Here is a 56,057-nt window from a genome sequence, read left to right on the forward strand (position 1 = left end):
TTTGCGCCGAACGACTGGCAGGTCGGTCAGACGGGCAAGGTCGTGGCGCCGGATCTGTATATTGCGTGCGGGATTTCCGGGGCGATTCAGCACCTTGCGGGGATGAAGGACAGCAAGGTCATCGTCGCGATCAACAAGGACGAAGAGGCGCCGATCTTCCAGGTCGCCGATTACGGCCTCGTTGCCGACCTGTTCCAGGCGGTGCCGGAACTGACCGAAAAGCTCTGAGCGCGAGGGGTGGGCAGCATTGCCCACCCTACGACGCGGCGCGCTGAAAGATGTCTCTCTGGCACGATTATTGCGTCGTTTTACCCTGTGACAGAATTAGGTGACAGAAAATGCGAACACATGAGCAAGATTCAGAAACGCATGATGCGGTGCCCGGTTACGCTCTGCCCCGGGTCAAGACCGGGTCGGCGTTCGGCTTTTTGTCCGGTGTTCGCGTCGTCGATCTGACGACCTCGGTTGCGGGCCCCTACGGCACCATGCTGCTGTCGGATTTCGGCGCCGATGTGATCAAGGTCGAACGCGCGAGCGGCGACGACGCACGGCAATGGGGGCCGCCGTTTCTCGACGGGCAGGCGCTGTGGTTCACCGCCGTCAACCGCAACAAGAAAAGCGTCGTCATGGACCTGCGCAGCGACGAGGGCCGCGCGGCGCTGATGAAGCTGGTCTCGGAGGCGGATGTCTTTGTGACCAACCAGCCGCCCGATGTGCAGCGCAAGCTGAAGCTCGATTACGCGCACATGAAAGAGGCGCGCGAGGATCTGATCTTTGTCTCGATCACCGGCTTCGGGCTGAGCGGGCCGCGCGCCGAGCTGACCTGCTACGACCTCATTGCCGAGGGTTATTCCGGGATCATGGATATCACCGGCGCGGGCGAGGGTGCGCCGCAGAAGATCGGTGCGCCGGCGGCGGATATGCTGGCAGGTCAGGATGCGGCGATGGCGACGATGGCGGCGCTGATGGACCGTCAGCGCACGGGCCAGGGCCACAAGATCGACATCAGCCTTGTCGAGAGCATGACGCGCTTTCTGACCTGCCGGATTTCGTCCTATCTGGGCTCCGGCGAGGTGCCGGTGCGCTCGGGCGGAACGGATAGCGTGATCGCGATCTATCAGCCCTTCGATACGGCGGATCTGCCGATCAATCTCGGGCTCGGTTCGGATGCGATCTGGGCGCGGTTCTGGAGCGCGATGGGCGATGTGGAGTACGGGCAGCGCCCGGAATTCGCCAGCAATGCGCTGCGGCGCGAGAACCGGGCCGAGATCGTCGGGCGGATTCAGGAGATCCTCAAGACCCGCCCGCGCGCGGACTGGCTGGAGGTGTTCGCCTCTTCGCGCATCCCCGCCGGGCCGATCAACCGCGTGGACGAGGTGGCCGGCGATGCCGAATTGCAGGCGCGCGGGCTGTTCTTTGCGCTGGAGGATGGCGAGGGGCGGGTGGTTCCGCAGATCGGTCTGGGCATCCAGATCGACGATGCGCCCTGCATCCCGCGCGGTCTGCCGCCGCTGCTGGGCGAGCATAACGACGAGATCCTCGGAGAATAGCGGATCTATGCGGTCGGGCTTGTGGGCGGTGGGCAGATTGCCCACCCTACATACTCGGCCGCGTTCGTAGGGTGGGAAATCTGCCCACCGTTCCGCACGCAAAAAGGGCGGGCCCGAAGGCCCGCCCTGCTGAATCGTCTCACTGTTCAGGCGTTCAGTTCATGCCGTAGCTCGTCGGGTCGATCCTGGAAAAGATCTCGTCCTCATAGAGCTTTGCGAGCGTGTCCACATCCTTGACATCCCTGGTCAGGCCCTTCCACTTCTCGACCAGCGCGCTGACCTTGGCGACCTTTTCGGCAGCGTTCTCCACCCCGTAATTCTCGGTGAAAAGCTCGGCGATCACCGCGGTATCGTCGGCGACGAAGGCCTCGGTCGCCTCGGTCAGTTCCGGCCCGGACTCGATGATCTCGATGCCCTCTTCGCGCGCCGTCTCCAGCGCCTCCATCGGGCGGACATAATAGTTATAGCTCAGCTCGGCGCTGTTATAGGCCGCCGCTTTCAGCATCGCGACGCGCTCCTCCTCAGACAGCCCGCGCCAGGCGTCGATATTGATGTTCGCCGCGCCGACACCGACAAAGAGCCCGCCGGGCACGCCCAGGGTCACGTATTTCGTCACGTCCATGAGTTGCAGGTCGAGCAGGTCGGCGGGGTGCACCACGGTGCAGTCGACCACACCCTGGCTCAGCGCCTCATAGGTCTCGTTGGCCGAGATGCTGACGCGGGTGGCGCCCATGGCTTCGGCCCAACGGCCCCAGTTGGCCGAGGCCACACGCAGCTTTTTCCCCGCGAGGTCCGAGACCTGCCGGATCGGTGTGGTGCAGAGCAGCGCGTAATCGTGGGTCGAGATGCTGCCCAGGTAAATCTGCCGTTCGCGGGCGAACTCGGCCGCGCATTCGGGGCATTCCAGCATGATGTATTCGGTGAGCGCCCCGGTCATGGCAAAGCCCGGCGCGTCGATGCGGTCTCCGACGGTGGAGAGCATGTTGAGATCGGCGCCGAGGTTGCTGTTGGCATATTCCGCCGGGTGATAGGGCATGATGACATAGCCCATGTCCACGATATGGTCACGCAGGCCCGGACCTGTCTGTTTCAGATCCAGCAGCGACAGAGGATAGAGCTTGATGCCCGGGCCGCCGTTCTCGGCGACCTTGGCCACGAATTTCTCGAGGCTCTGCACCACCGTGCTGCCCGATGGGAAGCCGACCGCAAAGGTCAGATCCTTGGCCGAGGCCATGCCGCCCGCCGACAGGAGCGCCGCGAGGCAGCTTCCGGTGAGCAGTTTCCTGAGTGTCTTCTTCATCTTGTACTCCTCCCTGTGATGAAAAAATGCCCCTGTGGATCAGGGCACCAGAACCGCGCGGCCGACGATGCGGCCCTCCTCCAGCGCGTGCATGGCGTCATTCGCTTCGTCGAGCGGATAGGTGGTTGTCTGGAGTGGCGGCACCTTGCCCGCGCGCGCGAGGTCGATCAGCTCCTGAAACTCGGGCAGGCTGCCGACGACAGAGCCGATGATGCTCACCGCCTTGAGCGGGATGAGCGGCAGCGGCCAGTCGGAGGCGCCGCCGAAGAGCCGGACCAGGATCACCTTGCCGCCCTTGCCGACCAGATCGAAACTCATGCTGGCGGTGGCGGGTGCGGCGACGAAGTCGATCACCGAGGGGATGGTGGCGCCGCAGGCGGTCTGGATCTGCGCCATGGCGTCCTCGGCGGTGCCGTCGATCACACGGCCGGCGCCGGCGGTCAGCGCGGCCTCGCGCTTGGCCGGGTCGATATCGACCACCACGGGGGGCAGCCCACCCAGCGCCTTCACCAGCCCGATGCACATCAGCCCCAGCCCGCCGGCGCCGATGATCACCAGCGGCACTTCGGCGATGGTCTCCTGCACCTTTTTCAGCGCGGAAAACGAGGTCAGCCCGGAACAGGCGAGCGGCGCCGCAATCGCCGGGTCGAGATCGCCGATATCGAAGAGATAGCGCGGATGCGCCAGCCGGATCATGCTGGCAAAGCCGCCATCCGCGTGAAAGCCGAGATTGCGCGGGCTGGGGCAGAAATTCTCCCGCCCCTCCAGGCAGACCCGGCATTTGCCGCAGCCCTGCCAGGGATAGACCACATAGTTGCGCGCCGGATCGAGATGCTGCGCCTCGGGCCCTGCGGCCTCGATCCGGCCCGCGATCTCGTGGCCGAGCACCACCGGAAGCTCCAGCCCGCGGCTGGCGAAATTCAGTTTGCGGCCGTGACCGAGATCGTATTCGCCGCTATGGATATGGAGATCGCTGTGACACAGCCCCGCCGCGGTGATCCGCAGCAGAACCTCGCTGCCCGTGGGCGCCGGATCGTCGCGGGTTTCATGGACAAGGGGCTGTCCGAAATGCTGCATGCATTCGCAGTACATTTTCTCTCCCATAGTACAAATTGACTTTACATTTGTGGCTCGCAAACCCCGTGCCAAGGTGGAAATGTAAAGTTGCGTGCCGGGATCGGTGCGGATTTCAGCACTTCCGCTGCGTCGGATGCCGGGGCGCGGCCTCTGCGCTGGCACGGCTATTGCGTATCCGCTGTCAGAGCCCGGCGCTGTGCGGCAGCGCCATCTAAGGTGAAGAAACCGCAGGCAAACTGTCGCCATCTGGCCAATCCGGCCCGGCTGGCGTTTGTTGCGACTGCGGGCAAAACGAGATGACGGGCGCCGCCGGCGCGGCCCGAGACCAAGGAGCGAAGACCATGAGCTTTAGCCAGATCCTGTTTGAGGAAGACGGGCCGATCGCCAAGATCACGCTGAACCGACCGGAAAACGGCAATATGTTCACCGAGACCATGTGCCACGAGATCCGCGACTGCATCGAGGGCATCCGCCGCGAGACGCGCACCCGCGTGGTGGTGCTGACCGGCGCGGGCGACCGGTTCTTCTGCATCGGCGGCCAGAAGGACGGGATGGAAAAGACCAATCTCTACGCCGGCACGCTGCCGGTGCTGGAGATGTACGAGGCCATCGACAAGCTGCAAAAGCCGGTCGTGGCGAGCGTCAACGGCTTTGCCGTGGGCGGCGGCAACGTGCTTCAGGTGGTCTGCGACGTGACCATCGCCAAGGAAAGTGCGGTCTTCCGTCAGGTCGGCCCGATGATGGGCTCTTTCGATGCGGGCTACGGCACCTGGTATCTGGAGGACCTGGTGGGCAAGAAGCGCGCCAAGGAAATCTGGTACTGCAACAAGAAGATGAGTGCCGCCGAGGCGAAAGAGATCGGCATGATCAACCGCGTCGTGCCGGACGATCAGCTCGAAGAGAAGACCCGCGAATTCGCCCTGGAGATCGCCGAGCGCGGCTCTTTCGCGCTGGCCGCGATCAAGGGCGCCTTCAATGCGCGCCATGGCGGCGTGGGCGGGCTCAGCCGGGTCACTCACGATCTGCTGCTGACGCAGTATCTCGGCAGCGAGGAGCACAAGGAGCTGAACGAAAGCTTCAACTCCCGCAAATCGCCCGACCCCACCAAGTTCGGCCATTGAGGTGACGTCATGCGACCGTTTCTGACGCTTCACGATCCTTCGGCGGCCCGGCAATATTACGATGCGGGGCTTTGGCAGGACGAGACCTTCTACCAGCAGCTCGCGCAGCACGCCGAGACCAACCCCGACGGCGTGGCACTGCGCGACGGTCGCGATACGCTCGACTGGCAGAGCCTGAAGGCGCGCAGCGATGCCATGGCCGACGATCTGGTCGAAAAGGGCCTTGTGGCGGGCGACCGTATCTCGATCTGGATGTCGAACCGGGTTGAGGTGGTGATCGCCTTCCTCGCCTGTTCGCGCGAAGGCATCGCCTGCAACCCCTCGCTGCACCGCAGCTATACCTGCGCCGAGATCGTCGATCTGCTGACCGAGCTCGGCGCCAAGGCGCTGGTCACCGAAGACGGCTGGGGCGCCGACCGCAAGGCGCAGGATTTCGACGCGATGATCGCCGGGCTGCCCTTTCTGCGGAAGGTCTACACGCCGAAGAATTTCCCGCAGCATATCACCCAGCTCAACCGGCAGCCGCATGCCAACCCTGACAGCATCGCCTATCTGGCCTTTACCTCGGGCACCACGGGCAAGCCGAAATGCGTCATGCATTCCTGCAATACGCTGCTGGCCAATGCCCGCGATCTGGCGCGCGACTGGGCGCTGGATGAGCACAGCGTCATCCTGACGCTCAGCCCGTTCTCGCATCACATCGCCTGGGTTGCGCTGGGGCAGTGGCTGGTCTGCGGCGGGCAGCTCGTCATGGACGATCCGCCCGAGGGCATGAGCCGGCTCGACTGGATCGTCGAGACCGGCGCCACCTATGTGCTGGGCGTGCCGACCCATGCGATGGACATTCTCGCCGAGCAGAAAAAGCGCGGCATGTCGCGGATCGGACAGGTGCAGACCTTCTATATGGCGGGCTCGCCGATCCCCGAGGTGGTGGCGCAGAACTTTGTCGATCAGGGCATCGCGCCGCAGAACATCTACGGCATGACCGAATGTTCCTCGCATCAATACACCCATCCGAACGACAGCAAGGATGTGTGGATCTCGACCTGCGGACGCGGCGGGCCGGCCTATGAGGTCAAGATCTGGGATCCCGAAAACCCCGACAAGGAACTGCCACAGGGCCAGTCCGGCGAGATCGGCGGGCGCGGGGCGGCGATGATGCTGGGCTATTTCGCCAATCAGGCGGCGACGGAAAAGACCTTCAATGCGCATGGCTATCTGCTGTCGGGCGATCTCGGCTCCTTTGACGCGCATGGCAATCTGCGCATCGACGGGCGGGTGAAGGATCTGATCATTCGCGGCGGGCACAATATCTATCCCTCGCGCATCGAGTCGCTGACGCTGACCCATTCCCGCGTCGAGAAGGCCGCCGCTTTCGGCGTGCCCGACGAGCGGCTGGGCGAAAAGGTCTGCCTCGCGGTGATCGGCGAGGTCGAGGCGCGCGAGATGCTGCATCACCTCGCCCGGGAGGGGCTGTCGAAATTCGACATGCCCGAGTGGTTCCTCGCGCTGCCCGAGCTGCCGCTGACCGCCAGCGGCAAGATCCTCAAGCGCGAGCTGACCGAGATGGTGAAGCGCGGCGAGATCTCTCCCGAACCCGTGCGCTACGTCGAAGAAAAGGCCTGACACATGTCCGTTGTTGACCTCACCCGGAACGGCGACTGCGCCGTTCTGACCCTGAACCGCCCCGAGGCGCTCAATGCGCTGAGCTTCGCGATCATCCGCGACATCGGCGCCGCCTTTGACGAGGTGGCTGCGATGGAGGGAGTGCGCGCGCTGCTGATCACCGGCGCGGGCGAGAAATCCTTCTGCGCCGGTGCCGACATCAAGGAGCTGCGCAACCGCCCGCTGATGGACCAACTGCGCGGCGCCGAGCTGGGGCAGAGCGTATTCGCCAGGCTCGACACGCTGCCGGTGCCCTCGGTGGCGCTGGTCAATGGCTATGCGTTTGGCGGCGGCTCGGAACTGGCGCTGGCTTGCACCTTCCGGCTGGCCTCGGAGAACGCGGTGTTCGGCCTGCCCGAGATCAAGCTGGGGCTCATCCCCGGCTATGGCGGCACCCAACGCCTGCCGCGCCTCATCGGCGAGGGACGGGCGCTGGAAATCATCATGACCGGGCGCAACGTCAAGGCCGACGAGGCCGAGCGCATCGGCCTGGTCAATGCCGTGGTCGAAGGTGACCTGATGCAGGCGGGGCTGGAATTTGCCGGCAAGTTCACCCGCTACAGCCTGCCGGCGCTCGGCTTTGCCCGCAGCGCCGTTCAGCGCGCCGCCGACTTGCCGCTGGCCGAGGGGCTGCGCGTCGAGGCGGAGCTCTCGACGCTCGCCTACCGCACGCAGGACGCAGAGGAAGGCATGGCCGCCTTCGAAGAGAAACGCAAACCGGAGTTCAAGGATGGCTAAGGGACAGATCGTCGTAACCGGCGCCTCCAAGGGGATCGGCGCCTCCATCGCCGCCGAGCTGGAACGCCGCGGCTATCCCATCGTGTGCCTGTCGCGCTCGAGATCCGGCCCGGTAGGCCATCAGATCGCCTGTGACATGACCGACGAGGCGGGGGTGAAGGCCGCCTTCGAGGAGATCGCCGCGCGCGGCCCCATTGCGGGGCTGGTCAACAACGCGGGCGTGCATATCGGCGGGCCGATTGCCGGGCTGACGGTGGAGAGCTTCAACACCACCATCGCGCTCAACACCACCGCCGTCATGGTGGCGGCGCGCGAGGCCTATCCGCATCTGCGCGAAAGCGGCGGCACCATCGTCAATATCGGCTCGTTCTTCGACAAGATGGGCGTGCCCGACAACCTCGCCTATTGCGCTTCCAAGGCCGCTGTCGCGGCGATGACCCGCTGCATGGCGGTGGAATGGGCCAGCGACGGCATCCGCGTGATGACCGTGGCGCCGGGCTATATCGAGACCGACCTGAACCGCGAGTTCCTCGCGCGCGAGAAGGTCCAGAAATGGATGAAGAGCCGCATCCCCACCGGCGCCCCCGGCAAGCCCGAGGACGTGGCGAAACTGGTGGCCGCGCTCTTTGCCGAAGAGATCAACTTCCTGACCGGCGAGACCATCTACATCGACGGCGCACAAGGGATGAACCACTGATGAACATGTATGACCGCGTGCTCGGCACGCGCAAATGGGACGAGGACGAACAGGCGATCCTCGATCAGGTCCAGCGCATGACCGATGAGGTCATCGCGCCGAATGCCGAACATATCGACGCCACCGGCGAGTTCCCCTGGAAGAACGTCGAGGCGATCAACGCGCTGGGGCTGAACGCGGTGTTCGTGCCCGAGGAATACGGCGGCATGCCGATGCGCTTCCGGCTCTATCTGGAGATCGTGTCGATCATCTCGGAGGCCTGCGCCTCTACCGGGATCATCTATGCCACCAATTACCACGGCATGAAGCCGCTGATCGAATACGGCAGCGAAGAGCAGAAAGAGCGCCTCTTGCCCTGCATCGCCGAGGGCGGTCTGGGCGCGCTGGCGATCACCGAGCCCACCGCCGGCTCGGACGCCACCGGCATGAAGACCAGCTTTACCCCCGATGGCGACGACATCGTCATCAAGGGCGGCAAGTGCTTTATCTCGAACGGCGATGTGGCGGACCGGTATCTTGTGTTCGGCAAATGGTCGGAAATCGACGATCCGAAGAAATCCATCTCGGCGCTGATCCTTGAGAAGGGCACCGAGGGCTTCACCGTCGTCGGCAAGGAAAAGAAGATGGGCCATAACGGCTCTTCCACCTGCACGCTGGCCTTCGACGGCGCCCGCGTGCCGCGCGCCAACCTGCTCTGCGAGCCGGGCGACGGGCTGAAGATCCTGCTCGGCTCGCTGAACCGCTCGCGCCCCTCGGTGGCGGCGCATGCGCTGGGGGTCGCAAGGGCGGCCTTCAAGGACATGGTGGCCTATGGCAACGACCGTGTGCAGAGCCGCAAGAAGGTTCTGGAATTCCAGGGCAACCAGTTCACCCTGGCCGATCTCGCGGGCGAGCTGCTGATGGTCGAGAAATGGCTCGATTACGTGGCCGATCTGGTCGAGGCCGGAGAGAGCGATTTCGGCATGGAGGCCTCGCTGGCCAAGCTGCGCGCCTCGGATCTCGCCATGAAGATGACCACGGAATGCGTGCAGTTCCACGGTGGCTACGGCTATTGCCGCGACTACCGTGCGGAACGGCTGATGCGGGACGCCAAGATCACCCAGATCTGGGAAGGGACCAACCAGGTCCACCGCCAACTCATCGGACGGAGTTTCATCACAAAATGACCGGTATCAAGAAAGTCGCCATCTGCGGGGCAGGGGGCACCATGGGCGCGGGCATCGCCATCGTCGCGGCGCGCGGCGGGTACGAGACCGTCTGTTTCGACATGTCCGCCGATGCGCTGGCCCGCCAGCGCGCCGCCGCCGACAAGTTTTTCGGCAAATCCGTCGACAAGGGCCGGATGAGCGCCGAGGATAAAGAGGCCACCATGGCCCGCATGTCCGACAGCACCGACCTGAACGAGCTGGCCGATTGCGACCTGATCATCGAGGCGATCTTCGAGGATCTGGGCGTCAAGAAAGAGCTCTTCGGCAAGCTGAACGAGATCTGCAAGCCCGAGACCATCTTTGCGTCGAACACCTCCACCCTCTCGATCACCGAGATCGCCGGCGGGTCCGGCCGTGACGACAAGGTGGTGGGCATGCATTTCTGCCTGCCCGCGCAGGTGATGAAGCTCATTGAGATGTCGCGCGGCATCAACACCTCGGACGAGACCTTTAGTACCGCCTGGGCTTGGACCGAGAGTTGCAAACAGATCCCGGTGGAAACCCAGGACAAGCCGGGTTTCATCCTCAACGCGCTGCTGGTGCCGTTCAACAACGACGTGATCCGCGCCATCGAGGCGGGGCTTTGCACGCCCGAGGACCTCGACATCGCGATCAAGTCCGGGCTCGGCTACAAGATGGGGCCCTGCACGCTGCTCGACCTCATCGGGCTGGATACGCAGGTGCGTCTGGGCGAGGCGTTCTATCCGATCACGCTCGACAAGCGCGCCGCCGTGCCGCCGCTCTGCCGGCGGATGGTCGCGGCGGGGCGTCTCGGTAACAAGTCGGGCTCCGGCCTGCTGACCGGGCTGACCTCCGAGAAAGCCACCGAGGCGCCGGGCTATGCCATTGTCGGCACCGGCGAAAGCCGCTCCTTCCCGGCGGGCGACGCGTTCCTGTCGGGCGGTGCCGAGGGCGCGCCGGTGACGATCCACCTTGGCGGCGGCTTTGCGCCCGACGACAGCAAGACCGCCGTGCTGGTCGAGCTCGATACCGAATGTCTGGGCGTGCATACCGGCGAGGATCTGGGCCGCGAAGGCTCCAACGCCGTGGGCTTTGCCCGCTACCGCAACGGCAATGACGCGCCGTCGAACCTGATCGAGCTGGTGAAACAGCCCAATACCGACCCGCAGGCGCTCGCCGCCGCGCGCGCGGTGTTCGAGGTGGCGGGCTTTGACGTGGTGGTCTGCGCCGACCAGCCGGGCCGCATCATCGACCGGCTTGTCCGCCCCAAATACAACGACGCGCTGCGCTTTCTCGACGAGGGGCTGGCGACGGCGGAGGACATGGACAAGACCTGCTGCATGGGGCTCGGCTATCCCGACGGGCCGCTGGAGCGGGTCCAGCGTGGCGGGCTTGGGCGCCACTATGACGTGACCACCGCCTTGCAGGAAATGTCCGGCCAGCCCGGCTATGCGCCTGCGCGTGCCGCCGTGGTTGCCAAAGCGCGGGGCTGAGCCATGAAAGGCGCGTTGAGCGGTATCCGTGTGCTGGATTTCTCGACCCTGCTGCCGGGGCCGATGGCGACCCTCATTCTGGCGGAAGCCGGGGCCGAGGTGATCAAGGTCGAGCGCCCGGGGCGCGGCGAAGAGATGCGCAGCTATGTGCCGAAATGGGGCGGCAGCGACAGCTCCAACTTTCACCTGCTGAACCGGGGCAAGAAGAGCATCGCGCTGGATCTCAAGGATCCGGCGGAGCGCGCCCGGCTGGTGCCGCTCATCGAGAGCGCCGATATCGTGATGGAGCAGTTCCGGCCGGGCGTCATGGCGCGGCTGGGCCTGTCCTACGAGGATATGAAAGCGATCAACCCCGACATCATCTATTGCTCGATCACCGGCTATGGCCAGACCGGGCCGAAGGCTATGAGCGCGGGGCATGACCTCAACTATCAGGGCGACGCGGGCATGGCGGCGCTGAGCCTCGGCACGCCCGAGGTGCCGGTGATGCCGCCCGCGCTCACCGCCGACATCGCCGGCGGCACCTATCCGGCGCTGGTCAATATTCTCATGGCGCTCTGGCGCCGGGAAAAGACCGGCGAGGGCGCGCAGATCGATATCGCCATGGCGGAAAACCTCTTTCCCTTCCTCTACTGGGCGCAGGGCGAGGGGCAGGTCACCGGCGACTGGCCGGGCAATGGCGACGCGCTGGTGACCGGCGGCACGCCGCGTTACCGGCTCTTCCCCACCGCCGACGACCGTTTCGCCGCCATCGCCCCCATAGAACAGAAGTTCTGGGAGGCGTTCTGCGAGGCCATCGGGCTCGATCCCGCGCTGCGCGACGACAGCAAGGATCCCGAGGCCACCACTGCGGGCGTTGCCGCCATCCTGCGCAGCCAGAGTGCGGCACATTGGGCGCCGATCTTCGAGGCCGCCGATTGCTGCTGCTCCATCGTCCGGACGCTGGAGGAGGCCATGGCAGACCCGCATTTCCGCGAGCGTGGCGTCTTTGCCGCCAGGATTGCCAGTGCGGCGGGCGAGGAAATGCCCGCCCTGCCGGTGCCGGTGATCCCGGGCTTCCGCGAGGGCGGCGATGCGCCCCGCAGCGCCCCCGCTTTGGGCGCCGACACAGATAGCTGCCTCGGCCCCGCGCCCGGGGGAAAGGACTGACATGAAAGCCGTCATCGTTCGTGAATTCACCCCCTTCGATCAGGCGCAATATGGCGATCTGCCCGACCCGGAACCGGGCGCGGGCGAGGTTGTCGTCGATATCGAAGCGGCGGAGGCGAATTTCCCGGATATCCTCTATATCGAGGGCAAGTATCAGAAAAAGCCGCCCTTTCCCTTTTCGCCCGGCCTTGCCGGCGCGGGCATTGTCTCGAAACTCGGGGCCGGGGTGACGGGCCTCAGCGTCGGGCAGCGCGTCATGGTGCTGCCGAGCTATGGTACCTATGCGGAGAAGCTGGCGCTGCCGGCGGGCTACTGTTTTCCGATGCCGGACGATCTGCCCTTCGATGTGGCGGCGGCCTTCGGTCTCGTCTACCAGACCGCGTATTTTGCGCTGACCGACCGCGCGGCGATGACCCCCGGCGACACTGTGCTGGTGCTGGGCGCCACCGGCGGTGTCGGCATGGCAGCGGTGCAGCTTGCCAGGGCGCTTGGCGCGGGCACGGTGATCGCGGCGACGCGTGGCGAAAAGGGCGCCGCGCTGGCGCGGGAGTTCGGCGCCGACGCGGTGGTCGACACCGGCATGGAGAATCTGCGCGACGGTATGCGCGACGTGGTGAAAGAAGCCACCGGCGGGCACGGGGCAGATGTGGTCATCGACCCGGTGGGCGGCGACGCCTCGGCGGCGGCGCTGCGCGCCATGGCCTGGTGCGGGCGGCTGATCGTGGTGGGCTTTGCCTCCGGCCAGATCCCGCAATTCGGCGGCAATTACCTGCTGGTCAAGAATATCACCGTCGGCGGCGTGCAATGGACCGACTACCGCGCCCGCCAGCTTGACCGGGTGCAGGCCGCGCAGGCGCAGATCTTCCAGCTCTGGTCCGAGGGCAAGCTGGCGCCGCGCATCGCCGACACGCTGCCGCTGTCGCAATTCGCGGTAGCACTGGCCGGGCTTCAGGCGGCGAAGGTCTCGGGCAAGATCATTCTGACAACAAAAGACCGGGGGGAGTGACCCGAATGGCAGGGATCGACACATCTCGCAGTGTGGGCGTTATCGGCGCGGGCACCATGGGCGCGGGGATCGCGCAACTGGCGGCAGCGGCGGGGCATCCGGTGCTGCTCTACGACGCCTTCGAGGGCGCGGCGGAAAAGGGCCGGGCGCGCATCGCCAAGGGGCTGGAAAAGCTGGTCGCGCGCGGCAAGATGAGCGAGGCGGATGTGACCGCGCTGGTGGGCCGCATCGAGGTCGCGCCCTCGCTCGACGCCTTCGCCGATGCCGCGCTGGCGGTCGAGGCCATCGTGGAAAAGCTGGAGGTCAAGCGCGAGCTGTTTGCCCAGCTTGAGGGGATCATGGGCGAGGACGCGATCCTCGGCACCAATACCTCGTCGATCTCGGTCACCTCCATCGGGCGCGACCTGAAGCGGCCCGGCCGGCTTGTGGGGATGCATTTCTTCAACCCCGCCCCTGTCATGAAGCTGGTCGAGGTGATTTCCGGCGTCTCCACCGATCCCGCCGTGGCGCAGACCGTCTTTGACACCGCAGAGGCCTGGGGCAAGATCCCGGTGCATGCAAAATCCACCCCCGGTTTCATCGTCAACCGTGTCGCCCGGCCCTATTACGCCGAGGCGCTGCGGCTTTACGAGGAGCAGGTGGCCGATCCGGCGACGCTGGATGCGCTGCTGACCGAGGGCGGCGGGTTCCGCATGGGGCCGTTCACGCTGATGGATCTGATCGGGCATGACGTGAACTATGCGGTCAGCACCTCGGTCTTCGAGGCCTATTATCAGGAACCGCGCTTTCGCCCCTCCATCGCGCAGCTCGAGCTGGTGAATGCCGGGCGGCTGGGGCGCAAGACCGGGCGTGGCTTTTACGACTATTCCGAAGGCGCCGAGGTGCCGCAGCCCGCCGCGCCCGCGCCGGCGGGCCGGGCCGACGGGTTCGACGGGCTGGCGCTCAGCGGCAGTGAAGAGGCCGGCGGCACCGCGATCCGGCTGACCGACGGGCGCACCGCCAGGCAGCTCGCGAAAGAGCTGGGCCAGCCGGTGATCGTCTATGACCTCGGCGCCGACGGCAAACGGCTGGGCTTTGCCGCCTCTGCGAAGGTGGGCGAGGATGTTCTGAAACGCTTTGCCGCGACGCTGGCGATGCGCGACCTCACCGGCACGCGCCTGCCGGATTGGCCGGGGCTGGTGGTGATGCGCACCGTGGCGATGCTGGCCAATGAAGGCTTCGAGGCAAAGCTTCAGGGTGTCGCCGACGAGGAGGGGATCGACAAGGCCATGCGCTTTGGCGTGAACTATCCCAAGGGCCCCATCGGCTGGGCGCGCGAGATCGGCCTTGGCCGGGTGCTCTCGGTGCTCGACGCCATTCACGAGCTGACCGGCGATCCGCGCTATCGCGCCTCGATGGCGTTGCGCATGGAAGCCGACTGACAGGAGATCATGCCATGAAGATCAACCGCGCCGCCTCCGGCCCGTCCTCCTGGGCGCCCGCCGAGAGTTTCACCGGCACCGTCCGCCGCGACCCGCTGATCGGGTCCGAGGCGCCGGGTCGTGTCAGCACCGGGCTCGTCACCTTCGAGCCGGGCGCGCGCACCGCCTGGCATACGCATCCGGCGGGGCAGATCCTGATTGTCACAGCCGGGCGCGGCTGGGTGCAGAGCAAGGGCCAGCCGAGGCAGGAGGTCGCGCCGGGGGATTCGATCTGGTTCCCGGCGGGCGAAAAGCACTGGCACGGCGCCACCGAGACCACCGCCATGACCCATATCGCCGTCACCGAGTATATCGACGGCTCGGCGGTGGACTGGATGGAGCATGTCACCGACGAGGAGTATCTCGCGGGCTGAGCAGTGCCGTGCCATCACGACCATGAAAGGAGGCGCCATGCCCTTCCTGAAATCCCTGCCCGAGAATGCCGGGCCGCCGAATGTCTTCAAGCAGTACAAGGAGATCTACGGTCCGTTCTCCGAGATGAGCCAGGCGCTGATGAACGGCCCCTCGCCGCTGAGCCCCGCCGAGCGCGAGCTGATCCTCGCCTATGCGGCGGGGGTCTCGGGCAACGGTTTTGTCTTCACCGGCCATTCCGAGGTGGCCTATGCCTGGGGCTACGAGCGCGGGCTGCTTGACCGGCTGGTCGAGGATGTGGACAGCGCGCCGGTGGAGGAGAAGCTGAAACCGCTGCTGCGTTTCGTGCGCAAGCTGATGCTGTCTCCGACGGAGATGACGCAGGCCGATGCGGATGCGGTCTTCGCCGCCGGCTGGGACGAGGCGGCGCTGCACGGTGCCATCGCCGTGGCCGGGCGGGCGGCCTTCATGCACCGGCTGGTGGCCGGCTGCGGGTTCGAGCCGCTCGACCCGGAAGTGGCGGCGCGCCACGCGAAGAAGCGGGTGGAGAAGGGCTATGTGAACCTCTACAGCGCGTTTCGGAAGACGGAGGGGTAAGGGGCTGGTGCGGTGGGCAGATTGCCCACCCTACGGCGTCACGCTCGGGTGAGCCGCGCCATCGCCGGCCCGTGGGTTGGCGAGCCAAGCTCCGAGCCTCTCGATTTATCCCGGCCAAGTCCGAGAGACCTCGACACGTCGTACTGAGGTCACCAAATCGCCAGCCCGGGGGACGGGCCGGCGATGGCGCGGCGCCCTTCGGGCTTGTTCCGCGCCAGGGCAACGTTCAGAATGTAGGGTGGGCACTCTGCCCACCGTGCCGCGCCGCTCAGCCGAGCGTCACCGGCTCCTGTACCAGCGTCACGCCGAAGCGCTCGCGCACCTTCTCTACCGCCGTCGCCGCGAGTTGGGTGACATCCTCGAAGGTCGCGCGGCCATGGTTTACCAGAACCAGCGCGTGTTTCTCGGAGAACCCCGCATCGCCGCAGCGATAGCCCTTGAGCCCGCTGGCCTCCAGCAGCCACCCCGCCGAGAGCTTGCGGCCGCCCTCGACGGCATGCCCCGGCACCTCGGCATAACGTGCGGCCTCTGCCTCCGGCACGATGGGGTTGTGAAAGAACGATCCTGCATTGCCGGTCTGACGCCAATCCGGCAGCTTGGCACCGCGCAGGGCCAGAACCGTGCGCATGATCGCTGCGGCATCGCTGCCGGCGGGCAGCGTGTCGAGCCCCGCATAGCGCAGCACCGGGTGCCAGGGACGGGGTAGGGCGAGCGTCACCTCGGTCACGATGTAGCGACCCGGCGTTTCCTTGAACAGGCTGTGACGATAGGCGAAGCGGCAGGCTGCCCTGTCGAAGCGGCGGAAGGCGCTGGTCTCGGTGTCGAAGGCGATGAGCGACTCGAAGATGTCGGAAAGCTCCACCCCGTAGGCGCCGATATTCTGGATCGGCGCGGCGCCCACCGTGCCGGGGATGCCCGCAAGGTTCTCCAGCCCGCCGGCGCCCTGCGCCACACACCACTCGACCAGCCCGGGCCAGCTTTCCCCGGCCTGTGCCGTCACCCGGACGGCGTCCGGCGCGCTGGTGTCGATCGACCGCCCGGTCATGCCCGAGACCCCGACCACCGCCTCGATCTGCGGGGCGAGCACGCAATTGCTGCCGCCGCCCAGAAAGTGAAAGGGCAGGCCCCGGTCCTGTGCAAAAGCAAGTGCCTCGATCATCGCACCGGCATCGGGCAGCACCCCGCCATAGCGCGCATGCGAAGACAGTCCCAGCGTGTTGCGTGCCGAGAGGTCGAATTGGTCTTTGAGTGTCACGGATAGGTTTCGCGTTTCAGGGGCGGCTGAAAGACCAGGTCTTCGCCGCGATGCATGGCAATATTGATGCGGAAGGAATTGGCGATACGCTCGGAGCGGTCGATGAACAGCGCCGCCGTCAGCGGCGGGCAAAGCTCGGTGACCGTGTGGCGAAACAGCGCCAGCCAGCGCATGAAATGGGAATCGTCGAGCTCGGTGATGGCCAGATGCCGGGGCATCGGGCGGCCCTCGTAGCGGCGGCTGCTGAGCAGCGAGGCGCACCAGAAGGTCTCGATATCCTCCAGGTGGGTTTCCCAACGCGCATCCGGCACGTATTTGCGAAAGATCGGCCCGATCACCTCGTCCTCGCGCGCCATGGCATAGAAACGCCGGACGACGCGGCGGATCATCGCCTCGTCGAGCCCTTCGGCGATGGCCTCGGCGGGTTTCGGCGCCTTGCTGGCGCGCGGATGCCCGGTCATGGGCGCGCCTCCGTAATCCGGTAGGTGCAGCGCCGCCCGCCCTTGACGATATGTTCGACCCGCTCGACCGAGGTGCCCTCGCCCAGAACGCTTTCGAACACCGCCTTTTCGGAACGGCAGAAGCCCTGGCAGATCGTGGCGGCGGCGCAGATCGGGCAGTGGTTCTCGATCAACATCATGCTGCCGTCGCCGGCCTCTTCGGCGGTGGCCATATAGCCCTCTTCGGAGCGCAGCTTGGCGAGCTTCGTCACCCGGTCACGCAGGCTGCCGCCATCGGCAAGCGCAGCATGATAGAGTGCCTGGGTGCCGGCCTCGCGGGCGCCAATGATCCGGGTCAACGCCTCTTCACCCAGAACCTCGCGAATCGAGCGCAACAGCTCGACCGTCAGCGCCGCGTGGCTGTCGGGAAACCGTGCCTGACCCTTCTCGGTCAGGTGCCAGTAGGTCGAGGGCCGACCCCGCCCGGCAGAGCGGCGCTCGTCGCGCACCAGCCCGTCCTCGGCCAGCTTCACAAGCTGCTGGCGCGCGGCCTCGCCGGTGATCTCCAGCCGCCGGCCCATCTGCGCCGAGGTCAACGCCCCGTGCATCTTGAGCGCCATGAGAATGCGCTCGGACGGCGCCCGCGGAGTCCAGGCATGTTTTTCCAACTCGTCGCTTGACATATTCGCTCCGATATTTTTCAAAGCACTTGCTTGGATTAAATACCGAAACGAGTCGGGCGACGCAAGCACCGGCTCAGAAGGAGAGAAAGAAAATGGCTTTTGAACTGCCCGCACTGACCTATTCGCACTCCGCTCTGGCCGAACGCGGCATGAGCCAGGAAACGCTCGAGCTGCACCATGACAAGCACCACCAGGCCTATGTCACCGCGCTGAACAATTTCGTCGAGGCCAATGGCGACCTGCAAGGCAAGTCGCTGGAAGAGATCATCGCCGCGACCTATGGCGACGAGGCCCGCGCCGGGATCTTCAACCAGGCCGGCCAGCACTGGAATCATATCCATTTCTGGAACGCGCTGGCGCCGAATGGCGGCGGCATCCCCGGCTCGCTGGAAGCCAAGCTGGTCGAGGCCTTCGGCTCGGTCGATCAGTTCAAGGACGCGTTCAAGGCGGCCGCCGTGGGCCAGTTCGGCTCGGGCTGGGCCTGGCTCATCCAGAAATCCGACGGCTCGCTCGGCGTGACCAAGACCCCGAACGGCGTGAACCCGCTGGCCACCGGCGAAGGCACCGCGCTGCTGGGTCTCGATGTCTGGGAACACAGCTACTACGTCGATTTCCGCAACCGTCGCCCGGATTACGTGACCAACTTCCTCGACAACCTCGCGAATTACGAATTCGCCGAATCCAACCTCGCCTGAGCGGGGCTGGAAACGTCCTGCCACGGATCATGTGCTCCCCCGTCCGTGGCAGGGCGGATTTCTGCCGCAGCAAGAGACCCCTATGACTTACGTCGTCACCGAGAACTGCATCGCCTGCAAGTACATGGACTGCGTCGAGGTCTGCCCCGTGGATTGTTTCTACGAGGGCGAGAACACGCTGGTCATCCATCCCGACGAATGCATCGATTGCGGCGTCTGCGAGCCGGAATGCCCCGCCGAGGCGATCAGCCCGGATACCGATCCGGACATGGACCGCTGGGTCGAGTTCAACCGGAAATATTCCGAGATCTGGCCGGTCATCCTCGAACGCGGCGAGCCGCCGGAGAATGCCGACGCCATGGATGGCGTGCCCGACAAGCTCAAGACGATGTTCTCGCCCAATCCGGGGAACGGCTCATGACCTCGACCATCTCGACCATTTCCGCAGCGGTGGATCTGCGCCTCGACCGCGATTTTCGCAGCGATATCGAACGGCGCGATTTCCGCGACGCCATGGCCTCGCTCGCGGCGAATGCCTGCGTGGTGACCGCGCGCGGCGGCGAGGAGCGGCTCGGCCGCACGGTGACCGCGGCGATGTCGCTCAGCGTCGAGCCGCCGGCGATCCTTGTGTCCATCGACGCGGCCTCGCCGCTGGCGGCGCTGATCCGGCGCGAGCAGGGCTTTTCCTTTGCCATGCTGTCCGAGACGCAGCAGACGGTGGCCGATGCCTTTGCCGGCAAGCTGCCGCCCGAGGAGCGCTTTGACGCGGGCAGCTGGGGCGCCTGGCAGTCCGGGCAGCCCCGGCTCGACGAGGCCGTGGCGATCATGGATTGCGCTGTGATCGGCGAGATCGGCCTTGCGGGGCATATCCTCTTTGCCGGGGGCGTGCGCGACATCGCGCTCGATTACAGCCGCAGCCCGCTGGTCTGGCATCACCGCCGCTACAATTCGGTCTACCCGCTGTGACCCGATGTGGCGCCCCCGTGACATACTGCCGGAGTTTCCCATGACCGCGAGCCCGACCCGGACCAGCTTCTTTCCCGACGGCGCGCTGGCCGAGCGCGTGCTCTCTGTCCGGCACTACGACGACCGGCTGTTCTCGGTCCGCACCACGCGGCAGCGCGGGTTCCGGTTCCATTCGGGCCAGACCGCGACGGTGGGCCTGACGAATGCCGGCGGGCCGGCCATCCGCGCCTGCGCCATCGCCAGCCCGGCCTGGCAGCGCGAGCTGGAATTCTACGTGGCGCGGAGACCGGGCGAAGAGGGGCTCTCGGACCCGCTGCAACAGCTGCGCCCGGGCGATACGCTGATGCTGCGCCCGAAACCCGCCGGCACGCTGGTGCGCGACGCGCTGCTGCCGGGGAGCCGGCTCTGGCTGATCGCGACCGGCACAGGGGTCGCGCCTTTCGCGAGCCTCGCCCGCGATCCGGAGACCTATCAGAAATTCGATGAGGTGATCCTCACCCAGACCTGCGCGCAGCCCACCGGGCTGAGCTTTGGCATGGCGCTGGCAAGGGGCATCGAGACCGATCCGCTGATCCGCCGCTTCGCCGGCGGGCGGTTCCGGCACTATGCCACAACGACGCGCGGGGCATCGCCGCGCATGGGCCGCGTCACCGATCATCTGCGGGACGGGCGCCTTTTCGCGGCCTTCGGGCTCGCCGGCTTCGATCCGGAGCATGACCGGGTGATGGTCTGCGGCGCGCCCGGGCTCATCCGTGATACGCGGGCGATCCTGCAAGAGGCCGGGCTGCGCGCGGGCACGCGCCGCGATCCCGGCGATTACATCACAGAACCCGCCATCGCCGGCTGAGCACGGCGGCAGGGCACATTCCGGGGGGCGGGTGGCCCCTCGCTACAGGAAAGTCGAGGACATGAAAAAACCGACATATGGGGAAAATCTGTTTGCGTGGCTGCTGGCCGGCTTCTTTGTCGTGGGGGGCACGCTGAACATCTTTGCCTCGCCCGATATCGCCGCGGATTACCAGCGCTGGGGCTATCCCCCGCGCTTTCACTATCTCACCGGCGCGCTGGAATGGCTCGCGGCGGTGCTGATCGCGGCGCCGATGACGCGCTATATCGGTAGCCTTCTGGCCGCCGGCATCATGATCAGCGCGGCGGCGACGGTTGCTCTGAACGGCGAATACGACCACGCCATCGCGCCGCTGATCGTGCTGGCGCTGGTGGCGGTAAACGCCTGGATCACCCGCCGCCGCGCGCAGACAAAGGGCTTTTCACCCAAGGGATGAGGCCGGGCGCGGGCTACTCCGCCAGTTCGATCCGGGCGGGGTAGCTGCCGTCCTTCAGCAGCGCGTCGAGCGGCCCGTCGATCTCGCCGAGCCGCACCAGCCCGCGCGAGGACTGGAAGGGCTTGTAGAAGATCGCCAGGTTTCCCCAGGGCGCGTAGAGCGTGATGTCGCCGGTCTCGGGCTTGTAGCTCGCCGGCGCGCCGCTGGTGTCGAGCTTGCGCGGCAGATCGGCAATCTTTTCGGTGCTGTGATAGTCGCTCAGCGTCAGGTCGAGCGGCAGCATATCGGCGAAATCGCGCCCGGCGGTGCTGTCGTCGAGCGTCGCGGGCAGAACGGTGTCGTCGATGACGATCTGAATGCGGGTCATGGTGGCTCCTTTCGTGGTCTCGGCCGACAGCGGGCCGGAGAGAAGGCAGGCGGCGGCAAACACCGCACCGATCCGTGTGAGCATAGCGCCGGGCATGCGATCTCCTTTCCTGGCTCTGTCACAGATATAGGCGACGCAGGCGGCGAGGTCATGCCGCGCGGAATACTTCCACCCATGAGCCGGGGTCATGAGTGGGCGACACGCCTCCGCGGACCCGCGCGCCGCATAATCCATCGACTTTATGAGCAAGCCTCATATATCAAGGGCAGACCCGATCCCGCATCCCCGGAGCCCGTCCGCCCATGCTGCGCGAAAACATCAACGATCTCATCGCCTTTGCCGCCGTCGCCGAAGAGCGCAGCTTTACCCGCGCGGCGGCGCGGCTCAACGTCTCGCAATCGGCGCTGAGCCACACGATCAAGGGGCTGGAAAAGCGCCTCGGCCTGCGCCTGCTGACCCGCACGACGCGGGCAGTGGCGCCGACGCTTGAGGGCGAGGATCTGCTGACCACGCTCAATCCCTGCTTCGAAAAGATCGAAACCCGGCTCATGGCGCTCAACGACGCGCGCGACCAGCCGACCGGTACCGTGCGCATCGCCGCCACCGAATACGCCATCGAAAGCCTGCTCTGGCCCAAACTTTCGCCGGTGCTGAAGCGCTATCCGACGGTGAATATCGAGTTCGTCATGGATTACGGCTATACCGATCTGGCCAGCGCGCAATGCGACGCGGGCGTGCGTTACGGCGAGCAGGTCAGCGACGGCATGATCGCCATGCGCATCGGCCCGGAGGAGCGCATGGTCTGCATCGGCGCGCCGGCCTATTTCGAAGAGGCGGGCAGCCCCGAGGTGCCGCAGGATCTGACCGGACATCGTTGCATCAACCTGCGGCTCTCCACCCATGGCGCGCTCTATGCCTGGGAGTTCGAGGACGAGGACGGCAACGAGATCCGCGTCAAGGTGCAGGGCCAGGCCTGTTTCAACACGATCAACCCGGTGCTGCGGGCGGCGCTCGACGGGCATGGGCTGGCGCTGATCCCCGAGCGGCTGGCGCAGCCGCATGTGGCGGCGGGCCGGCTGCAACTCTGCCTGGAGCGCTATTGCCCCTATTTTCCGGGCTTTCACCTCTACTATCCCAGCCGCCAGCGCCCGTCCTCGGCCTTCGAGGTGGTGCTGGAGGGGCTGCGCGAGCGCGGCTGAGCATTCATGAGAACGGGTCATGAGTGGCGTGATTGCGCGGGTTATTAAGATCGGCGCGGTGCGGGCCATGTCAGAGGGGAGCCATCATTCCCCGGAAGGAGACCCCGATGAAACTGCCCTTTGCCGCCTCGGCCATCGCCCTAGTGACCAGCTCCGCAATCGCGCAGGAGGCCGCGCGCACGCTGCCTGACGCGGTGGGGCAGGTGGCCCCGGCGCTCGACGCCTATGCCGCTGATGCGCTGTTCGGCGCGGAATGGGCCGATGAGGCTCTGTCGACCCGCGATCGCGCGCTTGTCACCTTTGCCGCGCTGATGACACGGCACGAGACGGGCGCGCTTGCCGATCATATCGCGCTGGCGCTCGACGCGGGTGTGACCCCCGCCGAGATCTCCGAAACGATCACCCATCTGGCCTTTTACACCGGCTGGGGCAACGCCACCGCCGCCGCCGAGGCCGCCGCACCGGTCTTTGCCGAGCGCGGCATCGCCGCGGCGGATCTGCCGGGCGCGGATCCGGAACTGCTGCCGCTCGACGAAGAGGCCGAGGCCGCGCGCGAGGAGACGGTGAAGGGCAATTACGGCGCGGTCAGCATGGGCGTGGTGGACAACACCCGCGAGCTGCTCTTCCGCGACCTCTGGCTGCGCCCCGATCTGGCGCCGCGCGACCGCAGCCTGATCACCGTGGCGGCGCTGATCGCCGCCGGGCAGCCGGAGCAGATGACCTTTCACCTCAACCGCGCCATGGACAACGGCTTGACCCGGGAAGAGGCCGGCGCGATGCTGTCGCATCTCGCCTTCTACGCCGGCTGGCCCAAGGTATTCTCGGCGCTGCCGGTCGCAAAAGCGGTCTTTGAAGATCGCGCGGGCTGAGACCGCAAGGAGATCGCGATGAGGATCGGTATTCTCGGATCGGGGCTGATGGGCGGTAAGCTCGGCCGTTTCTGGGCCGCCAGCGGCCATGACGTGTGTTTCGCCTATTCCCGCAGCCGCTCGAAACTCGACCGGCTCGCCCGCGAGAGCGGCGCGAGCAGCGGCACGGTCGCCGAGGCGGTACAGGGCGCCGATGCGCTGCTTCTGTCGGTGCACTGGTCGCGGGTTGGCGACGTGTTGGAGCAGGCCGGCGATCTGGCCGGGCAGGTGGTGCTCAACTGCTGCGTGCCGCTGAACGAGAGCGACACCGAGCTGGTCGTCGGCACCAAGAGCTCCGGTGCCGAGGAACTGGCCCGCATGCGCCCCGCCGCGCGCTGGGTGTCCTGCTTCAACACCAGCCCGTCCGAGAGCTTTGCCCCGGTCTTTGCCCGCAAGGACCGCGCGCCGCGCCCGCAGCTCATGGTCTATGGCGACGACGAAGAGGCCAAGGCGGTGGCCGGCGGGCTGATCCGCGATATCGGCTTCGAGCCGCTCGACACCGGGCGGCTGCGCAATGCGCGCTTTGTCGAGCCCTTCGCCATGGTCACCGCAGAGCTGGCCTATGGCCAGCCCGGCGGGCCGGCGCTGACCTACCGTTTCGAGAAACTGCGCGGCTGACCGCGCAAAGACAGGAGAGACATCATGAAGATCATCCGTTCCGGCAGCGCCCCGTCGAACCCGGGGCCCGAAGACTGGTTCACCGGCACCGTCCGCGTCGATCCGCTCTTTGCCGCCGAGGAACCGGGCCGCACCAGCGGTGCCCATGTCACCTTTGAACCCGGCGCGCGCACCGCCTGGCATACCCACCCGGCGGGGCAGACCCTGATCGTCACCTTCGGGCGCGGTCTGGTGCAGCGCGAGGGCGGCCCGGTGGAGGAAATCCGCCAGGGCGATGTCGTCTGGTTCCCGGCGGAGGAAAAGCACTGGCACGGCGCCTCGCCCGAGACCGCGATGAGCCATATCGCCATTCAGGAAAGCATCGACGGCAGCCCGGTGACCTGGATGGAGAAGGTGTCCGACGCCGATTACAACGGCTGAGATCGCCTTAGGGGCGGTCTCGCCTACAGATAGCTCCCCTCGCGCCGCCGGTAGATGCCGGCGGCGCATTTGCGTTTCGCGGCGATTTTGCTCAGCTCGGCATGCGGGTTCCCATAGGTCAAGTTTCTACCTTGAAGGGAATCAATCGGCGTGTCACAGTTTTAGTAGAATTATTGAATGTCTTTTCATCTTCCAATTGAGGGTCGCCTTTGTCATGCGAACGTATTCCGTCGTTTTCCCTGTTTTTCGCTCACTTTCCTGCGCCACGGTATCTGCCGTTGCGCTGATCGCCGGGTCCGGTTTGGCGCTGGCGCAGGACATCGCCCAGCCGCCGCAACGTGCCGCGATGACGCGCACCGCCATGCCGCAGGGCCTGGCTCCGGAGGCGCTGCCGCAGGTCCGCTCCGACGACAGCGCCGCCGCGCTGGAAGAGACCGATACATGCGCCGGGGCCGATGTTTGCTACGATCTGGCGCTGCGCTACGTCGATGGCGAGATGCGCAATCCGGCCTTCCCCGCCGACGATCCGCGCGGCACCGACAAGGTGCGGCTGCGCGCCTATGCTGGGCTGGTACTGGATGAAGACGCGACCCCGGTGTCGCAGGACAATGCCTATGTCGCGCCAGTGGTCGAAATCGCGCCGGGCGACACGTTTCGTCTGACCTTCGAGAACGAATTGCCGCGCCCGCAGGACATGGTGCTGCCCGGCGAGGATGCCAATGGCAATCCGCTGCGCTGCACAGGCGAGCCCGAGGATCACAACGAGCCGCATTGCAGCAATTTCAACTTGACCAACATGCACACGCATGGGCTTTGGGTCAGCCCGCAGGGCAACAGCGACAATGTGCTGCTGACGGTGAATCCGGGCATCACCTTCACCTATGAATACAACATTCCCAGCGATCACCCGGCGGGCACCTTCTGGTATCACGCGCACCGCCACGGTTCGACCGCGCCGCAGGTGTCCAGCGGCATGGCCGGTATCCTGCTCATTCGCGGCAATCGTCAGCCGCAGCTCGGCGCCAATGGCTGGGCGTCGCCCGGCGATCTCGACGTGATCCTGCCGCGCCCGGGCGTCGGTGGGTCTTATGATGTGAGTTTTCCCGAACGTACCATGCTGTTCCAGCAGATCGCCTATGCCTGCCGCTGGACCCGCGAGGAGGTGAATGCACTGGCCGATGGCGGCACGCCGCCCGACGACCTGCCCACCGTGGGCGAGATCAAGTCGGATGCGAATGGCTGGTATTGCGACGAGGGCGATGTCGGCATGCTTGAGCCCGGTCCGGCCAACGCCTTCGACCAGGTGGGTTTTGGAAGCTGGCCGCGCTCGGGCCGTCACACCGCGATCAACGGCGCAATCCAGAAGGAACATCCCGGCGCCGTGGCGGGCCAGGTGGAGCGCTGGCGGCTGATTCATGGTGGCGTGCGCGAGACCATCGGGCTTGAGATCCGCAAGGTCGAGGGCGGCGGTGACGCGCTGCGCGCCCGGCTGGCCGAAGGCGCCAGCGGCAACAGCCGCGCCGCCATCGCCGAGACGGTGGAGGAGTTCTGTTCCGGCGAACCGCTGGACCTGGTGCGTGTCGCCACCGACGGGCTCGCGCGGCCCGATATCCTGACCAGCAAGGAGCTGCTGTTGCAGCCCGCCTATCGCGAGGATGTGCTGGTGAATTTCCCTTCCGAGGGCACCTATTGCATCGTCGACGCCGCCACCGCCTCGGATGCGGATATCAATCTCAACGACAACGACACCGCGCTGCTGGGCTTTCTCGAAGTCGCCCCCGCTGAGGGGTCCATCGAGGGCGATGGCGGGGCCGATCATGTGATGGCGATGCTCGAACGGTCGATCGGAGAGACGATCACCGACGAAGCGGCGCGGGATTTCGTGCTGGAAGATCTGGCCGAGGGCCGGCTCGACGCCTTCGTGAAGCATCGCGACATCGCGCCGCATGAGGTCTCGGGTCAGCAGACCGTGGGGTTCAACATTCAGGGCACGCCGCCGGCCTTCCAGTTCGTCATCGGCGAGATCGCCCCCACCCATGTCAGCAACGGCGCGCCCTTCGCGCTGGTCGACGAGGCGGCTTATGAGGCGGCGCGGCTCGACCGGGTGCTGCCGCTCGGCGGGGTCGAGGAATGGACGCTGACCTCTTTCGGCGGCGGCGGCCACCCGTTCCACATCCATGTGAACCCGTTCCAGATCGTCGAGGTGCTGAAATATCAGCCCGATGCGGGCTGTGCGACCGGGGCCGAGGGCGCGCGGGGCTGCGATATCGACCCCAACGATCCGGCGACCTATGTCGATGTCAGCGGTGCGGACAGTTACGAGCCGCAGTATGCGGGGCTCAAGAACACCTGGAAGGACACGCTCTTTATCCTGCCCGGCCATCTGGTGAAACTGCGGACCCGCTATGAGCGCTATATCGGCGATTTCGTCCTGCACTGTCACATTCTCGATCACGAGGATGAGGGCATGATGCAGAATATCCGCATCGCCATTCCCGACGGCAAGGGCGGGTTCGACCGGCCGATGACCGAGCACGGCAGCCACGAAGGTGGCTGATCGCGAGCGGACGGCCCTCCCCGCCGCGCTTGTCGAGGATGGGGAGGCGGTCTGGATCCGGGTGCCGCGCGCCTTGCTGGGCGCGGCACCCGACAGTGTTTCGGGCTCCGCGGTGGCGGCCGAGGCGGCTCCCGCCGCGGAGCCCGGGCGCTATCTCGGCCATGACGGCGACAAGGCGCGGCTTGAGCTGCGGATCACGCCCGAGGCGATCAGCGGCGACATCTTTCGCGGCACTGCCGGGGAGGAACGTTGGCTCGCGTCCTTCCGGACGGAGACCGGCGTGGTGCTGGACGGCACCGGTTTCGCGGTCACCGCACTTGGCCATAGCGGCGCGCAGTCGGAGGGGCGGCTTGCGTTGGAACCGGCGGGCACCGCGCTCGATCTGGGTCTCACGCTGCACGCGCCGCTGGAGGGGCTGCCGCTCAACACCCCGATCCGGGCGCAGATGCAACGTCACGGCCCGCTTCTGCGTCGTATCCAGCTGGAGCTGGAGACAGAAACCGGGGTCGCTCCGGCCAGGCCCGTCGACCGTGACGGCGTTGCGCTGCATCTGATCGAAACGCTGGCGCGTGCCGGGATCGCGCTGGAGGAGGGGGGTGCGGCGGACAGCCTGCCGCAGGCGCCGCAGGATGGCTGGAGCGAAAAGCAGCTGCACACGCTGATGGCGGAATTCGCTCAGACGGACCTATCCAATCCCAATCTCAGCCTGCGGCTGCTCTGGCTTTCGCGCAGCAACCGCAGCGGTCTGCTCGGTGTGATGTTCGACGATGACGAAGTGTTGCCCCGACAGGGCTGCGCCGTCTTTGCCGACGAGATCCGCGCACGGACTCCGGTGGCACTGCGCGACCGCAAGCTGTTGCAGATCGCCATTCACGAGATTGGCCACGCACTCAACCTCGCGCATCGTTTCGAGGCCGAGGTCGGGCAGGCACGCAGCCTCTCCTTCATGAATTATGACTGGAAATATCGCGGCGGCGGGCGGGCGCAGGAATTCTGGGATCTGTTCGACTTCGCTTTCGACGCGGACGAGCTCGGCTTTCTGCATCACGGGCCCTGGCGCGCGCTGGTGCCCGGCGGCGACAAGTTTCTATCGGCGCCCTATTGGCGCGAGGGCTCTTACGGCTATCCCGAGCTGCCGGCGGACGCGGGCAGCGGTCTGGCGCTTGAGCTCTTGCCGCCGCTTGCCGGGCCGGTCTTTCATTTCGCCCAGCCGGTAATCCTCGGCCTGCGGTTGCGCAACGGCACGCAAGAGGCGGTGACGCTGCCCTCGGATGCGCTCGATCCGAAATCCGGCGGGCTGCGCATCGCCATCACCCGTGAAGGCGCGGGCACGGCCGAAGCGGTGGAGTTCCACCCGATCACCCATCGCTGCGTCGACGAGGGGCAGGCGGAGACGGTGACACTGGCGCCCGGCGGGGAGCTGGAGGGCAATGTGAACCTGACCTACGGTGTCGGCGGCTTCGCCTTCGCCGAGCCGGGCAATTACCGGGTCGATGCGACGCTGCTCGCGGGCGGGGCGGTGCCCTGCCGCACGCTGCCGCTGCGCCTGCGCATGTCGATGCCGCAGACCCGGCGCGAGGAGAACATGGCGCTCGACCTGCTCGATACCAAGACCGGGCGCTGTCTGGCGCTCGGTGGCTCCGGGATCTATGCGGATGTGGCGGAGCGGCTGTTCGAGCTCGCGCAGGGGCTCCGGGCGAAAAGCGGTCTGGCACGCGATCCCGTCGCAGTGAATATCTTCCGGTCGCTGGGCTTTCACTTCCGCCGCAGCTATCCGCAGCTGCATGATGGCAGGCTGGTGATGGGGCAGAGCGATGCCGAGACCGCCGCGCGCTGCAATGCCGCGCTCGACCGGACGGCGCTGCGGGCCTTCGATCCGGTCACCGCGCGCGAGACGACCGCCTATCTGGCACGGGTTTCGGAAAGCTGAGCGCGGCACCCGTGCGGGATGGGCCGGCCTTTCGACATGCTTGGGCGCGTCGTCGTCGATTCGCGCGGTTTCGGCGCCCTGCGCCTCAAGTGAGACACATACCCTAAGACCTTCGTATTAAAGTCAGATTGTTGGATGCTGCGACGCGGCGACGAATTTTCTGGACTTTTGATGGGTCGAAATGTGACGTTACGCCGCAACAGTGACAGGAAATCAGAGGTCGACCCGCCCGGAGGAGGGCTTGGCGAGTCGACCGCCAGGCAGATGGCGAACGGGAGGATGCCATCCTGTCTCGATCCGGTCGCCTCCGTGGGAGGACGTGAGGCGACCGGGCACCTTACTGTCACGATAGGGGATTTCCTTGGAGATGGCACATAATATTGGGTGATGCCTCGGCATCTGGCCCAGCTATTGCGGCCATCGCTCATCTTTTCAGCTTTTTGACAGGCGGCTGCTCAGCACCGCATCCCGATCTTACCGAGCGCTTAAACCGCCCGTTTCGCCGGCTCGGTGGGCTTTGGCGACTCAGAAGCGCTCTGTCAGGAGTACTTGTTGTCTGTCGGAGGGAGAAGGGGTGCGGCGACCCTCAGGGAGGAGGAGAGAGGGCCGCCGCGAATTCCCGGGGTTCAGGGAGGAGGAGAGAACCCCAAGAAACTTTCCGATGCCTCGCGGCGTCGTGGGACTTATTTGCGACATGCTGCGCCGCGGAACAAGCGCCTCTTGTGCAACTGCGCTTTGATCTCAGTGCATAGCATGTCGTGTTGTTCAGATTTCCACCACGACTCGGCCGCGAATCTGGCCGGCGATGATGTCTTCCGCAAGCTTTGGCAGCGCATCGAAACCGTGAACGCTGTACATGCTGTCGAGCAGCGCCGGATCGAGGTGCTCGGCCAGAAGCGCCCAGGCTTTTTGGCGTTTCGCGCGCGGTGCCATGACGGAATCGACGCCGATCAGGGCGACGCTGCGCAGGATATGCGGCATCACCGTCGCCGGGAGGGCGGGGCCGCCCGCCAGGCCGCAGGCGGCAACCGCGCCGCCATAGCAAGTCTGCGCCATCACATTGGCGAGCGTGTGGGAGCCCACCACGTCCACGGCGCCCGACCAGCGCTCTGCCTGAAGCGGCTTGCCCGCCTCTGCCAGCTCGGCGCGGTCGACGAAGGCGCGCGCGCCCAGTTTGGACAGGTAATCATGGGTTTCGGGGCGGCCGGTGACAGCGGTGACCGGATAGCCCAGCTTGCCCAGCAGCGCGATTGCGACGGAGCCGACCCCGCCGGCGGCGCCGGTCACCAGAACGTCCGGCCCCTCGGGCGCGATCGTGCCCCAGTCGCGCAGCGCCTGAACGCAGAGCGCGGCGGTGTAGCCGGCGGTGCCGATGGCCATGGCCTGTTCCGGGCTGAACGCCTCGGGCAGAGGCAGTAGCCATTCGGCTTTGACGCGCTGGTATTTCGAGTAGGCGCCCTGTTCGGTCTCGGACAGGCCCCAGCCGTTCAGGATCACCTTGTCGCCGGGCGCCCAGTCGTCGGAGGCGCTCTCGACCACGGTGCCGGCGAGGTCGATGCCGGCGATCATCGGCAGGCGGCGGGCGATACGGCCCTTGCCGGTCAGCGACAGGCCGTCCTTGTAGTTCACCGTCGAATGGCTGATCTCGACCAGGACCGGCAGGTCGGGCAGATCGGCGCGCGTCAGCTCGGCCAGCTCTGCCCTGGTTTTCCGGTCGCCGGCGTCGACGATCCTCATGGCGTGGAACGTGTCGGACATGATGTTTCCTCCCGTGTTGAGTGGGTCAGGGGCGGGATGTCTTGGCATCCCGTGCCGCAAGCGCGGCGGTGTAGCTGGCCATCAGATGGTCCAGCAGGCGGTCGAGCGCGGCGCGGGCGGCGGCGGGGTCGCGGGCCTCCACCGCTTCGAGCAGCCGGCGCTGATGCGCGGTGGTCTCACTGCGGATGCGGTCGCGCACGACGATCATGTTCAGCAGGGGAATGAAGGATTCGATCACCGTGGCCATCATCAGCCGCAGCGGTCCGTTGCCGGCGGCATCGACGAGCGCGCGGTGAAAGCCCACGTCCGCGGCACAGAATTCGGTGTCGGGCAGGCTGCGGTCCTCCTGCCGGGTCAGCTCGGCGCGCATCCGGTCGAGATCGGCCTCGCTGCGTGCGGCGCAGGCGAGATCCAGGCAAAGCGCCTCGGTCTCGCGCCGGGCGGCGATCAGCTCTTCGATGTCGAAGGCGCCCATGCCGACCATGAGCATCGCGGATCCCGCCTGCTGTTCGATCAGCTCGCCCAGTTCCGGGCGCTTGACGAAATTTCCGCCGCTGGGACCGCGCCGGGAATGCACGAGGTTGAGGGCTGCCAGCCGCTTGAGCGCCTCGCGCACGGTGGGGCGGGAGACGCCGAAGCGAGTGGCCAGCTCTTCCTCGCCGGGCAGGCGTTCATCGGCCTTGAGACGCCCGTCGAGAATGGCGGCGTGGATCTCGTCCGCCACCTGACGGGCCAGCCCTGCTGTCACCACCTGCCCGAATTTCACGCTCATCCCATCCGCCCGGTCCTGGAAAAAGAATAATAGGTTTGACAAATATGGATATGATCGCATCAGTAGGGTCCATGTCCATAGAAAACTGTATGCCGGGCGTGTTCCTGCCGCCCGCCGGCTTTCCGGAACTCTGAATATGACGCCCGTTCCCGCGCATGAGGCGCTGTTTGCCGAGCTTGCCGATCTGCCCGCCGCAGCGCTGTTGACGGGCGCGGCGGCAGGCGCGGCCTATGCCGCCGATGCCACCGGCAATCTGATGCAACCGCCGCTCGCCGTGCTGCGACCCGCCGATACTGCCGAGCTGTCGCGGATGCTGGCTGCCTGTCACCGGCTGCGCCTGCCGGTCGTCGTGCAAGGCGGCCGCACCGGCCTGTCGAACGGTGCCACCCCGCGCCGCGGCGAAGTGGCGCTCTGCCTCGACCGGATGACGGCCTTGGCGCCGGTCGATCCGGTCTCGGCGACGGTGGTGGCGGAGGCCGGGGTGAGTTTGCAGCGCGTGCAGGAGGCGGCGGAGGCGGCGGGGTTCGGCTTTGGCGTCGATATCGGCGCGCGCGGCAGTGCCACGGTGGGCGGGCTTTGCGCCACCAATGCCGGCGGGCTGAACGTGATCCGCAACGGCATGACCCGGGCGCATGTGGTCTCGCTCGAAGTGGTGCTGGCGGACGGCCGGGTGCTGGGCCATGTCAGGCCGCTGGCCAAGGACAATTCCGGATTTGATCTCAAGCAGTTGTTCATCGGCTCCGAAGGCGTTCTCGGCATCATCTCACGGGTCTGTCTGGCGCTGCGCCCGCCGGTGGGGCCGCTGGTCACCCTGTTCGGAGCGGCGCCGGGGATCGACACGGCGGGTGCGCTGCTGGCGCGGCTCCGGCGCGACGCGGGCGGGCCGGTCACCGCTTTCGAGGTCATCGACGAGGCTATGTTTCAGCGCATCCTGGCTCTGGGGCACCGCCCGCCGGTCGCGCCCGAGGGCATCCAGATCCTTGCCGAGATCGAGACCGCCGACCGCGATCATGTGCAGGAGTTGTTGATGCGGGCGGTGGAGGCGGGCGAGCTGAGCGATGTGGTGCTGGCCGCCTCCGGCGCGCAGCGTCAGGCGCTCTGGGCACTGCGCGAAGGCTGCGCCGAGGCGGTTGCCGCAATGGCGGCGCCGGTGGGGTTCGATATCGGTCTGCCGGTGGCGGCGATGCCGGACTTTCTGACCGAGACCCGGGCCCGGCTTGCCGCCGCGCTGCCAAATGCCGGGATCGCCGTGTTCGGCCATCTCGGCGATGGGAACCTGCACTATATCGTCGATACCGATGCGCCCGGCGAGGCCGCGCGCATTGTACTGGGCGCGGTCGCGGCGGCGGGCGGGACGATTTCCGCCGAGCACGGGCTGGGCCGGGAAAAGGCCGGCTATCTGCCGCTGGTGCGCAGCGCCGACGAAATCGCCGTGATGCGCGCCATGAAAGACGCGCTGGACCCGGCGCATATTCTCAATCCGGGGCGTGTGCTGCCGCCCCCGACCCCTCTCAACGATTGAAGCCGAACCGATGAGCCGAGCCGATACACTCTCGCCCGACATGGCCCAGACCGCCTTTCTTTCCGGCACTCAGGCGTTGGCGAAACTGCCCGTGTTGATGCGCCGGCGCGATGCCGCTGCCGGACGCAACACCGCCGGATACGTTACCGGCTACCGCGGCTCGCCGCTGGCGCAGTTCGACCGCGAGATGGAGCGCTCGCGCGCGGCGCTCAGGGACAGCCATGTGCATTTCCACCCGGCGCTGAACGAGGATCTGGCGGTGACGGCGGTTTCCGGCAGCCAGCAGACCGGGCTGTTCGAGGGCGCACGCTATGACGGGGTCTTTGCCATGTGGTACGGCAAGGGTCCGGGCGTGGACCGCAGCCTCGATGCGCTGCGCCACGCCAATGCCGAGGGCTCCGATCCGCGCGGCGGTGTGCTGGTGTTGATGGGAGACGATCACGGAGCGGTCAGTTCGACCATGCCGCATCAGACCGAACATGACATGATCGCGGCGCAGATCCCGGTGCTGGCGCCGGCGGGCGTGCAGGATTATCTGCGCTTCGGGCTGCTCGGATGGGAGATGTCGCGCGCTTCCGGGGCCTGGATCGGGTTCAAATGCCAGACCGAGGTGGTCGAGAGCAGCGCCACGGTGGAGCTGACCGGGCTCGACGCGCCCGCCATTCTGCCCGATGGCGCGGGAGAGCACGGGTTGCGCTGGCCCGACGGTCCGTTCCCGAAAGAGGCGCGGCTCGAGAAGAAGCTGGCGCTGGCGCAGGCCTTTGCCCGGCTGAACGGGCTCGACCGCGCCTATGGCACGGGCCGGGCACGGCTGGGCATCGTCGCCGCCGGAAAAAGCTGGCTGGACCTGCGCGCGGCGCTCGCCCGCATCGGGCTGACCGAGGAGAGCGCGGCGGTGCATGGTATCCGCCTGCTCAAGCTGGGCCTGACCTGGCCGGTCGATCCGGTGGGGCTGCGCGAGTTCGCGGGCGCGGTCGACGAGCTGATTGTCGTCGAGGAAAAACGACCGGTAATCGAGGATCAGGTGAAGAGTCTGCTCTTCAATATGTCCGGCCGCCCGCCCGTTTCCGGTAAGACGGACCCTGAAGGCGCGCCGCTGATGTCTGCGCTTGGCGAGCTTGGCCCGCAGGACGTGCTCGAGGCGCTGCTGGCCCGGATGCCCGAAGACATGCGCGCCGCCCTGCCGCAGATGCCGCGCCCGGATGCGTCCGCTTCGGGCGAGGCGCCGGCCCCTGCGCTCAGCCGGGACCCGTATTTCTGTTCGGGCTGCCCGCATTCGCTTTCGACCCGGTTGCCGGAGGGCAGCCGTGCCACCACCGGCATCGGCTGCCACATGATGGTGCTCGGCGTCGAGGGCCGCAACACCGCGACCTTTACCCAGATGGGGGCAGAGGGGGTGAGCTGGCTGGGAATCGCGCCCTTCTCCGACGAGCGGCATATCTTCGCCAATATGGGTGACGGCACCTATTTCCATTCCGGATACCTCGCGATCCGCGCCGCCATCGCGGCGCAGGTCAACATCACCTACAAGATCCTGTTCAACGACGCGGTGGCGATGACCGGCGGCCAGCCGCATGACGGCGAACTGACCGTGCCGAAGATCTGCGCGCAGGTTCTGGCCGAGGGCGCCCGTGAGGTCGCCGTTGTTGCCGAAGAGCCCGAGCGGCTGCGTGGCCAGCTTCCCGCAGATGTGCGGATCTGGCACCGCGACGAGATGGACGCGGTGCAGCGGCATCTGCGCGAGGTCGAGGGGGCGACGGTGCTGGTCTACGATCAGGTCTGCGCCGCCGAGAAACGCCGCCGCCGCAAGACCGGCGATTTCCCCAAGATCTCCGAGCGCGTGTTCATCAACGATTTGGTTTGCGAGGGCTGCGGCGACTGTTCGGCGCAGTCGGGCTGTATCTCGATCGAGCCGGAAGAAACCGCCTTTGGCCGCAAGCGCCGCATCAACCAGTCGAGCTGCAATGGCGACACCAGTTGTCTCAAGGGCTTCTGTCCGAGTTTTGTCACCATCGAGGGCGGACGCCCGAAGCAGCCGGCGCCGGTGCGCGCCGAAGCCGACGTTGCGCCCCCGCCCGAGCCCGACCTGCCGCGCATCGACGGCGTCTATAACCTGCTGCTCGCCGGGATCGGCGGCACCGGCGTGCTGACGGTCAGCCAGGTGCTGGCGCGGGCGGCGCATCTCGACGGGCTGGCGGTACAGTCGCTCGACCAGACCGGACTCGCGCAAAAGAACGGCGCCGTTGTCGGGCATCTGCGGCTGGCGACACGCGCGGGCGATCTCACCGCCGCGCGGGTTGGGCAGGGCGAGGCGGATCTGGTGCTGGCCTTCGACATGCTGGTGGCACGCTCGGCCAAGGTGCGGCCCTCGGTTGGTAATGGCCGCACGCGGATCGTGGTCGACGACCGGCTGGCGCCCAATGCCAGCTTTGTACAGAACACCGCTATGTCCTTCCGCAAATCCGCCGGGCTCAGGGCGCTGGCGGGCATGGTGGGCGAGGGGCATTGCCTGACCGTACCGGGCAGCGATCTGGCTCTGGCCACGATGGGCGACGCCATCGCCACCAATCTGGTGATCCTCGGCTTTGCCTGGCAATCGGGTCTTGTGCCCATCGGCGGTGCCGCGCTGCGCGAAGCGATCTCGGGCGCGCGGGGTGGCGAGGCCAATCTCGCCGCCTTCGATTGGGGCCGACGGGCGGCGGTCGAGCCCGATTTGCTCGCGCGGCTGGGCGGCGCGCCCGCGCCGGACGCGCCGGAGGAGGAGACGCTCGAGCAGATGATCGCGCGCCGGGCGGATTTCCTGACCGGCTATCAGAGCGCCCGCTATGCGCGCCGCTACTGCGAGCTGGTCGAGGCCGCGCGCCGGGCCGAGGCGCCGCTGGTGCGCGAGGAGTTCACCCGCGCGGTGGCGCAGAGCGCTTTTCGGCTGATGGCTTACAAGGACGAATACGAGGTCGCCCGCCTGCATCTCGATGCCGGGCAGCGGGCGCGGTTGGCGGACAGTTTCGAGGGCGAGTACCGTATCGCCTATCACCTGGCGCCGCCGATCTTCTCGCGCCCCGACCCGCGCACCGGGCGCCCCGCCAAGCGCCGCTTCGGCCGCTGGATCGAGCCGGGCTTTCGCGCTTTGGCGGCGATGAAGCCGCTGCGCGGCACGCCGCTCGATCCGTTCGGTCGGACGCAGGAGCGGCGCGATGAGCGTGCGTTGCGGGATGGGTTTTTCGCCGAGGTCGCCGCGCTTTGCGAGACGCTGAATGCCGAGACCCATGCCCGCGCGGTGGTGCTGGCGAAGCTGCCCCAGATGATCCGGGGCTATGGCCCGGTCAAGGAGGCGGCGATCACGGCCTATCGTGAGAAGCGCGCGGAAATGGGGCAGGGCGCAAACCCGTAGGGTGGGCAATCTGCCCACCTTTCCCGAGAGAAAGCGCTACTCCGCCGCTTTCGGCAGGATCAGCGCGTCGAGCAGGCGCAGCCCCTGACCGGCCTCAAGCACGCGCACCGGGTTCAGGTCGACCGCCTCCAGCGCATCGGCATGGCGGCAGCCGAACTCCGAGAGCGCCACCATCGCTGCGACCAGCGCCGCGCGGTCGCAGGGCGGGGCACCGCGATAACCGCTCAGCAGCGCGCCGAGGCGGGTGTCGTCGAGCATCTCCGCGGCGCGCTCCGCCGTTACCGGCAACAGCTCGAAGGCGCTGTCCTGCAACAGCTCGACCATTGTGCCGCCGAGGCCGACCACCAGGCCCAGCCCGTAAGGCGGGCTGTCGACAAGGCCCAGCATCGCCTCGATGCCGCCGGTGACCATCTCCTGTACCAGCACGCCGTCGATGCGGGCCGCGGGCGCATGGGCGCGCGCCGAGGCGACGATGCGCTCATATGCCTCCGCCGCGGCCTCCGCGCCGACCGAGAGCGCGACGCCGCCGGCTTCGGTCTTGTGGGCGATGTCGGGCGAAGCGATCTTCAGCACGGCTTTGCCGGGAAGGGCTGCGACCTGCGCGCGCGCCTCGGCGGCGCTGGTGGCCAGCGTCTCGATGGGGCCGGGCAGGCCAAGCAGAGCGCGCGCGGCGGATTCGCTGAGTGCACGGGGCAGGATGTCGGTGCCCTCTGCGCGGCGCCATGTGACGGCGCGGGGTGTCGTCAGCCAGGCGGCGATTGCGGTCAGCCCGGCGCGCGTGCCGGGCAGGCGCAGCGCCTCGCCATAGGCGGCGGCCACCTGCGGGTGCAGCCCGGCGGAAAGATTGCTCAGCGCCACAAGGGGCGTGGCGCCGGTGTAGCTGGCGCAGGCCCCGGCGATGCCCTCGTATTCCGTCGCCATGTCGGGGGCGAGGGCGGGCGGCGCGTCCTGCACCGCCAGGGTCACTCCGACGCTTGGATCGGCATCGAGGATGTCTAGCGCGCGGGCATAGATTCCGGAACCCCCAAAGGCGGCGCCGGTCACATCGAGCGGGTTCTGCGGCGTGGCAAAGCCCGGCAGCAGCTCCCGCAGCGCCGCCACCGACCTGTCCGACAGCTCGGCCAGCGGCAGGCCGGTTTCGGCGGCGATATCGGCCACATGCGCCACCCCGCCGCCGGAGACGCCCAGCACGGCGGCGCGCTTCAGCGCGGGCGGCGTCGGCTGAGCGCCGCATAGCCGGAGCGCCGCCAGAAAGCTGTCCATGTCGGGCAGGTCGAGAATGCCGGCGCGGCGGCAAAAGGCGCGCGCCGCCTCTTCGGTGCCGGCCAGTGCACCGGTATGCGCGGCGGTGGCCCGTTGCCCCAGTGCCGAACGCCCGACCCGCAGCGCCACGGCGGATTTCCCGGCGGCATGAACCGCCTGCATCGCGGTGGCCAGCGCATCCGGGTCGCCGATATCCTCGATTACCATGGCGATGGTATCGATATCGGGATCCTGAGCGAAATGCGCCACGTAAGCGGCGAGCCCCGTCACCGCGCCATTGCCCGCCGAGACCAGCGCGCCGATGCCGATCTGCCCGGAATGCGCGAGCGCGATGGCGCTGGCGCCCGAAGCGGAAATCAGCGCGGTGCGGCCCTGCGGCATCTCGGGCGAGATCGTCGAGGAATAAAGTGCCGCCCCGCTGCCGCGCGACACAAGGCCCAGACAGTTCGGCCCGCAGACGGCCATGCCGTGGCGCCGCGCAATTGCGATCAGCTCTGCCTCCAGAGCCGCGCCCTCTGCGCCGGTCTCGGCAAAGCCCGAGGCCAGCACCACCGCGGCACGGCTGCCCAGCCGCCCGGCCTCTTCCAGCGCGGCGGGCACCAGCTCTGCGCGCAGCCCGATCACCACGCAGTCGGGAGCTTCGTCGAGATCGGAGAGCGCGGCGACGGCGGGCAGTCCGAACACGGTGCCGCCGCGCGGATGCACCGGGATAACCCGCCCGGCATAGCCGAAGCGGGCAAGGTTGCGCATCACATAGCCGGCCGAGGAGCCGGGACGCTCGGACGCGCCCAGCACCGCCACCGAGCGGGGCGCGAAGAGGGCAGCGAGATCAGTCGAGGCCACGGAACGGGCTGTCGCGGTATTCGAGATACTCCTTGAGCGACATCTGCGCGAGCTTGCGCATCCACTCCTGCCCCTCGTCGGTGACATGCAGCCCGGCAATCGAGGTTACGTTGTAATCGAAGCTGGCCTGAAGCCCGGCCACCATCTGCTGGTTGTTGATCGAGGCCTTGGTGTATTTCAGCGCCGGGGTCGGCATCCTTGCCAGCTTCCGCGCGAGGTTCTCAGAGCGCAGTTTCAGTTCGTCGGCGGGGACCACCTTGTTCACCAGGCGCATGCGGTCGGCTTCGGCCGCATCGACGATATCGCCGGTATACATCAGGTAACGTACATCGCGGGTGGGCAGCAGCCAGGGCATCATCAGTGCCGGCGGCCCGGAATTGTGCCGCACCTCGGGTTCGCCGAACTTGGCGGTGTCGGCAGCGATGGCGAGATCGCAGGACATCATCAGTTCCAGCGCGCCGGCCAGGCAATAGCCGTTGACCGCGGCGATGACCGGGATCGGGGCTTTCCAGATGTTCAGCAGCGCGGTGGCGTTCTCGGTCATGTCATCGACCCAGAAGTCGAAATCCACCACGAAATCGCCGCCCTGAAGGTCATAGCCCGAGGAAAACGCCCGTCCGGCGCCGGTGATGATCAGTGCGTTCACCTCCGGGTCGGCCACCGCTTCGGCCAGCGCCGCGTCGATTTCGCGGATGCAGTCCTTGTTCATGGCGTTCAGCTTGTCGGGCCGGTTCAGCGTGATGGTGGCGAACTTGTCCTGTTCGTCCTTGGTGTAGAGGATCGTCTCGTAGCTCATGGGGCTCTCTTTCAGGCGGCCAGGGTTGAGGAGGGCATCTTGGCAAGCGCCGTGGCGATGCGCGCGGCGAGCCGGGCATTGTTGCGCACCAGCGCGATATTGGCGGCCAGCGAGCGGCCCTCGGAATCGGTGTTGATCCGGTCGAGCAGGAAGGGCGTCAGCGCCTTGCGGGTGATGCCCTGCGCGTCGGCGGCGGCGATGGCGCCGTCGATGATGCTGTCGATCTCGGCCGGCGACAGCGCATCTGCCTCGGGCACCGGATTGGCGATCAGCATACCGGTGTTCATGCCCAGCGTGTCGTTCCAGGCGATGGTCGCGGCGATCTCTTCGGGGCTGTCGAGCCGGTGGTCGGCCTTGGCGCCGCTGCTGCGGGCGAAGAAGGCGGGGAACTCGTCGGTGCCATAGGCGACCACGGGCACGCGGTGCGTTTCCAGCACTTCCAGGGTCTTGGGGATGTCGAGGATCGACTTCACGCCGGCGCAGACCACGGCGACCGGTGTGCAGCTGAGTTCCAGAAGGTCGGCGGAGATGTCGAACGTGTCTTCGGCGCCGCGATGCACGCCACCGACGCCGCCGGTGGCAAAGACCCGGATGCCCGCCAGCGCTGCGACCCGCATGGTGCAGGAAACGGTGGTGCCTGCCGATTGACCGCGCACCAGCGCTACGGCCAGATCCCGCGAGGAGGCCTTGACCACGCCCTCGGCCCGGGCCAGCGCGTCGAGCTCTTCGGCGCCGAGGCCCACCTTGATACGCCCTTCGAGCACGGCGATTGTGGCGGGCACGGCACCCTGGGCGCGGATCTCCTCTTCGACCGAGCGCGCGGTTTCGAGATTCTCCGGATAGGGCATGCCGTGGGTGATGATGGTCGATTCCAGGGCCACCACCGGCGTGCCGGCGGCGAGGGCTGCGGCCACCTCGGGTGCGAGGTCGAGTAGGTCGGGGGTCATGAGGGTACTCCGGTGACGGGGGAGGGCGCGGCGCCGGACAGGCGATGGCCGTTCGTTTCGAGAAATTGCGCGCTGAGGTCGGCGCGCACGGTTGTGGCGGTTTCGACGGTCAGCGCGGCCAGCAGGCTGCCGGTGCGGCTGGCCTCGGGCAGCGCCGCGCCGGCGAGCACGGAATGCAGCGTACCGGCGATCATCGCGTCGCCGGCGCCGGTCACTTCGACCGGATGCGCGGGCACCGCCGGCACGACGGCGACGCCGTTTTCGTCCGCCACCGTCAGCCCGTCGGTTCCGGCGCTGACCACCACCCCCGCCGCGCCCCGGTCGCGCAGCTCGGTTGCGGCGGCGCTGGCGCCGGCGCGGTCCGGCGTATAGGCGCGGCCGAGATAGCCATTCGCCTCGTCCACATTCATGAACAGCATGGCGATGCCGTTCAGATCCCGGGGCAGGCGCTGCGCCTTGTGAGTCGAAACCGGGTCGATGGCGAGCTGAAAGCGCGTGCCCCGGCTGCGCTCGATCAGGGCGGCGATGGCTTCCATCGGCGGGTTGCAGTCGGAAAACACCAGCGTGGCACTCACGATATGCGACCAGGCCCGATCAAGCCGGTCGGGAGTGAGCTCCTCGAAGATCTCCATATCCGCGATGCCGAGATCGAGATCGCCCTCGGGCGAGAGAATGGCGCAATATTCGGCGGTCGAACGGCGCATCGACTGGGCGACCTGGCTGACATCGACGCCGCGATTGCGCAGGTGGCCGAGCAGATGCCGCCCGGTCTCGTCATCGCCCACGACCGACAGGAAACTCGTCTCATGGCCAAGCAACGCGAGGTTTTCCACCACGTTGCGCGCCACACCGCCATAGCTGTGAAAGCCCTCGGCGGGGTTGGAGGTGCCCCGCACAAGCGGTTGGCGAGCGCGGAATTTCCGGTCGAGCACCGCGCCGCCGATGCAGACCACCCGCTTGGATGCAGGCAGCACATAGCCGCGCCCGAGGATATAGCCCTTGCGGGTCAGCGACACGATATGCGCCGCCACGGTCGAGCGCGCGATATTGAGCTGGTCAGCGGTCTCCTGCTGCCCGGCAAAGGGGTTTTGCGTGATGTGCTTCAGGATTGCCGCCTCAAGAGGCGAGAGATCGTCCATGAGCTGATTTCCCTGCGAGCGCGTCTCATTTTTTCTAGACAACAACTGTTTAATTCGTCAACAATTGTTTTACGACGCTGCCAAGCGCCTGCGAAACACCCCGGAAAACCGCCCGAAAAGAGGCATGCCGGAAGAGGGTACTACCCTGACATACAAGGAGGAATTCCATGTCTGCCGATACGATCGACATGATCCCAGTGGTCGATATCTCCGGATTCATCGAAGGCGGGCCAGGCGCTGCCGCAGTGGTCGAGCAGATCGCCGCCGCCGCCACCGAAAGCGGCTTTTTCCTCGTCACGGGCCACGGTGTCGATACGGCGGTCACAAAGCGGCTCTACGATCTGGCCTACGCGTTCTTTGACGAACCGCAGGACTGGAAGGCCGGCGTCGGGCGCGGCACCGGGGTCGAGGGCGGCCTCTCCTTCGCGCCGATGAAGCAGGAGGCGCTGGCCGGCACGCTGGGCATGAAAACGCCGGGCGATCTAAAGGAAAGCCTCAATTTCGGCCCGCGTCTGGGTGGCGACACCTGGCCCGACCGGCCCGAGGGGCTGGAAGCGGCGTTTCGCGATTACTTTGCCGAGATGGAGCGGCTCGCCCATCACCTGCGACGAATCTTTTGCAGCGCCATCGGCCTCGTGCCCGATTTCTTCGAGGCGGATTTCGAAAACCATCTCTCGGCGCTGCGTGTCATCAACTATCCCGAACAGAGCGAGGCGCCGGAACCGGGTCAGCTGCGCGCCGGCGAGCATACGGATTACGGCTTCATGACGATCCTGCGCTCCGAGGCCAGCGCCGGTGGCTTGCAGGTGCGCCGCCGCGATGGGGTCTGGCTCGACGCGCCGAATATCGAGGGCGCCTATGTGGTCAATATCGGCGATGCGTTCATGCGCTGGTCTAATGACGAATGGGTCTCGACCCCGCACCGCGTCGCCAATCCGCCCTCGGGCTTTCAGGGTACGGCGCGTCGGCAGTCGATTCCCTTCTTCCTCAATCCCTCCGCGGAGACGATGATCGAATGTCTGCCGCCCTTCGCCAAGGACGGTGCGAAATACGAGCCGATCAGCTTTGCCGATTACATCGCACTGAAGACCAGCCAGGCCTTCGGCGGCTGAGCGTCTGACCCTGCGGCGCCGCGGCGCCGTCTCGGTACCGGGGCAGAGATCCCGGGCCCGGATCGAAACAGATCCTTCCAATATGCCAACATGGAGACCGAAATGACCATCACAAGACGGCAATCTCTGGGAGCGCTCGGGGCCATGGGCCTGAGCGCTTTCATGCCCCGTTACGCCTTTGCGCAGGACAGCGAAACGCTGGTCGTGCCGACCCTGGGCGGCGTCTGGGAACAGTTCTGGCGCGAACACATTGCCCCGGCCTTCGAAGAGGCCACCGGCGCCAAGGTGACGCTGGATGTCGGCAACGGCCGCGTCTTCGGTGCCAATCTGCGCGCCGCCGGGGTCGAGGAGCCGCCCTATTCCATCGTCATGACCAACGAGGTCTTTGCCCAGAGCCTGCGCAAGGAGGGCTTTTTCGAAGAGCTCGACCTGTCGAAGATGCCGAACTATGCCGATCTCTACCCGATCGCCCAGACCGCAGGCGGTTATGGCGCGGTGGGGACGTTCTCGCCTATCGGCATCGGCTACCGCACCGACATGATCTCGACCAAGCCGACCGCCTGGAAGGATCTGTGGGAGAACCCCGAGACGAAAGGGCTGATCGGGCTCTACAACTTCGCCAATTCCGCCGGCAAGATGGAGCTGCTTCTGGCTTCCAAGATCTTCGGCAAGGACCAGTACGACGTGGATGCGGGCTTTGCCGCGCTCAAGGAGCTGGGGCAGGTGATCCAGGTGGATTTCAACCTCTCCACCGCCATGGCGGCGGGCGAGATCGCCATCGCGCCCTTCGATTTCGCCGAAATCGTGCGGCTGAAGGGGCAGGGCCTGCCGGTGGACTATGCCATCCCCGAGGAAGGGGTGCTGGCCTTCGACCAGACGCTCAACATCCTTGCCAACGCGCCGCATAAGGAGCTGGCCTATGCCTATGCGAATTTCCTGATCTCGCCCGAGATCCAGGACATGCTGATGCGCCAGTTTTACACTTCGCCCACCAACAGCAAGGTGGTGGTGCCCGATGAGCTGAAGACTCAGGTGCCGATCTCTGGCGAGGCGATGAACGCCATCCTGCAATGGGACTGGGAATTCGTGAACGAGAACCAGGCCGAGCTTTCCGAACGCTGGGCCAAGGAAGTCGGCTGAGCCGGGTTCGCACGAGACCAACCGAACGGGGCCGCCAAGCGGCCCTGTTCCGCCATCCGGCACGATGAGGACAGCACCAGACCATGACCGAAGTTAGGTTGAACCGGCTCACCAAGATCTATGCCGGTGGCAAGCCGGCGGTGGATTCGATTTCCCTGACCATTCCCACCGGTCAGTTCGTGTCGCTGCTGGGGCCCTCGGGATGCGGCAAGACCACCACGCTCAAGATGCTGGCCGGCTTCGAGGAGGTCACCCGCGGCGAGATCGCCTTTGACGGTCAGGACATGGTAAGGGTGCCCGCCGAGGATCGCGACATCGGCATGGTGTTCCAGAACTACGCGCTGTTCCCGCATATGACGGTGTTTCAGAATCTCGCCTTCGGGCTCGAAATGCGGCGGATCGGCAAGGCGGAGATCGCCCGCCGTGTCGGCGAAACGCTGGAGATGGTGCAGCTGTCGCATCTGGCGGACCGTTACCCGGCGCAGCTTTCGGGCGGACAGCAGCAGCGCGTCGCCATCGGCCGGGCGCTGGTGATCGAGCCGCGCATTCTGCTGCTCGACGAGCCGCTGGCCAATCTCGACGCCAAGCTGCGCGAGGAGATGCGGGTGTTCATCCGCGATCTTCAGAAACGGGTGGGCATCACCACGATCTATGTCACCCACGATCAGGCCGAGGCGATGACCATGTCCGATCTGGTGGTCGTGATGTTCGACGGGCGCATCGCGCAGGCGGGCGCGCCGGCCGAGATCTACGAGCGCCCGAAATCCGCCACCGTCGCGGGGTTTGTCGGCCAGGTGAATCTGATCGAGGCGGCGCTCGATCCGGCGAGTCCCGGAGCCGCCAAAACGCCCTTCGGTCCGGTGCCGGTGCAGGTTCCGCCTGTCGGCGACAGCGTGACACTGGCGCTGCGGCCCGAGGCGATCGACATTGCCCCCGCCGGGGCCGGCCCGGGCACCGCCGCGACAGTGGAAAGCCTGCAATACTCGGGCGCCATCGTCGATTACGTGCTGCGCTTCGCCGATGGCAGCCGCGCCAGCGTCAAGACCATCCCGCGCCACCGGTTCGAAACCGGGCAGGAGGTCTCGCTCTCGGTCGATCCGGCACGGTTCTGGCAGCTCGGGCGGGAATACTGAGATGCGGCAGCGCTACGCCTTTCTGCTGCTGCTGCCCGCCGGGATCCTGCTGACGGTGTTCCTGGCCATCCCCTATGTCAGTGTCTTTCTCTCGGCCTTTCGCGTTCCGGGCGAGGGCACACCCTACGGCGACGGCTACACGCTGGGCAATTTCGCCCGCATCTTTACCGACTGGTTCTATATCGGTCAGGCGCTGAACACGATGCTGATCGGTGCGGTGACCACGCTGGCGACGCTCATCATCGGTCTGCCGGTGGCGTTTCAGCTCGCCCGACCGGAGCTGCGCCTGCGCGGGCTGTTCTACGGTATCGTGCTGTCGCCGCTTCTGGTGGGGATCGTGATCCGCAGTTACGGCTGGACGATCCTTCTGGGCAATAACGGCGTGATCAACCGCACCCTCCGGGGCTGGGGCTGGATCGACGGCCCGATGCCGCTGATGTACAATACGCTGGGTATCGTGATCGCGCTGACTCATGTCTTTCTGCCCTTCATGATCCTGCCGATCATGAGCGCGGTGCAGGGGATCGACCCCTCGGTCGCCTCCGCCGCCCGTTCGCTGGGGGCGCGGCGGCTGAGCGTCATCCGCCGGATCCTGCTGCCGCTGGCCATGCCGGGAATCCAGTCGGGCTGTATTCTGGTCTTCGTTCTGGCGCTGTCGTCCTATGTCACGCCGGCGCTGATCGGTGGGCTGCGGGTCAAGACCACCGCCGTGACCGTGGTCGACGCAATGATCGACACGTTTCAATGGCCGTTCGGCGCGGCGCTGGCGCTGACGCTCTCGGTGCTGGGCGGCGCCTCGGTGCTGCTCTTTGCACGGGCCACACGGATGAAGTGGAAATGATCATGGGCCGCACCGTTCTCAATCTCTACTGCCTGCTGGTCTATGCGTTTCTGCTGGCGCCGATCTTTGTGGTTGTGGGGGCCTCGTTCAATGCCGGAGAGTTCCTGACCTTTCCGCCACAGGGCCTGTCGTTCCGCTGGTACGTCACCTTCTTTCACAACGAGGTGTTCCTGCGCGCCATCGTCACGTCGCTCTGGATCGCGTCCGTGGCGACTGTGTTCTCGGTGGTGATCGGCACCATGGCGGCGATCTACTACGTACATTTCGCCGGCCGCCGGAAAGAGATGATCCGGGTCGCGGCGCTGTCGCCGCTGTTGCTGCCCGAGATCCTGACCGCCATTGCGCTGCTGTTCTTCCTCTACGATATCGGCATCGGCACCAAGACCATGTTCGGACTTCTGGTGGGTCACGTCTTGCTGACGCTGCCCTTCGTCTTCATGAACGTCTCTGCCTCGCTCGAAGGCTATGACACCGACTGGTCCATGGCGGCCCGAAGCCTGGGCGCGCGGCCTTTCACGCGGTTCCGTCGGATCGTGTTGCCGCTGATAAAACCGGGGCTGATCGGCGGCGCGCTGTTCTCCTTCGTGATTTCCTTTGACGTGTTCACCATCAGCCTGCTGCTGAAGTCCATCGGCACGGCGACGCTACCGATCCAGCTCTTCGATTATCTCAAGACCAACTACACCCCAGAGGCGGCGGCCGTCTCGACACTCTCCATCGTCGCAACGGTGAGCGTCGTGGTCATCGTCGAAAAGGTCGTGGGGCTGAAGGTTCACAAGTTCTAAAGTGAACCTCTGTGAACCCACGCTGAAGTGCGGAGTGACCCGCCAGCCTGCTGAAGAAAGGCTTCGATATGCCGGATCTTTTCGGCCAGGGCGCTCGCCTTGGGCGTGGGCGTCATGCCCGCCGAGGTCCGCACTAAGAGCGGATCGCTGAAGATATCTCGCAACTGCCGCAGCGTGTGGCTGATTGCCGGCTGGCTCAGATGTAGCTGCTGGGCGGCCGGCGTCAGCGCGCCGGATCGCGTCGAGCGTGTAGAGCAGGCGGATATCGAGATTGCACACGCGCGGCATGGTCCGCGAGGTGACCGACCCGACCCTCGGCCCGCTGATGCACCCAGGGGTCGTGCCCCGCATCGACCTGCTCTCGCTGATCAAGGCGCTGGTCGTCGAAGGCACGGCTTGTTCGATCCTGTCGCTCGGCGCTGTCTGGGAGGAGATCGGAAACGGCAGCATCGTGGCGGCCGAGGTGCGCGGGATCAATCTTTCGCGCACCATCTATTCCGCGCGCAGCCCGCACAAAACGATCACCGGGCTTCTGGTGAAGACCGAAGACGTTCTGATCTCCTCCATCATAAAGCGGCTCACCGCAATCGCGGCGGTTGCAACGCTGGGGTGAGCGCGGGCGGGCGGGATCGTTCGAACCGAAGAGCCGCGCTGATCAGATCCCGGCCAGCTCGCCGGCAAGTCGCGCGCAGGTCGTGGCCGCCAGAAGGGCAGGGCGCCTGTGGATCGCGGCGGCGATTTTACGGCCGGCGGAGGTGTAGCTGATGCAGTCGTGCAGCACGAGGTCCGGGCCGATCTCCGCCATCTCGACGGCAGCGGCGCGGATTTCCTCCTCCGAGGCACCGGGCGACAGCGGCACGCAGTGACAGCTGCGCGTCGCGGTGGTCCAACGGTCCACGCAAGCGGCGGCCTGCGCGGCGCTCGGGATAAACACCCCGAGCCGCCCGTTCGCGGGTAGGCAGCCCTCCACCGCGCCGGTCACGAGGTCGGAGGCGAAATGCACGCCAGGCGCTTCGAGCGACGGAAACTTGCCGGTGCAGCAGACGATGGCGACGGCGGCTTGCATGGCCTCCAGATCCTTCAGCCTCTGCTTCATCCCCTCGGTGACCGCCGCCTTGCTGATCAGCACCGACCGCCCGTCGGGCAGGGTTGTAAACAGCGTGTCACGGTCGGCGGTCGGGGCGGCGGCGGCCAGCCCCGCCTCGTCGAGATGATCGAGCGCGCCCAGCATCTTCAGTTCGGCCCGGTCACCCAGCACCGAGGCGAATTCGGCCAGCAGCGCGGGCCGGGGCGCCTGCCCGATGACAAGCATGCCCACAACGGGTTTGCCGCTCATGCGGGCACCTCCGCGCGCATCGCCGCCGCATCGCCGACAACGCGAACGCGGGTGCGGATTGCGCGGCCCGGCAGGTAGGAGAGCGGCAGATCCTCGACGTCGATCACCTTGACCGTCGCGCGGTCGGCACCCGAGGCCACCGCCGCGTCAATGGCGGCTTCGCGGGCATGGGCGATGGCCTCGTCGCGGTCCATGTCGCGATAGATCCGGTCGGTCTCGCCCGAGATCTGCGCCATGGCGGCCCCGACGGCATTCGCCACCTCGTTATGCTCCACATGGATCACCTCGGAGATGCCCGGCATCGCGTCGGGGATCAGCATCGCGCCGCCGCCAACCGCGAGCAGCGGCACTTCGGTGGCGTCGGTCTTCATCCGGTCGACGCCCTCGGCGATGTTTTCATGCATCTTCTTCAGCGCGGCGGCGACAAAGTCCTTCGGCAGCTCGGCCACGCGGCTCGTGTCGCCGAGCCGGATCAGGCCGGAGGCGACGGCAATATCGGTGGCGGTCACCTGCGCGCCGCCAAAGACCATGGCCTCCTGCGCCAGACGGTAGCCCACCGATTCCGGTCCCACGGTGACCGGATCGCGGCCGATCTTGGTGCCGCCGCCCACTGCGATGGAAAGCAGATCGGGCATGCGGAAGAGGGTACGCACGCCGCCCACCTCGACCACATTGTTGGCCTCGCGCGGGAACCCGTTCACCAGGCAGCCAATATCGGCGGTGGTGCCGCCCACGTCGCAGACCATCGCGTTCTCGATCCCCGCCAGCAGCGCCGCGCCGCGCATCGAGTTGGTCGGACCGGAAGCGAAGCTGAACACCGGATATTCGCGCGCGGCCTCGGCCTTGACCACGGTGCCATCGTTCTGGGTGATGAAGAGCTGCGCGCCCAGCCCGCTATCGGCCACCGCATCGACAAAGGCCTGCGTCGTCTCGCGGGCCAGCCCGATCAGCGAGGCGTTCATCAGCGCCACGTTCTCGCGCTCCAGCAGGCCGATGCGCCCGAGGGTGGAGGACATGGTGACATGAACGTCCGGCGCCTCGTTGCGGACGATCTCGGCGGCGCGCTCCTCGCATTCGGCGGTGAGCGGCGAGAAGGTGGCCGAGATCGCCACCGCCCCGACCCCGTCGGCGGCGATCTTGCGCGCCGCTTCGGCGACGGCCTTCTCGTCCATCGGCATCAGCGGGCGACCGTCGTATTCGTGCCCGCCCTGTACCAGGTAGATGCCACCATTGACCTTGGCCGCCAGATCCTTGGGCCAGTCGCAGAACGGCACCAGGCTGGCCGAGGCGGGCAGCGACACGCGGATCGCGGCAGCGCGCCCGAGGTTGCGCCGCTCGACCACGGCATTGGTGAAATGGGTGGTGCCGATCATCACCGCCACGACATCGTCGGCGGCGGGCCCGGCCTTGGCGATGACATCTTTCAGCGCGGTGCGCACGCCGGTGGTCACATCGGCGGTGGTGAAGGTTTTGACCGCGGCAACCACCCGGTCGCCGTCGAGCAGCGCGGCATCGGTATTGGTGCCGCCGACATCGATTCCGATCCGTTTCATGCCTGGTTCTCCTTGAAGACCGAAGTGAAATCGAGGTCGAAGCCGAAGGCGCGCGGCCCCACGGCGGCAAGCCCCTGCTCGGAGAGAAAGACCGACGGGGCGGGCAGCGCCAGCACGCTCACCCGCTGGCCGAACCGCAGCACATCGGTGCCGATGCCTTCGCCCGACACGCTGTCGAGCAGGCAGATCAGATCCGGTGTCATCACCACCGGCGCGCCGTCGAGATAGGCGACGGAATATTCGTTCTGGAAATGCACCACCATCTCCTTGCCCGCAAAGGCGTCGAGCCCCTCGATACGGGCCTTGCCCCTCAGGAAGCCCTCGGTCGCGCGGCGTTCCACATCGACGATCTTGCCGGTGAACATGCGCTGCCCGGAGGTGATCGAAAGCACCGCCTCGATCGGGTCGGTATGTTCGGCGCGCGCCCGCAGCACCTCGGTGCCGAGCGCGATGGCCTTGGAGACGGAATAGAGCACGCCGTGCTGCTTCACCTCGGCGCCGGTGCGCGGCGCCTTGCAGGTCGCCGCGACAGAGCCGATCTCGGTGCAGGCCTTGCGGCTGATGCGCTCCATCCAGCGCCAGGAGGCGGCGCGCGGAAAGATGATCTCGTTGTCGCGAATGTCGGCCATGGTGAGCGGGTAGCAGCGCAGGCCCGCCACCGCGACGGAGGTCATCTGCGCCTCCGGATAGGCGCGGCCCATCGTGTCGGCATCGACCACCGGGTAGCCGGTGAGCGCGCCCACCATCATCGGATGCACGCCGTTGCCGCCGCCGATCTCCAGCGCCATGACCGCGTCGAACTTGCGGCCGAGATATTCCTCCATCATCCGCACCGGCTTCAGCGCGAATTCGGGATCGGCCAGACGCTCCTGCCCGACAAGCGGCGCGCCCATGTTCGACAGCACCCCCACAAGCGCGTCATCGGCCAGCGTCATCGGGTCGATCAGGGTGGCGCTGCGGCCCGCCTCGTAGAGCAGCCGCATGTTCAGCAGCTTGTGATAGGGATCGCCGCCACCGCCCGTGCCGAGGATCCAGGCACCGACGGCAAGCGCCTCGATGTCGTCCGCGGAGAGGGTTCGGTGGGTCTGGCTCGGGCTCCTCTGGGCCAAGGTGGTCATGCGGGCATCCTTTCGCGCCGGTCCCGGATATAGGGGCGGGAACCGGCCTCACGGTTTGTGCTATGGCCTTCATGTCCGCCCGGCGCGGGCCGTTTCGCAAATAGCGTTTGCCTATGTTGACGATCCGCCGAGGCTATTTTCCCGAGGGGCCCCGGGCTCAACTGCGCGCCCATGCTCAAACAGGTGGCAACATTCCGCGGATATGCCTGAAAAATGGGCAATGATCCCGCCCATCATAAGCCCCGCGTATAATGCCTATCAGGAATGGCTGTTTTTCCATTCCGCCGGCTTCTGACTTCAATGGTGCCACAAAGGCCCCCGCTGGAAGGGGTCACGCATCCGGCCTCGCGGCGCTCGCGCATCGGGCCCCAACAAGGAGACGACAATGACATTCGCACGTTTGACATCGGCGCTGGCCATGGTGGCCGCGCTGGCCGTCGCGGCTCCGGCCTCTGCGGTGGAAAAGCAGGACGGCAAGTTCTGGATGGTGATCGGCGGCCGCCAGGCGGTCAGCCATGTCGATCCCGGCCAATCCTACGATTACGCCATCCGCATGATGACCCAGGCGCTTTATGACGGGCTGGTGAAATACACCGGCAACCCGCCCGAGGTGCAGCCCTGGCTCGCCACCGACTGGGAAACCTCCGAAGACGGGCTGACCTGGACCTTCCATCTCGCGCCCGACGCGACCTTCCACAACGGCGACCCGGTCACCGCCGAGGCGGTGGTCTATTCCTACCAGCGCGTGCTGGAGATGAACGAAGGCGTCGCCTGGATGCTCTCCGACGTGCTTCAGGCCGAGAACATCAAGGCGCTGGACGAGGGCACCGTCGAATTCACGCTCGACCGCCCCTATGCACCCTTCCTGTCCTTCCTGCCCTGGTGGTTCATCGTGAACCCGGCGCAGGTCGAGGCCAATGTCGTCGATGGCGATTTCGGCAAGGCGTGGCTGACCGAGCACGAGGCCGGCTCAGGCCCCTACAGCCTGGAAAAATTCGATCAGGGCACGTCCTACTGGCTGAAGCGCAATCCCGATTACTGGAAGGGCTTCCCATATGACAATGACGACATGGGCGGCATCATCTACCGGCTCATCCGCGAAAGCTCCTCGCAGCGTGCGGGCCTGATTTCCGGCGAGGCGGATCTGGTCACCGACCTGACGCCCGAAGAGCTGCAAGTGGTGGGCGCACGCCCGGATATCGAGACCACCTCGACCCCGGCGCTCACCTCCTTCGGCCTCAAGATGAACACACAGGGCGAATACACTTCGGATCTCAATCTGCGGAAGGCCATCGCCTATGCCTTCGATTACGACACCTTCGTGCAGGTCTATAACGGCAACGCCACGCTTCAGACGTCGCCCTTCACCGATGCGATCCGGGGCAAGGTCGATATCGACATGCCGCGTCAGGACATGGAGAAGGCCAAGGAATACCTCGCGCAATCCGCATGGCCCGAGGGCGGCATCACGCTGGAATACGTCTATGTGCAGAGCCTCGAACAGCAACGCCAGATGGGTCTTTCGCTGCTCAACAGCCTCAAGGAGCTGAATATCGAGCTTGAGATGGTGCCGCTGACCTGGCCCAACATGGTCGCGCGTGCCGGCGATGTCGAGCAGAGCCCCGACCTGATGGCGATCTTCTCGACGCCTGTTTCCACCGACCCCGATGCGGTTGCGATCCAGTATCACCCGAACTCCCACGGGAAATACTACGGCTCGCACTTCCTCGACGATGCCGAGCTGAACGGCATGATCGAAGAGGCCCGCAAGCTCTCGGACTGGGACGAGCGCGCGCCGATCTACGCCGAGATCCAGCAGCGTATCGCCGATCTGCAACCGGAGATCTTCGGCATGATGCGCGAGCGCCAGTTTGCCTACCGTACCTATGTGCATGGCTACGAGGACAGCCCGATCCGCATGACCGGCGAGGTCGATCTTTACCCGCTCTTCATCCAGCCCTGATCTCCCCCAGGGCCAACCTCGGCCGGGCGGCGCAACCGCCCGGCCTCTTTGCCGCTTTCCCCGCCGCGCGGGGCCATGACCGTCCGAGGCATGCATGAGAAAGATGATCGCAAAAAGGCTTGGCCTGATGGTGGTGATGCTGCTCGGCCTCGCCGTCATCACCTTTACCGTCGCCAATGTCGCGCCGGGCGATCCCGCGCGCCTCGCCGCCGGTCCCGACGCCTCGGCGGATATGGTCGAGGAGATCCGCGTTGAGCGGGGCTTCGACCGGCCGCTGCCGATCCGGTTCGGCATCTATCTCGGCCAGCTCGTGCAGGGCGATCTCGGCACCTCGGTCTATACCGGGCGGCCCGTGCTTCAGGACGTTGCGCAATTCCTGCCCGCCACGGTCGAGCTGGTGCTGTTCTCGATCTTCATCGCCATTCTGCTGGGTGTGCCGCTCGGCGTGCTGGCGGCGGTGTTCCAGAACCGCGTTCCCGATCACGCGATCCGGCTGCTGTCGGTTTCCGGCGTGGCACTGCCGATGTTCTGGCTGGGCCTGATGCTGCAATGGTATCTGGCGCTGGATCTGGGATGGTTTCCCCTTGGCGGGCGGCTCGGGATCTTTGACGACGTACCGCCCAAGATCACCGGCATGATCACCTTCGACGCACTGCTCGCGGGCGATCCGGCCACGGCGGGCGCCGCGCTCTGGCATATGATCCTGCCCGCCGCCGCGCTCAGCTTTCCCGCGCTGGCCGCGATCATCCGCGTCAATCGAGCCGAGATGCTGGAGGTGCTGGGCCGCGATTACGTGACCAATGCCCGCGCACAGGGCATCGGCCCGTTCCGCATCATCGCAGTCTATTCGCTGAAAAACGCCATCCTGCCGACGCTGGCGATGATCGGCCTGCGCTTTGGCTGGATGCTGGGCGGCACGGTGCTGGTCGAGGGTGTTTTCGATTTCCCGGGCATCGGGCTTTACGCCGCCAAGGCCGCGATCTCCTCGGATTTCGAGCCGATCATGGCCGTGACGCTGATCCTGGGCGCGGCCTTCATGCTGACCAATCTCGTGATCGACCTTGCTTATGCCGCGCTCGATCCGCGCGTGCGCAACCAGATCTGACGGAGGCCCCATGACCGACCTCACGACCTCGGCAACCGTCCCCGCCAAGCCGCCGATGCGTTTCCGCGAGACCCGCCGCCTGACGCGCACCTATTGCCGCTCCTTCTCCTCGGTGCTGGGGCTGGCGCTGGTGGCGCTGTTCCTCTTCGTCGCGGCCTTCGGCCCCTGGCTCGCCCCCTATCCCGAAGACGCCTATGGCGCGGTGGATTTCGGCGCCAAGCTGCTGCCGCCCTCGCCCGAGCACTGGTTCGGAACCGATCAGGTCGGCTCCGACATCCTGTCGCGGGTGTTGATCGGCGCGCGGACCACGCTGCAAATCGGCCTCACGGTCACCGGCATCGCGATCCTGATCGGCGTACCGCTGGGGCTCATCGCCGGCATGACCGGCGGCTGGATCTCCGAAACCATCATGCGGATCACCGACATCTTCCTGTCGATCCCCGGCCTGATCCTCGCCATTGCCATCGTCGGCGCGCTTGGCCCCGGCATTCTCAACGCCATGGTCGCGCTCAGCCTCGTGTGGTGGCCCGGCTACGTCCGGCTCGTGCAGGCCAAGACCCTGAGCCAGCGCAACGAGACCTATGTCGACGCCGCCCGCGCGCTTGGCGCCGGGCCGCTGCGGGTGGTGTTCGTGCATGTGCTGCCGAACTGCCTGTCGCCGATCATCGTCAAGGCGTCGATGGATATGGGCATGGCGATCCTCGGCGCCGCCTCGCTGGGCTTTCTTGGGCTCGGCGCGCAGCCACCCTATCCCGAGTGGGGGGCGATGATCTCCACCGGGCGCGCTTATCTGCCCGACTGGTGGTGGTGCACCTTCTTTCCCGGCATGGCGATCTATCTAACGGTGCTCGGCTTCAACCTGATGGGCGACGGGCTGCGCGACGTGCTCGACCCGCGCCAGAGGTGACATGATGGCCCCGCTTCTCGATATCCGCGACCTCTCGCTCGTCTTCGACACGTTCGACGGCACCTATCACGCCATCGACAAGGTCAGCCTGCAACTCAAACCCGGCGAGGCGCTCGGCCTCGTGGGCGAGACCGGCTGCGGCAAATCCGTGCTGACCCGTGCCGCCTTCGGCCTCGTGCCGGTGCCGCCGGCGCGGATCACCTCCGGCTCGGTAAGGCTCGACGGGCGCGAGCTGCTGGGCCTGTCCGACCGTGCGCTGCGCGGCATCCGGGGCAGCGAGGTGGCGATGATCTTTCAGGATCCGATGACCTATCTCAACCCGGTCTTCCGGGTCGGCACCCAGCTCGTGGATGCGATCCGCGCGCAGTCCGGCGGGCGCATCGGCAAGGCGGAGGCGAAATCAATCGCGCTCGACATGCTGGACAAGGTCCACCTGCCAAACCCCGACCGCCAGTTCCGCGCCTATCCGCACGAGCTTTCGGGCGGAATGCGCCAGCGGGTGCTGATCGCCATGGCGCTGGCGGCGAAGCCTAAGCTGCTCATCGCCGATGAGCCCACCACGGCGCTGGATGTGACGATTCAGGCGCAGATCCTCGATCTGATGGCCGAGCTGGTGGAAGATCTCGGCCTCGCGATGATCATGATCTCGCACGATCTGGGCGTGGTGGCGCAGGTCTGTTCGCGCGTGGCGGTGATGTATGCGGGCAAGATCGTCGAAGACGCGCCCATAGGGCGGATCTTCGATGCGCCGGCCCATCCCTATACCCAGGGGCTGCTGGCCGCGCTGCCGCATCCGTTCAAGCCGGTGGACCGCCTCGCCTCGATCCCAGGCACACTGCCCGATCTGCTGCATCCGCCTGCCGGATGTCGCTTTGCGGGCCGTTGCGCCCAGGCCCATGCGGCCTGCGCCGCACCGGTGCCGCTGCGCGCGGTCGGCCCGCAGCATCGGGTGGCCTGCACGCTCTACGAAGACGCCGCGCCGGAAGGAGCCGCTCATGTCTGAGACCTCTGACGCGATGCTCGCGATCCGCGATCTCAAGGTCCATTTCCCGCTCGCCAATGGACAGGTCGTGCGTGCCGTCGATGGCGTCTCGCTCACGCTGCGTCCGGGCGAGACTGTGGGGCTCGTCGGCGAAAGCGGGTCGGGCAAAACCACCGTCGGCAAGACCGCGCTGCGGCTGGTGCCCGCCACCGATGGCGAGATCCGTATCGGCGAGCTGGATGTGCTGAATGCCTCGGGCCGCGATCTGCGGCGCTTGCGGCGCAAGGCGCAGATCATCTTTCAGGATCCGCATTCCTCGCTGAACCCGCGCATGACCATCCGCCGGGCGGTGGCCGAAGGGCTGATCCTCAACACATCTCTGCGCGGGCGGGCGCTGCGCGAAAAGGTCTCGGAAACGCTGATCGCCATGGGCCTGCCGCCGCAATTTCACGACCGCTTTCCGCATGAGCTTTCGGGCGGGCAAAAACAGCGCGTCTGCATCGCCCGCGCGCTGGTGCTCGATCCCGACCTTCTGGTGCTGGACGAACCCACTTCGGCGCTGGACGTTTCGGTGCAGGCGCAGATCCTCGGCGTGCTCAAGGATCTGCGAGCCGAGCGCCCGTCGCTGACACAGCTTTTCATCTCGCACAATCTTGCCGTGATCCGCTTCCTTTGCCAAAGGGTCGCAGTCATGTATCTTGGCAAGATCGTCGAGGAAGGCCCCGTGGAGCAAGTGTTCAGCGATCCGCGCCACCCTTACACGCGGGCGCTGCTCTCTGCCGTCCCGGTGCCCGAAGCCGGGCGCAGGCCCGACCGCACCCGCCTGACCGGCGATATCCCGAGCCCCACCGCCGTGCCGAAAGGCTGTGCCTTCCACACCCGCTGCCCCGTGGCCCGCAAGGGGCTTTGCGACACCACCCCGCCGCCGCGGGTCGC

At 66.5% G+C, this 56,057-nt stretch carries 54 protein-coding genes (1 of these 54 running past the window's edge); 37 read left to right on the plus strand and 17 right to left on the minus strand.

Features of this window, described 5'->3' with window-relative positions; genetic code table 11:
* Window positions 1-228: electron transfer flavoprotein subunit alpha/FixB family protein (locus I6N89_RS21340; RefSeq protein ID WP_207020444.1), on the plus strand; the 228-nt coding region annotated here is incomplete at its 5' end.
* Between the two features lie 149 nt (window positions 229-377).
* Window positions 378-1,550, plus strand: coding sequence for a CaiB/BaiF CoA transferase family protein (locus I6N89_RS21345; protein ID WP_207020445.1), 1,173 nt, complete (start codon window positions 378-380; stop codon window positions 1,548-1,550).
* 154 nt (window positions 1,551-1,704) lie between these two features.
* Here I6N89_RS21345 and I6N89_RS21350 read toward each other — a convergent pair whose 3' ends face one another.
* Together I6N89_RS21350 and I6N89_RS21355 are read right to left on the minus strand one after the other, a co-directional pair.
* Window positions 1,705-2,850, minus strand: a complete 1,146-nt coding sequence (locus I6N89_RS21350) for a C4-dicarboxylate TRAP transporter substrate-binding protein (RefSeq protein WP_207020446.1) — start codon at window positions 2,848-2,850, stop codon at window positions 1,705-1,707.
* A gap of 39 nt (window positions 2,851-2,889) precedes the next feature.
* Complete coding sequence (locus I6N89_RS21355) at window positions 2,890-3,942, minus strand: alcohol dehydrogenase (protein WP_207020447.1); 1,053 nt, start codon at window positions 3,940-3,942, stop codon at window positions 2,890-2,892.
* A gap of 326 nt (window positions 3,943-4,268) precedes the next feature.
* Here I6N89_RS21355 and I6N89_RS21360 point away from each other — a divergent pair, with 326 nt between their 5' ends.
* The 11 genes from I6N89_RS21360 to I6N89_RS21410 are packed head-to-tail and all read left to right on the plus strand — an operon-like array spanning window position 4,269 to window position 15,394.
* Window positions 4,269-5,048, plus strand: coding sequence for an enoyl-CoA hydratase-related protein (locus I6N89_RS21360; RefSeq protein ID WP_207020448.1), 780 nt, complete (start codon window positions 4,269-4,271; stop codon window positions 5,046-5,048).
* Window positions 5,049-5,057: 9 nt separating this feature from the next.
* Window positions 5,058-6,674 (plus strand): class I adenylate-forming enzyme family protein, encoded by a 1,617-nt coding sequence (locus I6N89_RS21365; RefSeq protein WP_207020449.1) that lies wholly within the window; start codon window positions 5,058-5,060, stop codon window positions 6,672-6,674.
* A 3-nt stretch (window positions 6,675-6,677) separates the two neighbouring features.
* The gene (locus I6N89_RS21370; protein WP_207020450.1) at window positions 6,678-7,451 is read left to right on the plus strand and encodes an enoyl-CoA hydratase/isomerase family protein; all 774 of its coding nucleotides are present in this window, start codon (window positions 6,678-6,680) and stop codon (window positions 7,449-7,451) included.
* On the plus strand, window positions 7,444-8,148 hold the full coding sequence (locus tag I6N89_RS21375) for an SDR family NAD(P)-dependent oxidoreductase (RefSeq protein ID WP_207020451.1): 705 nt from the start codon (window positions 7,444-7,446) through the stop codon (window positions 8,146-8,148). The genes I6N89_RS21370 and I6N89_RS21375 overlap by 8 nt, the downstream gene beginning before the upstream one ends.
* The gene (locus I6N89_RS21380; protein WP_207020452.1) at window positions 8,148-9,314 is read left to right on the plus strand and encodes an acyl-CoA dehydrogenase family protein; all 1,167 of its coding nucleotides are present in this window, start codon (window positions 8,148-8,150) and stop codon (window positions 9,312-9,314) included. The genes I6N89_RS21375 and I6N89_RS21380 overlap by 1 nt, the downstream gene beginning before the upstream one ends.
* On the plus strand, window positions 9,311-10,810 hold the full coding sequence (locus tag I6N89_RS21385) for a 3-hydroxyacyl-CoA dehydrogenase NAD-binding domain-containing protein (protein WP_207020453.1): 1,500 nt from the start codon (window positions 9,311-9,313) through the stop codon (window positions 10,808-10,810). The genes I6N89_RS21380 and I6N89_RS21385 overlap by 4 nt, the downstream gene beginning before the upstream one ends.
* Window positions 10,811-10,825: 15 nt before the next feature.
* Complete coding sequence (locus tag I6N89_RS21390) at window positions 10,826-11,959, plus strand: CaiB/BaiF CoA transferase family protein (RefSeq protein WP_207020454.1); 1,134 nt, start codon at window positions 10,826-10,828, stop codon at window positions 11,957-11,959.
* A 1-nt stretch (window position 11,960) separates the two neighbouring features.
* A complete protein-coding gene (locus I6N89_RS21395) occupies window positions 11,961-12,965 on the plus strand; it encodes an NADPH:quinone oxidoreductase family protein (protein ID WP_207020455.1) in 1,005 nt (334 codons plus the stop codon).
* A 5-nt stretch (window positions 12,966-12,970) separates the two neighbouring features.
* A complete protein-coding gene (locus tag I6N89_RS21400; RefSeq protein ID WP_207020456.1) occupies window positions 12,971-14,386 on the plus strand; it encodes a 3-hydroxyacyl-CoA dehydrogenase NAD-binding domain-containing protein in 1,416 nt (471 codons plus the stop codon).
* A gap of 14 nt (window positions 14,387-14,400) precedes the next feature.
* Window positions 14,401-14,799 (plus strand): cupin domain-containing protein, encoded by a 399-nt coding sequence (locus tag I6N89_RS21405; protein ID WP_207020457.1) that lies wholly within the window; start codon window positions 14,401-14,403, stop codon window positions 14,797-14,799.
* A gap of 37 nt (window positions 14,800-14,836) precedes the next feature.
* On the plus strand, window positions 14,837-15,394 hold the full coding sequence (locus I6N89_RS21410) for a carboxymuconolactone decarboxylase family protein (RefSeq protein WP_207020458.1): 558 nt from the start codon (window positions 14,837-14,839) through the stop codon (window positions 15,392-15,394).
* A gap of 268 nt (window positions 15,395-15,662) precedes the next feature.
* Here I6N89_RS21410 and murB read toward each other — a convergent pair whose 3' ends face one another.
* Genes murB through I6N89_RS21425 form a run of 3 tightly spaced genes read right to left on the minus strand, consistent with a single transcriptional unit; the run spans window position 15,663 to window position 17,772 of the window.
* The gene (gene murB / locus I6N89_RS21415; protein ID WP_207020459.1) at window positions 15,663-16,649 is read right to left on the minus strand and encodes a UDP-N-acetylmuramate dehydrogenase; all 987 of its coding nucleotides are present in this window, start codon (window positions 16,647-16,649) and stop codon (window positions 15,663-15,665) included.
* Window positions 16,646-17,110 carry a group III truncated hemoglobin gene (locus tag I6N89_RS21420; RefSeq protein WP_207020460.1) on the minus strand — a complete coding sequence of 155 codons (465 nt, stop codon included), beginning with the start codon at window positions 17,108-17,110 and terminating at the stop codon, window positions 16,646-16,648. Before I6N89_RS21420 ends, murB begins: the two co-directional genes overlap by 4 nt.
* On the minus strand, window positions 17,107-17,772 hold the full coding sequence (locus tag I6N89_RS21425; RefSeq protein ID WP_236016767.1) for a helix-turn-helix transcriptional regulator: 666 nt from the start codon (window positions 17,770-17,772) through the stop codon (window positions 17,107-17,109). Before I6N89_RS21425 ends, I6N89_RS21420 begins: the two co-directional genes overlap by 4 nt.
* Before the next feature lie 92 nt (window positions 17,773-17,864).
* Between I6N89_RS21425 and I6N89_RS21430 the strand changes: the two genes are divergently transcribed.
* The 5 genes from I6N89_RS21430 (at window position 17,865) to I6N89_RS21450 (ending at window position 20,716) form a co-directional block, all read left to right on the plus strand.
* Window positions 17,865-18,467 carry a superoxide dismutase gene (locus I6N89_RS21430; RefSeq protein WP_207020461.1) on the plus strand — a complete coding sequence of 201 codons (603 nt, stop codon included), beginning with the start codon at window positions 17,865-17,867 and terminating at the stop codon, window positions 18,465-18,467.
* 82 nt (window positions 18,468-18,549) lie between these two features.
* Window positions 18,550-18,888: a ferredoxin FdxA gene (gene fdxA / locus I6N89_RS21435; RefSeq protein WP_076706247.1), complete on the plus strand. Its 339-nt coding sequence runs from the start codon at window positions 18,550-18,552 to the stop codon at window positions 18,886-18,888.
* Window positions 18,885-19,433, plus strand: a complete 549-nt coding sequence (locus I6N89_RS21440; RefSeq protein ID WP_207020462.1) for a flavin reductase family protein — start codon at window positions 18,885-18,887, stop codon at window positions 19,431-19,433. Before fdxA ends, I6N89_RS21440 begins: the two co-directional genes overlap by 4 nt.
* A gap of 40 nt (window positions 19,434-19,473) precedes the next feature.
* Window positions 19,474-20,280: a ferredoxin--NADP reductase gene (locus I6N89_RS21445; protein WP_207020463.1), complete on the plus strand. Its 807-nt coding sequence runs from the start codon at window positions 19,474-19,476 to the stop codon at window positions 20,278-20,280.
* Between the two features lie 61 nt (window positions 20,281-20,341).
* Entirely contained in the window at window positions 20,342-20,716 is a 375-nt protein-coding gene (locus tag I6N89_RS21450) for a DoxX family protein (protein ID WP_207020464.1), read from the plus strand.
* Window positions 20,717-20,729: 13 nt separating this feature from the next.
* Here the strand turns inward: I6N89_RS21450 and I6N89_RS21455 are convergent, their stop codons facing one another.
* Window positions 20,730-21,179, minus strand: coding sequence for a cyclophilin-like fold protein (locus I6N89_RS21455; RefSeq protein WP_236016768.1), 450 nt, complete (start codon window positions 21,177-21,179; stop codon window positions 20,730-20,732).
* A 206-nt stretch (window positions 21,180-21,385) separates the two neighbouring features.
* Between I6N89_RS21455 and I6N89_RS21460 the strand changes: the two genes are divergently transcribed.
* The 4 genes from I6N89_RS21460 (at window position 21,386) to I6N89_RS21475 (ending at window position 24,228) form a co-directional block, all read left to right on the plus strand.
* Window positions 21,386-22,282: a LysR family transcriptional regulator gene (locus I6N89_RS21460; protein ID WP_207020465.1), complete on the plus strand. Its 897-nt coding sequence runs from the start codon at window positions 21,386-21,388 to the stop codon at window positions 22,280-22,282.
* Window positions 22,283-22,389: 107 nt separating this feature from the next.
* Complete coding sequence (locus I6N89_RS21465; protein ID WP_207020466.1) at window positions 22,390-23,151, plus strand: carboxymuconolactone decarboxylase family protein; 762 nt, start codon at window positions 22,390-22,392, stop codon at window positions 23,149-23,151.
* Between the two features lie 18 nt (window positions 23,152-23,169).
* Entirely contained in the window at window positions 23,170-23,808 is a 639-nt protein-coding gene (locus I6N89_RS21470; protein ID WP_207020467.1) for an NADPH-dependent F420 reductase, read from the plus strand.
* Between the two features lie 24 nt (window positions 23,809-23,832).
* Window positions 23,833-24,228: a cupin domain-containing protein gene (locus I6N89_RS21475; protein WP_207020468.1), complete on the plus strand. Its 396-nt coding sequence runs from the start codon at window positions 23,833-23,835 to the stop codon at window positions 24,226-24,228.
* A gap of 153 nt (window positions 24,229-24,381) precedes the next feature.
* Here I6N89_RS21475 and I6N89_RS21480 read toward each other — a convergent pair whose 3' ends face one another.
* Entirely contained in the window at window positions 24,382-24,591 is a 210-nt protein-coding gene (locus tag I6N89_RS21480) for a hypothetical protein (RefSeq protein WP_207020469.1), read from the minus strand.
* On the opposite strand from I6N89_RS21480, the gene I6N89_RS21485 reads away from it, so the two are divergent.
* Together I6N89_RS21485 and I6N89_RS21490 are read left to right on the plus strand one after the other, a co-directional pair.
* Complete coding sequence (locus I6N89_RS21485; RefSeq protein WP_207020470.1) at window positions 24,590-26,785, plus strand: multicopper oxidase family protein; 2,196 nt, start codon at window positions 24,590-24,592, stop codon at window positions 26,783-26,785. The two genes, I6N89_RS21480 and I6N89_RS21485, sit on opposite strands and share 2 nt — an antisense overlap.
* Window positions 26,778-28,715 (plus strand): hypothetical protein, encoded by a 1,938-nt coding sequence (locus tag I6N89_RS21490; protein ID WP_207020471.1) that lies wholly within the window; start codon window positions 26,778-26,780, stop codon window positions 28,713-28,715. The genes I6N89_RS21485 and I6N89_RS21490 overlap by 8 nt, the downstream gene beginning before the upstream one ends.
* A 765-nt stretch (window positions 28,716-29,480) precedes the next feature.
* Here the strand turns inward: I6N89_RS21490 and I6N89_RS21495 are convergent.
* Both I6N89_RS21495 and I6N89_RS21500 read right to left on the minus strand, forming a co-directional pair.
* Entirely contained in the window at window positions 29,481-30,473 is a 993-nt protein-coding gene (locus tag I6N89_RS21495; RefSeq protein ID WP_207020472.1) for an MDR family oxidoreductase, read from the minus strand.
* A gap of 25 nt (window positions 30,474-30,498) precedes the next feature.
* Complete coding sequence (locus tag I6N89_RS21500; protein ID WP_207020473.1) at window positions 30,499-31,245, minus strand: FadR/GntR family transcriptional regulator; 747 nt, start codon at window positions 31,243-31,245, stop codon at window positions 30,499-30,501.
* Between the two features lie 136 nt (window positions 31,246-31,381).
* On the opposite strand from I6N89_RS21500, the gene I6N89_RS21505 reads away from it, so the two are divergent.
* Both I6N89_RS21505 and I6N89_RS21510 read left to right on the plus strand, forming a co-directional pair.
* Window positions 31,382-32,767 carry an FAD-binding oxidoreductase gene (locus tag I6N89_RS21505; RefSeq protein ID WP_207020474.1) on the plus strand — a complete coding sequence of 462 codons (1,386 nt, stop codon included), beginning with the start codon at window positions 31,382-31,384 and terminating at the stop codon, window positions 32,765-32,767.
* A gap of 10 nt (window positions 32,768-32,777) precedes the next feature.
* Window positions 32,778-36,158 (plus strand): indolepyruvate ferredoxin oxidoreductase family protein, encoded by a 3,381-nt coding sequence (locus tag I6N89_RS21510; protein ID WP_207020475.1) that lies wholly within the window; start codon window positions 32,778-32,780, stop codon window positions 36,156-36,158.
* A gap of 36 nt (window positions 36,159-36,194) precedes the next feature.
* On the opposite strand, the gene I6N89_RS21515 is transcribed toward I6N89_RS21510, so the two are convergent.
* The 4 genes from I6N89_RS21515 to I6N89_RS21530 are packed head-to-tail and all read right to left on the minus strand — an operon-like array spanning window position 36,195 to window position 41,146.
* The gene (locus I6N89_RS21515) at window positions 36,195-38,264 is read right to left on the minus strand and encodes an acetate--CoA ligase family protein (RefSeq protein WP_207020476.1); all 2,070 of its coding nucleotides are present in this window, start codon (window positions 38,262-38,264) and stop codon (window positions 36,195-36,197) included.
* Entirely contained in the window at window positions 38,251-39,060 is an 810-nt protein-coding gene (locus I6N89_RS21520) for an enoyl-CoA hydratase/isomerase family protein (RefSeq protein WP_207020477.1), read from the minus strand. Before I6N89_RS21520 ends, I6N89_RS21515 begins: the two co-directional genes overlap by 14 nt.
* Before the next feature lie 11 nt (window positions 39,061-39,071).
* Window positions 39,072-40,007 (minus strand): pseudouridine-5'-phosphate glycosidase, encoded by a 936-nt coding sequence (locus tag I6N89_RS21525; protein ID WP_207020478.1) that lies wholly within the window; start codon window positions 40,005-40,007, stop codon window positions 39,072-39,074.
* Window positions 40,004-41,146, minus strand: coding sequence for a carbohydrate kinase (locus tag I6N89_RS21530; protein WP_207020479.1), 1,143 nt, complete (start codon window positions 41,144-41,146; stop codon window positions 40,004-40,006). The genes I6N89_RS21525 and I6N89_RS21530 overlap by 4 nt, the downstream gene beginning before the upstream one ends.
* 167 nt (window positions 41,147-41,313) lie before the next feature.
* Between I6N89_RS21530 and I6N89_RS21535 the strand changes: the two genes are divergently transcribed.
* From I6N89_RS21535 to I6N89_RS21555, 5 genes are all read left to right on the plus strand, one after another.
* Entirely contained in the window at window positions 41,314-42,258 is a 945-nt protein-coding gene (locus I6N89_RS21535; RefSeq protein ID WP_207020480.1) for an isopenicillin N synthase family dioxygenase, read from the plus strand.
* Between the two features lie 102 nt (window positions 42,259-42,360).
* Window positions 42,361-43,398: an ABC transporter substrate-binding protein gene (locus I6N89_RS21540; RefSeq protein WP_207020481.1), complete on the plus strand. Its 1,038-nt coding sequence runs from the start codon at window positions 42,361-42,363 to the stop codon at window positions 43,396-43,398.
* A gap of 83 nt (window positions 43,399-43,481) precedes the next feature.
* Window positions 43,482-44,531: an ABC transporter ATP-binding protein gene (locus tag I6N89_RS21545; RefSeq protein ID WP_207020482.1), complete on the plus strand. Its 1,050-nt coding sequence runs from the start codon at window positions 43,482-43,484 to the stop codon at window positions 44,529-44,531.
* A 1-nt stretch (window position 44,532) separates the two neighbouring features.
* On the plus strand, window positions 44,533-45,372 hold the full coding sequence (locus tag I6N89_RS21550; protein ID WP_207020483.1) for an ABC transporter permease: 840 nt from the start codon (window positions 44,533-44,535) through the stop codon (window positions 45,370-45,372).
* A gap of 2 nt (window positions 45,373-45,374) precedes the next feature.
* Window positions 45,375-46,157: an ABC transporter permease gene (locus I6N89_RS21555; protein ID WP_236016769.1), complete on the plus strand. Its 783-nt coding sequence runs from the start codon at window positions 45,375-45,377 to the stop codon at window positions 46,155-46,157.
* Here the strand turns inward: I6N89_RS21555 and I6N89_RS25840 are convergent.
* Complete coding sequence (locus I6N89_RS25840) at window positions 46,154-46,492, minus strand: helix-turn-helix domain-containing protein (RefSeq protein WP_207020500.1); 339 nt, start codon at window positions 46,490-46,492, stop codon at window positions 46,154-46,156. The two genes, I6N89_RS21555 and I6N89_RS25840, sit on opposite strands and share 4 nt — an antisense overlap.
* Between I6N89_RS25840 and I6N89_RS21565 the strand changes: the two genes are divergently transcribed.
* The gene (locus I6N89_RS21565; protein WP_207020485.1) at window positions 46,429-46,770 is read left to right on the plus strand and encodes a hypothetical protein; all 342 of its coding nucleotides are present in this window, start codon (window positions 46,429-46,431) and stop codon (window positions 46,768-46,770) included. The genes I6N89_RS25840 and I6N89_RS21565 overlap by 64 nt on opposite strands.
* A 42-nt stretch (window positions 46,771-46,812) precedes the next feature.
* Here the strand turns inward: I6N89_RS21565 and I6N89_RS21570 are convergent, their stop codons facing one another.
* From I6N89_RS21570 to I6N89_RS21580, 3 genes are read right to left on the minus strand one after another with little or no spacing between them, the layout of a single operon-like run.
* Window positions 46,813-47,493, minus strand: coding sequence for an AroM family protein (locus I6N89_RS21570; protein ID WP_207020486.1), 681 nt, complete (start codon window positions 47,491-47,493; stop codon window positions 46,813-46,815).
* Complete coding sequence (locus tag I6N89_RS21575) at window positions 47,490-49,046, minus strand: hydantoinase/oxoprolinase N-terminal domain-containing protein (RefSeq protein WP_207020487.1); 1,557 nt, start codon at window positions 49,044-49,046, stop codon at window positions 47,490-47,492. Before I6N89_RS21575 ends, I6N89_RS21570 begins: the two co-directional genes overlap by 4 nt.
* Window positions 49,043-50,164, minus strand: coding sequence for a DUF917 domain-containing protein (locus tag I6N89_RS21580; protein WP_207020488.1), 1,122 nt, complete (start codon window positions 50,162-50,164; stop codon window positions 49,043-49,045). Before I6N89_RS21580 ends, I6N89_RS21575 begins: the two co-directional genes overlap by 4 nt.
* Window positions 50,165-50,549: 385 nt before the next feature.
* On the opposite strand from I6N89_RS21580, the gene I6N89_RS21585 reads away from it, so the two are divergent.
* The 5 genes from I6N89_RS21585 to I6N89_RS21605 form a co-directional block, all read left to right on the plus strand.
* Window positions 50,550-52,127: an ABC transporter substrate-binding protein gene (locus I6N89_RS21585; RefSeq protein ID WP_207020489.1), complete on the plus strand. Its 1,578-nt coding sequence runs from the start codon at window positions 50,550-50,552 to the stop codon at window positions 52,125-52,127.
* Window positions 52,128-52,221: 94 nt separating this feature from the next.
* On the plus strand, window positions 52,222-53,232 hold the full coding sequence (locus I6N89_RS21590) for an ABC transporter permease (protein WP_207020490.1): 1,011 nt from the start codon (window positions 52,222-52,224) through the stop codon (window positions 53,230-53,232).
* A 10-nt stretch (window positions 53,233-53,242) separates the two neighbouring features.
* Window positions 53,243-54,139 (plus strand): ABC transporter permease, encoded by an 897-nt coding sequence (locus I6N89_RS21595; RefSeq protein WP_207020491.1) that lies wholly within the window; start codon window positions 53,243-53,245, stop codon window positions 54,137-54,139.
* Window position 54,140: 1 nt separating this feature from the next.
* Window positions 54,141-55,142 carry an ABC transporter ATP-binding protein gene (locus I6N89_RS21600; protein ID WP_236016770.1) on the plus strand — a complete coding sequence of 334 codons (1,002 nt, stop codon included), beginning with the start codon at window positions 54,141-54,143 and terminating at the stop codon, window positions 55,140-55,142.
* Window positions 55,135-56,057, plus strand: partial view of an ABC transporter ATP-binding protein gene (locus tag I6N89_RS21605; RefSeq protein ID WP_207020492.1) — the 5' portion only. Its footprint extends 58 nt past the window's final position; 923 of the gene's 981 nt are visible here — the first part of the coding sequence; its start codon is at window positions 55,135-55,137; its stop codon lies beyond the right edge, outside the window. The genes I6N89_RS21600 and I6N89_RS21605 overlap by 8 nt, the downstream gene beginning before the upstream one ends.

Origin of the sequence: Salipiger abyssi, assembly GCF_017311415.1 — a bacterium.
Classification (GTDB): Bacteria; Pseudomonadota; Alphaproteobacteria; order Rhodobacterales; family Rhodobacteraceae; genus Salipiger; species Salipiger abyssi_A.

Bases quoted from the DNA above. Each gene is read 5' to 3' on its own strand.
- I6N89_RS21580 (WP_207020488.1), bottom strand. From the start codon at position 50,164: ATGACCACCTTGGCCCAGAGGAGCCCGAGCCAGACCCACCGAACCCTC.
- I6N89_RS21590 (WP_207020490.1), top strand. From the start codon at position 52,222: ATGAGAAAGATGATCGCAAAAAGGCTTGGCCTGATGGTGGTGATGCTG.
- I6N89_RS21370 (WP_207020450.1), top strand. From the start codon at position 6,678: ATGTCCGTTGTTGACCTCACCCGGAACGGCGACTGCGCCGTTCTGACC.
- I6N89_RS21585 (WP_207020489.1), top strand. From the start codon at position 50,550: ATGACATTCGCACGTTTGACATCGGCGCTGGCCATGGTGGCCGCGCTG.
- I6N89_RS21575 (WP_207020487.1), bottom strand. From the start codon at position 49,046: ATGAAACGGATCGGAATCGATGTCGGCGGCACCAATACCGATGCCGCG.
- I6N89_RS21405 (WP_207020457.1), top strand. From the start codon at position 14,401: ATGAAGATCAACCGCGCCGCCTCCGGCCCGTCCTCCTGGGCGCCCGCC.
- I6N89_RS21510 (WP_207020475.1), top strand. From the start codon at position 32,778: ATGAGCCGAGCCGATACACTCTCGCCCGACATGGCCCAGACCGCCTTT.
- I6N89_RS21600 (WP_236016770.1), top strand. From the start codon at position 54,141: ATGATGGCCCCGCTTCTCGATATCCGCGACCTCTCGCTCGTCTTCGAC.
- I6N89_RS21385 (WP_207020453.1), top strand. From the start codon at position 9,311: ATGACCGGTATCAAGAAAGTCGCCATCTGCGGGGCAGGGGGCACCATG.
- I6N89_RS21530 (WP_207020479.1), bottom strand. From the start codon at position 41,146: ATGGACGATCTCTCGCCTCTTGAGGCGGCAATCCTGAAGCACATCACG.
- I6N89_RS21505 (WP_207020474.1), top strand. From the start codon at position 31,382: ATGACGCCCGTTCCCGCGCATGAGGCGCTGTTTGCCGAGCTTGCCGAT.
- I6N89_RS21460 (WP_207020465.1), top strand. From the start codon at position 21,386: ATGCTGCGCGAAAACATCAACGATCTCATCGCCTTTGCCGCCGTCGCC.
- I6N89_RS21410 (WP_207020458.1), top strand. From the start codon at position 14,837: ATGCCCTTCCTGAAATCCCTGCCCGAGAATGCCGGGCCGCCGAATGTC.
- I6N89_RS21400 (WP_207020456.1), top strand. From the start codon at position 12,971: ATGGCAGGGATCGACACATCTCGCAGTGTGGGCGTTATCGGCGCGGGC.
- I6N89_RS21500 (WP_207020473.1), bottom strand. From the start codon at position 31,245: ATGAGCGTGAAATTCGGGCAGGTGGTGACAGCAGGGCTGGCCCGTCAG.
- I6N89_RS21445 (WP_207020463.1), top strand. From the start codon at position 19,474: ATGACCGCGAGCCCGACCCGGACCAGCTTCTTTCCCGACGGCGCGCTG.
- I6N89_RS21420 (WP_207020460.1), bottom strand. From the start codon at position 17,110: ATGACCGGGCATCCGCGCGCCAGCAAGGCGCCGAAACCCGCCGAGGCC.
- I6N89_RS21395 (WP_207020455.1), top strand. From the start codon at position 11,961: ATGAAAGCCGTCATCGTTCGTGAATTCACCCCCTTCGATCAGGCGCAA.
- I6N89_RS21550 (WP_207020483.1), top strand. From the start codon at position 44,533: ATGCGGCAGCGCTACGCCTTTCTGCTGCTGCTGCCCGCCGGGATCCTG.
- fdxA (WP_076706247.1), top strand. From the start codon at position 18,550: ATGACTTACGTCGTCACCGAGAACTGCATCGCCTGCAAGTACATGGAC.
- I6N89_RS21485 (WP_207020470.1), top strand. From the start codon at position 24,590: ATGCCGCAGGGCCTGGCTCCGGAGGCGCTGCCGCAGGTCCGCTCCGAC.
- I6N89_RS21360 (WP_207020448.1), top strand. From the start codon at position 4,269: ATGAGCTTTAGCCAGATCCTGTTTGAGGAAGACGGGCCGATCGCCAAG.
- I6N89_RS21570 (WP_207020486.1), bottom strand. From the start codon at position 47,493: ATGAGCGGCAAACCCGTTGTGGGCATGCTTGTCATCGGGCAGGCGCCC.
- I6N89_RS21465 (WP_207020466.1), top strand. From the start codon at position 22,390: ATGAAACTGCCCTTTGCCGCCTCGGCCATCGCCCTAGTGACCAGCTCC.
- I6N89_RS21355 (WP_207020447.1), bottom strand. From the start codon at position 3,942: ATGTACTGCGAATGCATGCAGCATTTCGGACAGCCCCTTGTCCATGAA.
- I6N89_RS21430 (WP_207020461.1), top strand. From the start codon at position 17,865: ATGGCTTTTGAACTGCCCGCACTGACCTATTCGCACTCCGCTCTGGCC.
- I6N89_RS21350 (WP_207020446.1), bottom strand. From the start codon at position 2,850: ATGAAGAAGACACTCAGGAAACTGCTCACCGGAAGCTGCCTCGCGGCG.
- I6N89_RS21540 (WP_207020481.1), top strand. From the start codon at position 42,361: ATGACCATCACAAGACGGCAATCTCTGGGAGCGCTCGGGGCCATGGGC.
- I6N89_RS21440 (WP_207020462.1), top strand. From the start codon at position 18,885: ATGACCTCGACCATCTCGACCATTTCCGCAGCGGTGGATCTGCGCCTC.
- I6N89_RS21425 (WP_236016767.1), bottom strand. From the start codon at position 17,772: ATGTCAAGCGACGAGTTGGAAAAACATGCCTGGACTCCGCGGGCGCCG.
- I6N89_RS21455 (WP_236016768.1), bottom strand. From the start codon at position 21,179: ATGCCCGGCGCTATGCTCACACGGATCGGTGCGGTGTTTGCCGCCGCC.
- I6N89_RS21535 (WP_207020480.1), top strand. From the start codon at position 41,314: ATGTCTGCCGATACGATCGACATGATCCCAGTGGTCGATATCTCCGGA.
- I6N89_RS21525 (WP_207020478.1), bottom strand. From the start codon at position 40,007: ATGACCCCCGACCTACTCGACCTCGCACCCGAGGTGGCCGCAGCCCTC.
- I6N89_RS21450 (WP_207020464.1), top strand. From the start codon at position 20,342: ATGAAAAAACCGACATATGGGGAAAATCTGTTTGCGTGGCTGCTGGCC.
- I6N89_RS21595 (WP_207020491.1), top strand. From the start codon at position 53,243: ATGACCGACCTCACGACCTCGGCAACCGTCCCCGCCAAGCCGCCGATG.
- I6N89_RS21545 (WP_207020482.1), top strand. From the start codon at position 43,482: ATGACCGAAGTTAGGTTGAACCGGCTCACCAAGATCTATGCCGGTGGC.
- I6N89_RS21375 (WP_207020451.1), top strand. From the start codon at position 7,444: ATGGCTAAGGGACAGATCGTCGTAACCGGCGCCTCCAAGGGGATCGGC.
- I6N89_RS21475 (WP_207020468.1), top strand. From the start codon at position 23,833: ATGAAGATCATCCGTTCCGGCAGCGCCCCGTCGAACCCGGGGCCCGAA.
- I6N89_RS21470 (WP_207020467.1), top strand. From the start codon at position 23,170: ATGAGGATCGGTATTCTCGGATCGGGGCTGATGGGCGGTAAGCTCGGC.
- I6N89_RS21365 (WP_207020449.1), top strand. From the start codon at position 5,058: ATGCGACCGTTTCTGACGCTTCACGATCCTTCGGCGGCCCGGCAATAT.
- I6N89_RS21520 (WP_207020477.1), bottom strand. From the start codon at position 39,060: ATGAGCTACGAGACGATCCTCTACACCAAGGACGAACAGGACAAGTTC.
- I6N89_RS21380 (WP_207020452.1), top strand. From the start codon at position 8,148: ATGAACATGTATGACCGCGTGCTCGGCACGCGCAAATGGGACGAGGAC.
- I6N89_RS21480 (WP_207020469.1), bottom strand. From the start codon at position 24,591: ATGGCGGTGCGCGTCATCGCGGCACGTTGCGGCGGCTGGGCGATGTCC.
- I6N89_RS21555 (WP_236016769.1), top strand. From the start codon at position 45,375: ATGGGCCGCACCGTTCTCAATCTCTACTGCCTGCTGGTCTATGCGTTT.
- I6N89_RS21495 (WP_207020472.1), bottom strand. From the start codon at position 30,473: ATGTCCGACACGTTCCACGCCATGAGGATCGTCGACGCCGGCGACCGG.